At 70.0% G+C, this 57,671-nt stretch carries 44 protein-coding genes (1 of these 44 running past the window's edge); 11 read left to right on the top strand and 33 right to left on the bottom strand.

Features of this window, described 5'->3' with window-relative positions; all coding sequences use genetic code 11:
- Positions 1 to 95 precede the first annotated feature (95 nt).
- On the bottom strand, positions 96 to 680 hold the full coding sequence (locus OQ02_RS09870) for a LysE/ArgO family amino acid transporter (RefSeq protein ID WP_033438047.1): 585 nt from the start codon (positions 678 to 680) through the stop codon (positions 96 to 98).
- Positions 681 to 749: 69 nt separating this feature from the next.
- Here OQ02_RS09870 and OQ02_RS09875 point away from each other — a divergent pair, with 69 nt between their 5' ends.
- From OQ02_RS09875 to OQ02_RS09885, 3 genes are all read left to right on the top strand, one after another.
- Complete coding sequence (locus tag OQ02_RS09875; RefSeq protein ID WP_033438048.1) at positions 750 to 1,613, top strand: LysR family transcriptional regulator ArgP; 864 nt, start codon at positions 750 to 752, stop codon at positions 1,611 to 1,613.
- Between the two features lie 363 nt (positions 1,614 to 1,976).
- Positions 1,977 to 2,975, top strand: coding sequence for a sigma-70 family RNA polymerase sigma factor (locus OQ02_RS09880; protein ID WP_033438235.1), 999 nt, complete (start codon positions 1,977 to 1,979; stop codon positions 2,973 to 2,975).
- A gap of 25 nt (positions 2,976 to 3,000) precedes the next feature.
- A complete protein-coding gene (locus OQ02_RS09885; protein ID WP_231499944.1) occupies positions 3,001 to 4,413 on the top strand; it encodes an MFS transporter in 1,413 nt (470 codons plus the stop codon).
- 67 nt (positions 4,414 to 4,480) lie between these two features.
- Here the strand turns inward: OQ02_RS09885 and OQ02_RS09890 are convergent, their stop codons facing one another.
- From OQ02_RS09890 to OQ02_RS09970, 16 genes are all read right to left on the bottom strand, one after another.
- On the bottom strand, positions 4,481 to 5,296 hold the full coding sequence (locus OQ02_RS09890) for a carbohydrate ABC transporter permease (protein ID WP_033438049.1): 816 nt from the start codon (positions 5,294 to 5,296) through the stop codon (positions 4,481 to 4,483).
- Positions 5,293 to 6,225, bottom strand: a complete 933-nt coding sequence (locus tag OQ02_RS09895) for a carbohydrate ABC transporter permease (protein WP_033438050.1) — start codon at positions 6,223 to 6,225, stop codon at positions 5,293 to 5,295. Before OQ02_RS09895 ends, OQ02_RS09890 begins: the two co-directional genes overlap by 4 nt.
- Positions 6,222 to 7,508 (bottom strand): ABC transporter substrate-binding protein, encoded by a 1,287-nt coding sequence (locus OQ02_RS09900; RefSeq protein WP_033438051.1) that lies wholly within the window; start codon positions 7,506 to 7,508, stop codon positions 6,222 to 6,224. The genes OQ02_RS09895 and OQ02_RS09900 overlap by 4 nt, the downstream gene beginning before the upstream one ends.
- 742 nt (positions 7,509 to 8,250) lie before the next feature.
- Positions 8,251 to 9,036: a DeoR/GlpR family DNA-binding transcription regulator gene (locus OQ02_RS09910; RefSeq protein ID WP_033438053.1), complete on the bottom strand. Its 786-nt coding sequence runs from the start codon at positions 9,034 to 9,036 to the stop codon at positions 8,251 to 8,253.
- A 60-nt stretch (positions 9,037 to 9,096) separates the two neighbouring features.
- Positions 9,097 to 10,227: an ROK family transcriptional regulator gene (locus OQ02_RS09915; protein ID WP_231499945.1), complete on the bottom strand. Its 1,131-nt coding sequence runs from the start codon at positions 10,225 to 10,227 to the stop codon at positions 9,097 to 9,099.
- Between the two features lie 50 nt (positions 10,228 to 10,277).
- A complete protein-coding gene (locus OQ02_RS09920; protein ID WP_033438054.1) occupies positions 10,278 to 11,399 on the bottom strand; it encodes a hypothetical protein in 1,122 nt (373 codons plus the stop codon).
- Positions 11,400 to 11,637: 238 nt separating this feature from the next.
- The gene (locus OQ02_RS09925) at positions 11,638 to 13,044 is read right to left on the bottom strand and encodes a glycosyl hydrolase (RefSeq protein ID WP_231499946.1); all 1,407 of its coding nucleotides are present in this window, start codon (positions 13,042 to 13,044) and stop codon (positions 11,638 to 11,640) included.
- Between the two features lie 100 nt (positions 13,045 to 13,144).
- The gene (locus OQ02_RS09930; RefSeq protein ID WP_081915503.1) at positions 13,145 to 14,350 is read right to left on the bottom strand and encodes a C39 family peptidase; all 1,206 of its coding nucleotides are present in this window, start codon (positions 14,348 to 14,350) and stop codon (positions 13,145 to 13,147) included.
- Positions 14,351 to 14,419: 69 nt separating this feature from the next.
- The gene (gene mmsB, locus OQ02_RS09935) at positions 14,420 to 15,640 is read right to left on the bottom strand and encodes a multiple monosaccharide ABC transporter permease (protein ID WP_033438057.1); all 1,221 of its coding nucleotides are present in this window, start codon (positions 15,638 to 15,640) and stop codon (positions 14,420 to 14,422) included.
- Positions 15,637 to 17,163, bottom strand: a complete 1,527-nt coding sequence (gene mmsA, locus OQ02_RS09940; RefSeq protein ID WP_033438058.1) for a multiple monosaccharide ABC transporter ATP-binding protein — start codon at positions 17,161 to 17,163, stop codon at positions 15,637 to 15,639. Before mmsA ends, mmsB begins: the two co-directional genes overlap by 4 nt.
- A 7-nt stretch (positions 17,164 to 17,170) precedes the next feature.
- Complete coding sequence (gene chvE, locus OQ02_RS09945) at positions 17,171 to 18,283, bottom strand: multiple monosaccharide ABC transporter substrate-binding protein (protein WP_033438059.1); 1,113 nt, start codon at positions 18,281 to 18,283, stop codon at positions 17,171 to 17,173.
- 40 nt (positions 18,284 to 18,323) lie between these two features.
- Positions 18,324 to 19,832 carry an L-arabinose isomerase gene (gene araA / locus OQ02_RS09950; RefSeq protein WP_033438060.1) on the bottom strand — a complete coding sequence of 503 codons (1,509 nt, stop codon included), beginning with the start codon at positions 19,830 to 19,832 and terminating at the stop codon, positions 18,324 to 18,326.
- 20 nt (positions 19,833 to 19,852) lie between these two features.
- Positions 19,853 to 20,506: an L-ribulose-5-phosphate 4-epimerase gene (locus OQ02_RS09955; protein WP_033438061.1), complete on the bottom strand. Its 654-nt coding sequence runs from the start codon at positions 20,504 to 20,506 to the stop codon at positions 19,853 to 19,855.
- A 3-nt stretch (positions 20,507 to 20,509) separates the two neighbouring features.
- Positions 20,510 to 22,165, bottom strand: a complete 1,656-nt coding sequence (araB, locus tag OQ02_RS09960) for a ribulokinase (RefSeq protein WP_033438062.1) — start codon at positions 22,163 to 22,165, stop codon at positions 20,510 to 20,512.
- Positions 22,166 to 22,400: 235 nt separating this feature from the next.
- Entirely contained in the window at positions 22,401 to 23,387 is a 987-nt protein-coding gene (locus tag OQ02_RS09965) for a LacI family DNA-binding transcriptional regulator (protein ID WP_033438238.1), read from the bottom strand.
- Between the two features lie 245 nt (positions 23,388 to 23,632).
- The gene (locus OQ02_RS09970; RefSeq protein WP_033438063.1) at positions 23,633 to 25,849 is read right to left on the bottom strand and encodes an immunoglobulin-like domain-containing protein; all 2,217 of its coding nucleotides are present in this window, start codon (positions 25,847 to 25,849) and stop codon (positions 23,633 to 23,635) included.
- Positions 25,850 to 26,102: 253 nt separating this feature from the next.
- On the opposite strand from OQ02_RS09970, the gene OQ02_RS09975 reads away from it, so the two are divergent.
- The 4 genes from OQ02_RS09975 to yjfF all read left to right on the top strand — a co-directional run bounded on the left by OQ02_RS09975 (position 26,103) and on the right by yjfF (position 30,676).
- The gene (locus OQ02_RS09975; RefSeq protein WP_033438064.1) at positions 26,103 to 27,077 is read left to right on the top strand and encodes an ABC transporter substrate-binding protein; all 975 of its coding nucleotides are present in this window, start codon (positions 26,103 to 26,105) and stop codon (positions 27,075 to 27,077) included.
- 100 nt (positions 27,078 to 27,177) lie between these two features.
- Complete coding sequence (locus OQ02_RS09980) at positions 27,178 to 28,692, top strand: sugar ABC transporter ATP-binding protein (protein ID WP_051772155.1); 1,515 nt, start codon at positions 27,178 to 27,180, stop codon at positions 28,690 to 28,692.
- Positions 28,689 to 29,669: an ABC transporter permease gene (locus tag OQ02_RS09985; protein WP_231499949.1), complete on the top strand. Its 981-nt coding sequence runs from the start codon at positions 28,689 to 28,691 to the stop codon at positions 29,667 to 29,669. Before OQ02_RS09980 ends, OQ02_RS09985 begins: the two co-directional genes overlap by 4 nt.
- A 56-nt stretch (positions 29,670 to 29,725) precedes the next feature.
- On the top strand, positions 29,726 to 30,676 hold the full coding sequence (gene yjfF, locus OQ02_RS09990) for a galactofuranose ABC transporter, permease protein YjfF (RefSeq protein ID WP_051772112.1): 951 nt from the start codon (positions 29,726 to 29,728) through the stop codon (positions 30,674 to 30,676).
- Between the two features lie 93 nt (positions 30,677 to 30,769).
- Here yjfF and OQ02_RS40035 read toward each other — a convergent pair whose 3' ends face one another.
- Positions 30,770 to 33,193: a tetratricopeptide repeat protein gene (locus tag OQ02_RS40035; RefSeq protein WP_156076957.1), complete on the bottom strand. Its 2,424-nt coding sequence runs from the start codon at positions 33,191 to 33,193 to the stop codon at positions 30,770 to 30,772.
- A 156-nt stretch (positions 33,194 to 33,349) separates the two neighbouring features.
- Here OQ02_RS40035 and OQ02_RS43635 point away from each other — a divergent pair, with 156 nt between their 5' ends.
- From OQ02_RS43635 to OQ02_RS10005, 3 genes are all read left to right on the top strand, one after another.
- Positions 33,350 to 33,526: a hypothetical protein gene (locus tag OQ02_RS43635; RefSeq protein WP_156076958.1), complete on the top strand. Its 177-nt coding sequence runs from the start codon at positions 33,350 to 33,352 to the stop codon at positions 33,524 to 33,526.
- Between the two features lie 217 nt (positions 33,527 to 33,743).
- Entirely contained in the window at positions 33,744 to 37,589 is a 3,846-nt protein-coding gene (locus OQ02_RS10000) for a discoidin domain-containing protein (protein WP_081915504.1), read from the top strand.
- A gap of 164 nt (positions 37,590 to 37,753) precedes the next feature.
- Complete coding sequence (locus tag OQ02_RS10005) at positions 37,754 to 39,235, top strand: ricin-type beta-trefoil lectin domain protein (protein WP_033438067.1); 1,482 nt, start codon at positions 37,754 to 37,756, stop codon at positions 39,233 to 39,235.
- Positions 39,236 to 39,307: 72 nt separating this feature from the next.
- Here OQ02_RS10005 and OQ02_RS10010 read toward each other — a convergent pair whose 3' ends face one another.
- From OQ02_RS10010 to OQ02_RS10070, 12 genes are all read right to left on the bottom strand, one after another.
- Positions 39,308 to 40,246 carry a pectate lyase family protein gene (locus OQ02_RS10010; RefSeq protein WP_033438068.1) on the bottom strand — a complete coding sequence of 313 codons (939 nt, stop codon included), beginning with the start codon at positions 40,244 to 40,246 and terminating at the stop codon, positions 39,308 to 39,310.
- A gap of 81 nt (positions 40,247 to 40,327) precedes the next feature.
- On the bottom strand, positions 40,328 to 41,479 hold the full coding sequence (locus OQ02_RS10015) for an enolase C-terminal domain-like protein (protein ID WP_033438069.1): 1,152 nt from the start codon (positions 41,477 to 41,479) through the stop codon (positions 40,328 to 40,330).
- Positions 41,476 to 42,759 carry an ABC transporter substrate-binding protein gene (locus OQ02_RS10020; protein WP_033438070.1) on the bottom strand — a complete coding sequence of 428 codons (1,284 nt, stop codon included), beginning with the start codon at positions 42,757 to 42,759 and terminating at the stop codon, positions 41,476 to 41,478. Before OQ02_RS10020 ends, OQ02_RS10015 begins: the two co-directional genes overlap by 4 nt.
- 8 nt (positions 42,760 to 42,767) lie before the next feature.
- Positions 42,768 to 43,661 (bottom strand): carbohydrate ABC transporter permease, encoded by an 894-nt coding sequence (locus OQ02_RS10025; RefSeq protein WP_033438071.1) that lies wholly within the window; start codon positions 43,659 to 43,661, stop codon positions 42,768 to 42,770.
- Positions 43,658 to 44,533 (bottom strand): carbohydrate ABC transporter permease, encoded by an 876-nt coding sequence (locus OQ02_RS10030; RefSeq protein ID WP_033438072.1) that lies wholly within the window; start codon positions 44,531 to 44,533, stop codon positions 43,658 to 43,660. Before OQ02_RS10030 ends, OQ02_RS10025 begins: the two co-directional genes overlap by 4 nt.
- The gene (locus tag OQ02_RS45635; protein ID WP_231499950.1) at positions 44,530 to 46,707 is read right to left on the bottom strand and encodes a pectinesterase family protein; all 2,178 of its coding nucleotides are present in this window, start codon (positions 46,705 to 46,707) and stop codon (positions 44,530 to 44,532) included. The genes OQ02_RS10030 and OQ02_RS45635 overlap by 4 nt, the downstream gene beginning before the upstream one ends.
- A gap of 551 nt (positions 46,708 to 47,258) precedes the next feature.
- A complete protein-coding gene (locus OQ02_RS10045) occupies positions 47,259 to 47,666 on the bottom strand; it encodes a J-domain-containing protein (protein WP_033438244.1) in 408 nt (135 codons plus the stop codon).
- Positions 47,667 to 47,694: 28 nt separating this feature from the next.
- The gene (locus tag OQ02_RS10050; protein ID WP_033438073.1) at positions 47,695 to 48,909 is read right to left on the bottom strand and encodes an RNA polymerase sigma factor; all 1,215 of its coding nucleotides are present in this window, start codon (positions 48,907 to 48,909) and stop codon (positions 47,695 to 47,697) included.
- A complete protein-coding gene (locus OQ02_RS10055) occupies positions 48,906 to 49,310 on the bottom strand; it encodes a YciI family protein (RefSeq protein ID WP_033438074.1) in 405 nt (134 codons plus the stop codon). Before OQ02_RS10055 ends, OQ02_RS10050 begins: the two co-directional genes overlap by 4 nt.
- A gap of 150 nt (positions 49,311 to 49,460) precedes the next feature.
- Complete coding sequence (locus tag OQ02_RS10060) at positions 49,461 to 50,570, bottom strand: cellulose binding domain-containing protein (protein WP_051772114.1); 1,110 nt, start codon at positions 50,568 to 50,570, stop codon at positions 49,461 to 49,463.
- Between the two features lie 9 nt (positions 50,571 to 50,579).
- Entirely contained in the window at positions 50,580 to 52,199 is a 1,620-nt protein-coding gene (locus tag OQ02_RS10065) for a cellulase family glycosylhydrolase (protein WP_033438075.1), read from the bottom strand.
- 313 nt (positions 52,200 to 52,512) lie between these two features.
- Positions 52,513 to 53,532: a LacI family DNA-binding transcriptional regulator gene (locus OQ02_RS10070; RefSeq protein WP_033438076.1), complete on the bottom strand. Its 1,020-nt coding sequence runs from the start codon at positions 53,530 to 53,532 to the stop codon at positions 52,513 to 52,515.
- A gap of 104 nt (positions 53,533 to 53,636) precedes the next feature.
- On the opposite strand from OQ02_RS10070, the gene OQ02_RS10075 reads away from it, so the two are divergent.
- Positions 53,637 to 54,605, top strand: a complete 969-nt coding sequence (locus OQ02_RS10075) for an acetylxylan esterase (RefSeq protein WP_033438077.1) — start codon at positions 53,637 to 53,639, stop codon at positions 54,603 to 54,605.
- Between the two features lie 57 nt (positions 54,606 to 54,662).
- Here the strand turns inward: OQ02_RS10075 and OQ02_RS43645 are convergent, their stop codons facing one another.
- The 3 genes in view from OQ02_RS43645 to OQ02_RS10085 are tightly spaced (each overlapping or abutting the next) and all read right to left on the bottom strand, a layout consistent with a single transcriptional unit that may run on beyond the window.
- A complete protein-coding gene (locus OQ02_RS43645) occupies positions 54,663 to 54,812 on the bottom strand; it encodes a hypothetical protein (protein WP_156076959.1) in 150 nt (49 codons plus the stop codon).
- Positions 54,809 to 57,130: a glycoside hydrolase family 3 N-terminal domain-containing protein gene (locus OQ02_RS10080; RefSeq protein ID WP_051772116.1), complete on the bottom strand. Its 2,322-nt coding sequence runs from the start codon at positions 57,128 to 57,130 to the stop codon at positions 54,809 to 54,811. Before OQ02_RS10080 ends, OQ02_RS43645 begins: the two co-directional genes overlap by 4 nt.
- Positions 57,124 to 57,671, bottom strand: the 3' portion of a protein-coding gene (locus tag OQ02_RS10085; RefSeq protein WP_033438078.1) for a LacI family DNA-binding transcriptional regulator. The gene runs 442 nt beyond the window's last position; 548 of the gene's 990 nt are visible here — the last part of the coding sequence; the start codon falls outside the window, past its right edge — the gene reads right to left on this strand; its stop codon occupies positions 57,124 to 57,126. Before OQ02_RS10085 ends, OQ02_RS10080 begins: the two co-directional genes overlap by 7 nt.

Consider the following 57,671-nt stretch of genomic DNA (forward strand, 5'->3'; position numbering starts at 1 on the left):
TGACCGCCGCCATCTGGCACAACGACCACACCGACCAGCCCGTCAAGCGATCACTGACCGCCTACGACCACTAACGAGCCCTTGGACTTACTCATCTAGAGGACGAGCGAGATGCCGGTTGCCGTGACGACCACGGCGACCGCCGCGTCCAGCACCCGCCACGCCGAGGGCTTGGTGAACGTGCCGGACAGCCACCGCGCGCCGAACCCGAGCGCGGTGAACCACAGCACGCTGCCCGACATCGCGCCGACCGCGAACCACCACCGGTCGCCGCCGAAACCGGTGGACGCGGTGCCGAGCAGCAGCACGGTGTCCAGGTACACGTGCGGGTTGAGCCAGGTCAGCGCCAGGCACGTGACGATCGCGGCGGACGCGGCGCCGCCGAGCTCCAACGCTGCCGGCCGGAGCACGCGCCGTGCGGCCAGCACCCCGTAGCCGACGAGGAACGCCGCGCCGACCCACCGGACCACCGTCAACGCGACCGGCCAGGAGGTGAGCGCGGCACCCACACCGCCGACGCCCAGGGCGATGAGCAGCGCGTCCGACCCGGCGCAGATCGCCACGACCGCCGGCACCTGCTGCCGCAACACCCCCTGGCGCAGCACCAAGGCGTTCTGGGCGCCGATCACGACGATGAGGGACAGTCCGGTGCCCAGCCCGGCGAGCAGTGCGTACGTCACGCCACCGACCGTACGAACGGTCCGGTGATAAGGCCAGCTACGGTTCCTGAAGTATCATTAGCAACCGTGATGCTCGATCCCGAGTGCGTGCGCACCCTGCTGGCCGTCGTGGACGAAGGCACGTTCGACGCCGCCGCCAAGGCGCTGCACGTCACCCCCTCGGCCGTGAGCCAGCGCATCAAGCTGCTGGAGCAGCGCACCGGCCGCGTCCTGCTGGTGCGCTCGAAGCCAGCGAAGCTGACCGACTCGGGCGCCGTGATCGCGCGGTACGGGCGGCAGCAGGCGCTGCTGGACCGGGACGCGCGGGAGGCGTTGGGCCTGATCGAGGACCCGACGCCGATCCCGATCGCGGTCAACGCCGACTCGTTGGCCACCTGGTTCCGCCGCGTGGTCAAGGAACTGGCCGCCGACGAAGGCCTGGTGCTGTCCGTGCGGCGGGACGACCAGGACCACACCGCCGAGCTGCTGCGCCAGGGCCTGGTGGTGGCTGCGGTGACGTCGTCGCCGCAGCCGGTGCAGGGCTGCGTCGTCCGTCCACTCGGGAGCATCCGCTACCACGCCGTGGCCTCCAAGCGGTTCGAGCGGCGCTGGATGTCCGGGGGCCGGCCGCTGCACGACGCGCCGGTGATCGTGTTCGACGAGAAGGACGACCTCCAGGACCGGTTCTGCCGCGAGGTGACCGGCCGCGACGCGTCGGCGCACCGCCGCCACCACCTGCCGGACGGGCACGTGTTCGAGGACGCCGTGGTCGCCGGCGCGGGCTGGGCGCTGCTCACCGAGCACCAGATCGCCGCGCACCCCAGGCTCGTCCACCTCGCACCGGAGCAGCCGGTGGACGTGCTGCTGCACTGGCAGCAGTGGAAGCTCGACTCGCCTCCGCTGGCCCGCGTCGCGGACGCCGTCTTCCGCGCGGCGGCGGCCGAGCTGCGCTGAGCGGTTCGCCGGTCGATCACCCGCCGGCCGCTCGACCATCACCACCGCGCGCAGCCACTGCTCCTGCGCCGAGCCCGCCGTCATGTCGATGTCGGAGTTCAGCGATACGACGTGCCAGTTGCCGAGGCCGTAGGAGTAGCAGCCCCGACCGTCCTCGTCCCGGGAGCGAACTCCCCGGCCCCGCTCGGGTGACCCACGCCACTCCTCGCAACTCGACGGCGGGAGGACGACCACTTTCCGGCTCCGGCGGTGTCCATCTTCTTGTGAGGACCACAAGGATGGGAAGGAGCCGCCGTGCGAGGCATCCCGCCGACACCGGGACCGGGCACACCAGGACCGGGCACACCGCGCACGTCGCCGGACCTGGTGGCGTCGGCACGGGCGGGCGACGGCGAGGCGTTCCGCGGGCTGGTCGAGCCGTACCGCCGTGAGCTCCAAGTGCACTGCTACCGCATCCTCGGCTCCGTCCAGGACGCCGAAGACCTGGTCCAGGAGACGCTGCTGGCCGCCTGGAGCGGTATCGGCGACTTCGAGGAGCGCTCGTCGGTGCGGACCTGGCTCTACCGGATCGCGACCAACCGCTGTCTGAACGCGCTGCGCGCCGGCTCGCGCCGACCGCACGAGCACGCGGCCTACCGGTCGGAGGTCCCGTTGCCCGAGCCGTCGCACCGCCAGGCCGGACCGAGCTGGCTGGAGCCGTACCCCGACGTGCTGCTCGACGGCATCGTCGACCACCTGCCCGGACCGGAGGCCCGCTACGAGGTCAGGGAGTCGGTCTCGCTGGCGTTCCTGGCCGCGCTGCAACAACTCCCGCCGCGGCAACGGGCCGTGCTGGTGCTGCGGGACGTGCTGGGGTTCCGGGCCGCCGAGGTCGCGGGCATCCTCGACACGACCGAGAACGCGGTGACGAGCGCGCTGAGCCGGGCCCGGAGCGCACTGGCCCACGAGCTGCCGGTCCGGGAGAGCGCTCCGCTGCCGAACTCGCCGCAGGAACGCCGGGTCGTGGACGACTTCGTCCGCGCGTTCGAAGCCGGTGACGTCGACGCGATCGTGTCGATGCTGACCGACGACGCCTGGCTGACCATGCCGCCCATGCCCCTGGTGTACCAAGGGCTGGACGACATCCGGCACTTCCTGGCCGAGGTCGCGCTGCGCGACAGCGGCCGGCACGTGCTGGTCCCGACCCGGGCCAACGGCCAACCGGCGTTCGGCTGCTACCTGCGCGACCCGCGGAACCCGATCCTGCACGCGCACGGCGTGTTGGTGCTGACCCTGACCGGCGACCGGATCACCGCGCTGACCCGCTTCGTGGACAACTCCCTGCTGACCGTGTTCGGGCTACCACGGTCGCTCCGCGTCTAGAAGACCAGAACCACAAGGAGGAACGGTGGACACCGACCGCAGGCGGATGACGTCCGAACAGGCATGGGTGTTGGGGCTCGCTTCCCTGGCGTCGTTCATGATGGCACTGGACAGCCTCGTCGTGTCGACGGCGTTGACCACGATCCGGCGGGATCTCACCGCGTCGCTCGAAGAACTCGAGTGGACCGTCAACGCCTACAACCTGACGTTCGCGGTGCTGCTGCTGACCGGAGCGGCACTGGGTGACCGGTTCGGCCGGCGACGGGTGTTCGTCGCCGGGCTGGCGGTGTTCACCGTCGCCTCGGTGGCCTGCGCGCTGTCCCCGGGCATCGGCGCCCTGATCGCGGCACGGGCCTTGCAGGGCGCCGGCGCCGCGATGGTGCTGCCGCTGTCGCTCACGCTGATCAGCGCGGCGTTCCCGCCGCAGCAGCGGGGCAAGGCGATGGGGCTCTACCTGGGCCTGACCGGGCTGGCCACGTTCAGCGGCCCGTTCATCGGCGGCGTCATCGCCGAAGGGCTGGCCTGGCAGTGGATCTTCTGGCTGAACCTGCCGGTCGGCCTGGCCACGATCGCGCTCACGGCCCGGCGGGTCGACGAGAGCGTCGGCCCGAACAACCGGCTCGACCTGGTCGGCGTGGTGCTGGTGACCTCGGGCGCGTTCGGCATCGTCTGGGGCCTGGTGCGCGGCAACGTGGCCCGCTGGATGAGCGCCGAAGTGGTCGGCGCGCTGGTCCTCGGTCTCGCGCTGGTCATCGCGTTCGTGCTCTGGGAACGACGCACGGAGGCGCCGATGCTGCCGATGCGGTTCTTCCGGAAACGGGCGTTCGCCACGGCCAACCCGGCGAACTTCCTCGTCTTCGCCTCGCTGTACGGCACGATGTTCTTCCTCGCGCAGTACTTCCAGACCGTGCTCGGCGAAGGGCCGCTCGTCGCCGGGCTGATGCTGATGCCGTGGACCGCGACGCTGATGGTGTGCGCGCCCATCGCCGGGCGGTTGGTCGACAAGTACGGCGAGCGCACGTTCGTGGTCGGCGGGCTGCTGCTCCAGGCCATCGGCATGGGCTGGATCGCCGTGATCGCCGACACCGACACGGGCTACCTCGAACTGCTGCCCGCGCTCGTCGTCGGCAGCGTCGGGCTGACCATGGCCATGCCGGCGGCGCAGAAGGCGGTGGTCGGCTCGGTGGAACCGCGGGAGATCGGCCAGGCGTCCGGCGCGTTCATGATGCTGCGGATCTTCGGCGGGGTGTTCGGGATCGCGGTCACGGTCGCGGTGTTCGCGGCTGCCGGCGGCTACTCGTCGGCCGAGGAGTTCAGCGACGGGTTCGCGGCCGGGATGGGCGTGGTCTCCGCGTTCGCGTTCACCGGCGTGCTCGTCGCGTTGGGCATGCCAGCCGGGCGACCGGCGCCGCGGGCGAGCGCGGTCGCCGCGGGTTGACGTTAAAATGGCCGGTCGTCACGGCTCTCCCATCACGTGACGACCGGCCGTTGACACCGCGAGGCGCCTACTTCACTCCGCCTGCGGTCAGGCCCGCGATAATCCGCCGCTGGAACACCAGCACCAGGATGACCAGCGGCACGGTCACGATCACGCCCGCGGCCATCTGCGTGCCGAACGGCTGGTCGAAACCGTACGCCCCGGTGAACCGGGAGATCGCCACGGTAGCGGTCTGCATCTTGCTGTCGTTGACCATCGACAGGGCGATGATGAACTCGTTCCACGCCGCGATGAACGTGATGATCGCGGTGGTGAAGACACCCGGCGCGGCCAGCGGCAGGATGACCTTGCGGAACGCCTGGCCGCGGGTGCAGCCGTCGACCATCGCCGCCTGCTCCAGCTCCGCCGGCATCTGCCGGAAGAACGCGGTCAGGTTCCACACCGCCAGCGGCAGCGCGAACGACAGGCTGGGCACGATCATCGACTGGTAGGTGTTGATCCACCCGATGTCGGTGAACAGCGCCAGCAGCGGCACCAGCAGCGAGATGCCGGGGAACATCGACGTCGCGATGATCAGCGCCGCGACCGCGTTCTTGAACCGGAAGTTCAGCCGTGCCAACGCGTACGCCGCCGACACGCCGATGATCAGCGTCAGCACCGTCGTGACACCCGCGACGACCAGGCTGTTGAGCAGCGACCGGCCGAACCCGACCTCGGGCGCGAACACCGCCGTCAGGTTGTCCAGCGAGAACGGCGACGGCAGCGGCGTGACCGCGAACTGGTCGGAGGGACGGCGGAACGCCGACACCGCCATCCAGTAGAACGGCGCCAGGCAGTAGACCAGGATCAACCCCAGCCCGGCGAACCTCAGCGCGCCCCTCATTTCCGCGACCTTTCCCGAGCCTCGCCGATCACGTCCGCGCCCAGCAGCCGCACGAACACGAACGCGACGACCACGACGTAGACGAACAGCACCGTCGCGTACGCCGCGGCCGGTCCGAACCGGAGGCTCGACGCCTCGTCGAAGGCGACCATGGACAGCGTCTCCACCGATTCCTTGCGGTTGCCGATGAGCACGAACGGCAGGTCGAACATCCGCAGCGCGTCGAGCACCCGGAACAGCACGGCGACCAGCAGCGCGGGCTTCACCAGCGGCAGCGTGATCCGCCAGAACTGCTTCCACGGCGACGCGCCGTCCACCCGGGCCGCCTCGTAGACGTCGGTCGGGATGATCTGGAGGCCGGCCAGCACCAGCAGGCCGACGAACGGCGCGGTCTTCCACACGTCCGCCAGGATCACCGCCAGCTTGGCGTGCCAGCCCTCGGTCGTCCACAGGATCTGCTGGCCGATGATCGAGTTGGCCACGCCGTCGGCCTGGAAGATCCAGCGCCACAGCAGCGCGGACACCGCCGTCGGCACCGCCCACGGCACCAGGATGCTGGCCCGGACCACGCCGCGCCAGCGGATCGCGTGGTGCATGACCAGGGCCATGCCGACGCCGATCAACACCTCCAGCGTGACCGTGATGACGGTGAACACCGTGGTGTTGCCGAAGGCGTTCCAGAACCGGCTCGCCGCCTCACCGGCGAAGATCGAGGCGTAGTTGTCGATGCCGACGAACTGCGAGCCCTCCACGACGAAACCGCTCTCGTCGAGGTCCGTGCCCTCGCGGAACACCGACTCGCGCAGCGCCGCCACCAACGGGTACCCGACCACGAGGCCGAGCACCACGAACGTCGGTGACAGCAGCGCCGCGGCGAGTCGCCCCGCGCCCGAGGTCGCACCCCGGGCGCGGCGGGCGACCGCCGTCACTTCAGAAGCTCTTCCAACTTGGCCTGCAGGTCCTTCAGCGCCACGTCGCTGGTCTTCTCACCGGTCAGCGCGGCGTAGGCGGCTTCCTGGATGGCCTGGGTGACGTCGCCGTAGCGGACGGCCTGCGGGCGCGGCTTGGCCGAGAGGATCGACTTCTTCAGCGTCGGCAGGTACGGGAACTGCTTGATCAGCTCGGCGTCGTCGTACAGGCTCGCCAGCGTCGGCGCCTGCGAGGTGGCCAGCAGGTTGGAGCGCTGCGCGGCCTCGCTGGTGTAGAACTTCATGAAGTCCAGCGCGGTGGCCTTGTTCTTGCCGAAAGCGGAGATGGCGAAGTTGTGGCCGCCGAGGGTGGAGCTGCCGGTGCCCTTGATGCCGGGCAGCGGCGCGACGTCGAACTTGCCCGCGACCTGCGACGAGCCGTCGGTCTTGCCGGCCAGGTTCCACTGGTAGGGCCACTGGCGGTGGAACAGCAGCTCGCCCGCCTGGAACGCGCGGCGGCCTTCCTCCTCCTTGTACGTGATGGCCTTCTCCGGGATCACGCCTTCCTTGAAGCCGGCGACCAGGGCGTCGAGCCCGGCCTTCGCCTCGGGCGTGTTCACCACGGGCTTGCCGGACGCGTCGACGACGTCACCGCCGGCGGAGTGCACGGCCTCGTCGAAGTTGACGGTCAGGCCCTCGTACTTCTCGAACTGACCGGCGTAGCAGCCGATCGCGGGCTGGGCCGCCTTCACGGTCTTGCAGGCGGCGACGAGGTCGGCCCACGTCTTGGGCGCCTGCACGCCCGCCGCGTCGAGCAGGTCCTTGCGGTAGTACAGCAGGCCGCCGTCGGAGAACACCGGCGCCGCGTAGAGCTTGTCCCGGTACTCCGCGGTCTTCACCGCGGGCTCCAGGAACTTGTCCAGTTCGAACTGGTCCTTGGGCAGCTCGACCACCCAGCGGTTGGCCGCGAACTCCGCGGTCCACACCACGTCGAGGTTGAGGATCGTGTACGCGTCCGACTTGACCTGCGCGTTCTGCACCATCTGCTGACGCTGGGCGTCGGCGGACTCGGGCAGTTCGATGATCCGGACCTGCTCGTCCGCGTGCTTGGAGTTCCACTCGTCGACGAGCTTCTGCATGTTGCCGGACGTGTCCTTGCCGGTGGCGAAGGTGACCTCGCCCCGGCCTTCGAGCGCACCGCTGGGCTGCTCGCCGCCGTCGTTCCCACCACTGCCACACGAGGCGAGGAGAACTGCCACCCCCAGCGCCGCAGTCGCCCGCAACGCCGTTGTCCGTACGCCCATCACCGAACTCCCATCAATTCACATCGTGCTCTGTCAAGCGGATCGGGGCGCTGCCACGGCTGATGACCTCAACCGGCAGGTCGACACCCCGATCGCCGTTCGCGCTGTCCAGCAGGTCCGCCGCGGTTCGGGCGCACCTCTCGACGGGGTGCCGCACCGAGGTGAGGCCACCGTCCACAACGGAAGCCGGCGGCGAGTCGTCGAACCCGTCACCGCGACGTCCGTCCGGGGCCGAAGCCCTTGGCGGCGCGCTTCACGGAGCACACCTACAGCAAGGGGGTACGTCTCCGCGATCACCACGTCGGGTGGGACTTCGGTGTTCTGAAGCACCCGCAGCGCCGCGGCGCCCGCTTCGACGGCGCCGGCGGTGGCGGGTGTCGAGCGGTCCGAGGGCAGGTCCAGGGCGGTGCGGGCGGTGTTCCGGCGCCGCGTCCGGTCGAGGTTCTGGCTCGTCACACCGACCCTTCCGACGCGCGCGATTCGACTGCGGCCCAGACCGTACCGGAGGGTAACCGAGCGGTGACAGGCACCGCCGCGCAGAGGTGGACGAGGGGGTCGGGACGTGCCATGGGCCTGTTCCCCCTGCCGGAGACTGGTGACGGAGCGCGCCCGGATGCTCACTCGACTGCCGTTCGACCGTTCGAAAGCGGCGGCCACTGTGTCGCGCGCCACACGACCGTGTCAAGGAGTGGGACGCGCTACGTGATCGGACCGCAACGGAGGTGTGTCCTGGCCGGTGCGGTCACACCCGGATGACGTCGACGCCGCGTTCGCGGAACCGGCGCACGTCCTCCTCGGCGACGTCGGTGTCGGTCACGAGGGTGTGCACGCGGGTGATCGGGCAGACCTCGGCGAACGCCCTGGTGCCGATCTTCGACGAGTCCGCGACCACCACGACGCGCTGGGCGCGTTCGGCGAGCATCCGGTCGACGTCCGCCGCGCCCTCGTGGTGCGCGTAGGCGCCCGTGTCGGGGTCGATGCCGTCCACGCCGAGGAACGTCACGTCGAGGCTCAGCCCGCTGAGGATCCTGCCGGCCAGCGGGCTCGTCAGCTCGTAGGACTGCGGCCGGGCCACGCCACCCGTCACGACGAGCTTCACCTGTGGCCGCACCGCGAGTTCGTTGGCGATGTTCAACGCGTTGGTGACGACGGTGATCAGCCCGTCACCGGTCGCGCCGCCGACGTCCGGGCTCGTCATCAACGCCCGCGCCACCTCGGTGGTGGTCGTGCCGCCGTTGATGCCGATCACCGCGCCCCGGTTCACCTGACCGGCCGCCGCACGGCCGATGCGCTGCTTCTCCCCCGCGCGCAGGACGGTCTTGTACCGCAGCGGGAGACCGTAGGCGACGGAGTGCGCCACCGCGCCACCCCGCGTCCGGGTGAGCAACTGCTGACGGGCCAGGTGGTCGAGGTCCCGGCGGACGGTCGCACCGGAGACGTCCAGCTCGACCGCGATGTCGTCCACCTCGACCCGGCCCCGATCGGCCAGCAGCTCCAACAGCAGGTTCAGCCGCTCGTACCGCTTCACCGCGCCACCTCCCCCGAAGTGAACGCACACTACAGATGCCCCGGTGCGAACGGAACCGCTTCAGATGACGCCCGTCAACGTGGTCCGGATGGCCAGCGCGGCGCCGGAGCGCGCCCACTCGCGGAAATCCCACTGCCGCACGTCGAGGTCGACCAGCGAGGTGTCCGCCTCGTAGCTGGCCCGGATGCCGTCCGCCACCCGTTCGGCCGACACCTCGTACAGCGGCAGGCCGTCGCCGGTGAGCAGCACCTTCTGCGGGTCGACGAGGTTCGCGACGGTGCCGATGAGCACGCCGAGCGCGTAGCCCGCGTCGTCGAACACCCGCTTGGCGTCGGGATCGCCGGCCAGTGCCCGGTCCACCGCCTCCTCGTAGGTCGGCTCGCCCAGCTCGCGCAGGATCACGTGCGTCATCAGGTAGCTCGACGCGCAGCCGCGGTGGCCGTAGCCGCACACCGGCCCGCTCGGGTCGACCAGGATGTGGGCGATCCGGGGCGGCAGCCCGTGCGCGCCCTCCACCAGCCTGCCGCCGACGACCAGCCCGCAGCCGACGCCCGCGCCGACCGTGATCAGCACCATCGACGTCAGGCCCGCGCCCGCGCCGAACCAGTGCTCGGCGGAGGTCAGCGCCTGCACGTCGTTGTCGACGGCGGTCGGCACGCCGGTCGCCGCGACCACCCGCTCGCGCAGCGGCACGTCGGTCCAGTGCAGGAACTCCGCCTCCACCACGACTCCGTCGCGCACGATGCCGCCGAGCGTCACGCCGATCGCGGTGACGTCCCGGAAAGCTGCCGCGACGTCGGCGATCTGGGCGACCACGTCGGCCGGATCGGTGGAGCGCAACGGCTCGTCGGTGGTCTCGACCACGGTCGCGGTGAGGTCGGTGACCGCGGCGAACAGCCGGTCCGCGGTCAGCTTCACGCCCAGGAAGCGGTGCGCCTCGCCGCGCACGTGCAGCATCTCCGACGGCCTGCCGGTGGACGACCGGAGTTCCGTGCCGCCCTCGACCAGCAGCCCGTGCTGCACCAAGGTGCGGGTCAGCCTGGTGAGGGTGGGGCGGGACAGGTGCAGCCGCGCGGCGATCTCGGCCCTCGGCATGGCGCCGTGGATCAGGACCTCCAGCAGCACGTCCCGCGCGACCTCGGGCAGGTCCGGCCAGGACGGGGTGGTGCGAGCGTCGGTTCCCGAGGGCACCGCCCGAAGATACCCCGCCCCGTCCCGGCCGGATCACCGAGAGCGGGCGGCTAGCAGATGGACTGCCTGCTGTTCACGAGCGTGTTGTTGCGGAACGTGGTGTTGGTGCCGCACGGGCTCTCGGTGATGGCCGAGTTCGTGACGGTCAGGTTCTGGACGAGGATGTCCCGGGTGACCGGGAACTCGGTCCGCGCCGCCAGCCGGATGTCACCCGGGCCGGTGACGCTGCCGCCCTGCGCGGCGATGTTCACGTTGTAGCAGTTCTCGATCAGGATCGAGTTGCTGCCGGTCTGCGCGATGTCGATCCGGTCGATCTGGAGGCCGCCGCTCTCCGAGACGCAGAAGATGCCGCGACCGCCGCCGCGCGCCTTGACCGTGCCGACCCGGACGTTGATCGGGTAGCTGCTGCCGATCCGGCCGTTGCGGTTGGCGGTGCGGAACGCGGCGTAGCCGGTGCCGGTGCCCGCGTTCTCGGCGTCGACGGTGCCGACGGTGGCGTTGATCGTCTGGTTGAGCAGCAGGCCGGACTCGCCGACGCCGCGGGCCACCACGGTGCCGATGGTGAGGCCGTCCACGCCGTAGGTCTCCACGGCGTGCGAGCTTGCGCCCTGCACGTACGCGTAGTCGAGGCGGATGTTGCGGCTCCACTGGCTGGTGTCGCCGCGGTTGTCGATGCGGACGCCCAAGCCCCTGGACAGGCGCATGTTCACGTTGCCGATCACCACGTTGGTGACGTTGCGCATGAAGATGCCGTACAGCGGGGTGCCGGTGAGGGTGAGGTTCTGGACCTCGATGTCGCGGACGCCGCGCGCGTAGACCGGGGCGTAGTCGCCCGAGCCGGTGCCGGTGACGTTGATGGTGCCGCACAGGTCGATCGTGGTGTAGCTGCGCATCGAGTACCGCTCGCCCGCGGGGATGGAGCCGGACGCCCGGACGACGATCCGCTCCTTGTAGGTGCGGTTGGCGGTGAGGCTGTCGTTGGCCGCCTGCATCGCGGCGCGCAGGCTGCTGCCGCCGTAGACCGTGCTGCCGCCGCGGCGGGCGGTGAAGCTGGTGCCGGACCCGGTCACCTCGGCCTGGTACGAGCCGTCGCCGCAGGCCGCCTGCGCCTCCGGCGCGGCCACCTGGAGGAGCGCCGCTGTCAACGCTGACACGGCGAGGAGTGCTTTCATGGGGTGTTCTCCCAAGTGTTGGTAAGCGCTTTCCTGCGGCGGCGTAGGCGATCCTAGGGTTCTCGACGGCAGAGGGGAAGAGCGGCGGCGGCCCACCGGGGGACGTGGTGGGCCGCCGTCCGAGTCGGTTCTGGGAGCGGTCCCAGAACGGGTTGTAGTGAAACCGACGCCGGAACGTCCCGTCAAGTGCCCGTCTCACCCGGGTGAGGAAGGCCCTTGACCGGTACAGATTCGCGGGCTACTTCAGGTTGGGCAGCTCGTCGCGCGTGACGACGTAGCTGTGGTTGTAGACCTTCTGGAGGTGGCCGACCGAGTTGCTGACGGTCAGGTGGTTGCCGTGCCAGGTGCCGAACAGCACCCAGCGCGTGGCGGTGGAGATCAACCGGTCCGGGTCCGGGATGGGGCCGTTCTCGTGCAGCGCGATCGGCACGGTGGTCCCGACGATGTTCCGCACGGCGTTGTACATCGCGTTCTGCGGGTCGTAGTTGCCGTCACCCGCGTAGGTGTCCGCGCCGCCGATGTCGACGTACTGCTTGCCCGGGTAGAACGACGCCTGCGGTTGGCCGTTGTAGCCGTGCAGCCACACGAGGTTGTCCAGGCCCTTGGTGGTGGTGAAGTAGCTGTACATGAAGCGCCACAGCCGGTTGTACTGCGACCCGCCTTCCTTGCTCCACCAGAACCACGTGCCGCCGGCCTCGTGGAACGGCCGCCAGATGACCGCCGCGCCCGCGTTCTCCAGCTGCTGCAACGAGGCCGCCGCGCCGTCGAGCCGCTGGATGAACGAGTTGTACTCGGCCGTGCCGGGGGTCAGCACCGCGTTGATGGACACCGCCATCTGCGTGCCCTCGTACGTGTCCGGCTTGGTCGGCGCGCCCATGTGGTAGCCGACCATCGGGATGCCGCCGGCGTTCCACCACGCGATGGCGCGCGAGGCGTAGTCCTTGGAGTCGCCGTAGTCCAGCGCCCGGATCGCCGGGTACTTGCCGGTGTTGTTCCGGATGTAGTCGATCTCGTAGTCCGGCCCGCCGATCCAGGTCGACTCCTGCTGGCCGGACAGGATGTGGTTGCCGTACTGCGAGTAGACGTAGCAGAGCAGCTTGCGGGCCTGGGCGGTGGCGTTCGGGTTGACCGGGTTCACCGAGCACGCCGGGCCGGGGCCGGGGTTCGTGCCCGCGCGCCACTGCTGGTTGGCCTGCCCGTTGCAGTTCCACAGGGTGACCGCGGTGCCGTTGGCGGTGGCCTGGTTGTGCACGTCCAGGCAGAGGCCCGACTGGGTCGCGGTGATGCTGCCGTTCGAGTTCAGCCGGAACTTCTGGTTCGCCCCGCCGTTGCAGTCCCAGATCGCCAACCGGACGCCGGGCGTGGTGGAGGCGTTCGGCACGTCGAGGCACCGGCCGCCGTTGAAAACCCGCAGCTCACCGGCGGCGGTGAACTCCCAGCCCTGGTTCGACTGGCCGTTGCAGTCCCAGATGTCCACCAGTGCGCCGTTGGCGTTGGTCCCGCCGGCCACGTCGAGGCAGCGGTTCGAGGCGACCCCGACGAGCGGGGCCGGTGCGGCGTGGGCGGGTGTGCCGACCAGGGCCGACGCGGGAACGGCCAACGCGAGGGCGAGCATGGCTCTGCCCACGCGACGAAGTGCGCGCATCCGATCTCCTTTGATCATCGCAGACGGTGGCGGAGAGGCTCGTGCCGAGCCGCACCACATTGTTAAGTCCACGATGAAACAAAGTCAATGGCGTACCCGCCTAGCGGGTGATGATGTACGCGATGCCGCCGGAGCCGCCCGCGACGGAGCCGTCCGCCCGGTACCGCTTCGTCCGCAGCCAGATGTTCTCGAACTGGGTCCGGTCGTAGACCCGCCGCACCGCCGCGTTGGAGGACGACGCCGGGTCGTTGGCGATCACGTCGCCGTCCTCGGTGAACCCGATGACGACCATGATGTGGCCGGCCGTGCCGTAGCCCGCGCCGTCCAGCTCGTCCGCCCGGAACGACTGGGAGGTGATCACCGGGACGCCGCGCGCGATGTAACCCTCCAGTTCGGACAGTGAGCGCAGGCGCGTGATGTGGCCGCGCAGACCGAAGCTCGCCGCGTACGCCGTGTTGAACGGCCAGTTGCCCGCGCCCCGGTAGTCGTAGTCGTACGTGTGCCGGGCGGCGTGGTCCACGGCGCGGTCCGCGTGGCCCGGGTCGACCCAGGCCAGGTCGTCGGCGGTCGGCCCGCGCCCGTAGTACTCGACGACCATCTCAGTCGACGTCGGGCTGCACCACGCCTCACCGCCGCCGTCGTACTCGGGGTAGTGGCCCTCGTGCACGTTCTGGGAGTAGCGCGGCACCGCCAGCTCGACGCCACTCGCGACGCCCGGCGTGCTCGGGGGAACCGTGAAGCGGTCCGGGACCGCGGAGGCCATCGCGCCCGCCATCCGGAGCAGCGGCGACGTCCGCGTGCCGGTCTGCCGGTAGAGCGTGACCCGGAGCTGGTACGCGCGCAGCGGCTGCTGCCCGGCGACGAACGTGTCGACGTCGACCGAACCGTGCTCGTCGCCCTGGCCGGAGACGGTGGTCCGCTTGACGTCCTGGTCGCCGAACGCCCAGCGGCCCATCACGTACCAGCGGGTGCCGTCGCCGCGCAGCTCGACCTGCAACCAGGTGCCGGCGGGGGTGTCGGCGTTCCACGAGGCGACGGCCTGGGTGGCGTCGAACCCGGTGACCCGGCGCGGCGACGTCCACCGCGCGTAGTCGTAGCTCTTGCCCTCGTGCTCCAGCACGCCGACCGGCCGGCGGACGACCAGCCCACCGGGCACCAGCGCGGTGCCCTCGTGCTCACCCTGGACGAGCTGCGCGGCCCGCCATTCCCGGTAGTCGACGCGCGCGCCCTCGGCCACCGCGGGCGGTGCCGCGGCGAGACCGAGGGCGAGCACTGCGGACACCACCGACACACCCCGAAGAGTCATGTCGGAAATTGTCGCGTTATCCGGTTCTCTTGTAAAAGTCCAACAGGGTGTAATCAGCCGACCGGGTGGTCACGCGCGGCCACGACGCTTGGTCCACACGTCGTAGGCGACCGCGGCCAGCAGGACCAGGCCCTTCACGAGCATCACCTGTTCGCTGGGCGCGCCGATCAGCGACATGCCGTTGTTGATCACGCCCATGATCAGGCCGCCGGTGATCGCGCCGACCACCTTGCCCACGCCGCCCTGCACCGCCGCGCCGCCGATGAACGCCGCCGCGATCGCGTCGAGCTCGAACGCGGTGCCCGCCGTCGGACCGGCCTGGTTGAGCCGGCCGGCGAAGATCACGCCCGCCAGCGCGGCCAGCACGCCCATGTTCACGAACACCCAGAACGTGACCTGCTTGACCTTCACGCCGGACAGCGTGGCCGCCTGGAGGTTGCCGCCGATGGCGTAGATGTGCCGGCCGAACACCGACTTGTTCGCCATCACCGAGTAGCCCAGCGCCAGCACCGCCAGCAGCACGAGCACCCACGGCAGGTTGCGGAACCGGGCCAGCTGCACGACCACGGCCAGCACCACGGCCGCCGCCAGCGCGATCTTCGCCACGAAGATCGGGAACGGGTCGACGACCTGCCGGTAGCTCAGCCGCGCCTTGCGCTTGCGCCACTGCGTGAACGCGAACCCGGCCACCACCGCGACACCGACCAGCAGGCTCAGCAGGTCCGCGCCGCCCAGCGGGCCGAGGCCGACGTTGCCGAGGTAGCCCTCGGTGAAGCCGTTGGCCAGCGTGCGGATCTGGTCCGGGAACGGCCCGATGCCCTGGTTGCCCAGCACGGTCAGGGTCAGCGCCCGGAACACCAGCATGCCCGCCAGCGTCACGATGAACGCCGGGATGCCGAAGAACGCCACCCAGTAGCCCTGCGCCGCGCCGATCACCGCGCCCGCGAGCAGCGTGATCACCACCGCCAGCGGCCACGGCAGGCCCATCTGCACGGTCAGCACCGCGCAGATCGCGCCGGTCAGCGCCACCACCGACCCGACGGACAGGTCGATGTGCCCGTTGATGATCACCAGGATCATGCCGATGGCCAGGATCAGCACGTACGAGTTCTGCACGATGATGTTGGAGATGTTCTGCGGTGTCAGCAGAGCACCGTCCGTCAGCACGGTGAAGAGCACCACGATCAGCGCGAACGCCATGTAGATGCCGGACTGTCGCAGGTTGATCGAGAACCGGCGCTGCGATGCGGCGGACTTCGCCACGGGCGCCGGTGCCAGTTCAGTGCTCATGAGGTCTGTCCCTGGGTCATGTGGTGCATCAGGCGTTCCTGGGTGGCGTCGGCGCGGTCCAGCTCACCGGTGATCCGGCCCTCGGACAGCGCGTACACCCGGTCGCACAGGCCGAGCAGCTCCGGCAGCTCCGAGGAGATGACCAGCACCGCGCGGCCCTGGTCGGCCAGCTCGTTGATGATCGAGTAGATCTCGTACTTCGCGCCGACGTCGATACCGCGCGTCGGCTCGTCGAGGATGAGCACGTCCGGGTCGGTGAACATCCACTTGGCCAGCACGACCTTCTGCTGGTTGCCGCCGGACAGCGACGAGGTGGGCGTGCCGACGTCGGGCGTCTTGATGTTCATCGAGCGCCGGAACCGCTCGGCGACCGAGAACTCCTCGTTCTCGTTCACCCAGCCGCGCCGGGAGAGCTTGACGAGCCCCGCCGCCGACACGTTCCGCTTCACGTCGTCGATGAGGTTCAGCCCGTACCGCTTGCGGTCCTCGCTCACGTACGCCAAGCCGTGCTCGATGGCCTTGCGGACGGTGCGGGTGTCGATCTCGCGGCCGTCCTTGACCACGCGGCCGGACACGCCGACGCCGTACGAGCGGCCGAACACGCTCATCGCGAGTTCCGTGCGGCCGGCGCCCATGAGGCCCGCGAGACCGACGATCTCACCGCGCCGCAGCGACAGCGTGGCGTTGTCGACCACCACCCGGTCCGGCTGGGACGGGCTGTGCACGGTCCAGTCCTCGATCCGCAGCACCTCCTCCCCCACCTTCGGCGTCCGAGGCGGGAAGCGGTGCTCCAGGTCGCGGCCGACCATGCCCGAGATGATCCGCTCCTCGGTGACGTCCGCCGCGGGCAGCGTCTCGATGGTGCGGCCGTCGCGCAGGATCGTGATGCTGTCCGCGATCCGGGTCACCTCGTTGAGCTTGTGCGAGATGATCACCGAGGTGATGCCCTCGTCGCGCAGGCCGTCCAGCAGGTCGAGCAGGTGCGCGGAGTCGTCGTCGTTCAACGCCGCGGTCGGCTCGTCCAGGATCAGCAGCTTGACCTCCTTGGCCAGGGCCTTGGCGATCTCCACCAGCTGCTGCTTGCCCACACCGAGGTCGTGCACGGGCTCCGTGGGGTTCTCCCGCAGGCCCACGCGGGCGAGCAGTGCCGCCGCCGCGTGGTTCGTGCGGTTCCAGTCGATGAACCCGCGCTTGGCCCGCTCGTTGCCGAGGTACAGGTTCTCGGCGATGGACAGCTGGCCGCACAGCGCCAGCTCCTGGTGGATGATCACGATGCCGCGCCGCTCGCTGTCGCGGACGCCGCCGAACGAGCAGGGCTCGCCCTCGAAGACGATCTCGCCCTCGTACGACCCGTCCGGGTGCACGCCGGAGAGCACCTTCATCAGCGTGGACTTGCCCGCGCCGTTCTCACCGCAGATCGCGTGGATCTCACCGCGCCGCACGGCGAGCGATACGTCGTGCAGCGCGGTGACCCCGGCGAACCGCTTGGTGATGCCGCGCATCACCAGGATGTCGTCGGACATGTTCCAACTACCTCAACTGGTCCGCGGTGTAGTAGCCGCTGTCCACGAGCACCTTCTGGTAGTTGGTCTTGTCCACGATGACCGGCTCCAGCAGGAAGGACGGCACGACCTTCTTGCCGTTGTCGTAGTCCTTCTCGTTGTTGACCTCGGGCTTGCCACCCTTGAGCACCGCGTCCGCCATCTTCACGGTGACCGCCGCCAGCTCGCGGGTGTCCTTGTGGATGGTCGAGTACTGCTCGTTGCCGATGATCGACTTGACCGAGGCGACCTCGGCGTCCTGACCGGTGACGGTCGGGTACGGGTTGCCCGCGGTGCCGTAGCCGCTGCTCTTGAGCGCGGACAGGATGCCGATGGACAGGCCGTCGTACGGCGACAGCACGCCGTTCACCTGGGCACCGCCGTAGGTGGAGGTGAGCAGGTCCTCCATCCGCTTCTGGGCCGTGGCCGGGTCCCAGCGCAGGATGGCGACCGTCTTGAAGTCGACCTGGCCGCTCTTGACCACCAGCGTGCCCTTGTCGATGTGGGGCTGGAGCACCGACATCGCGCCGTTGAAGAAGAACGTGGCGTTGTTGTCGTCCGGCGAGCCGGCGAACAGCTCGATGTTCAGCGGGCCCTTCGCGTCACCGGGGGTGCCGTCGGCCTTGAGCACGCCGAGGCCCGTCAGCAGCGACGTCGCCTGCTGCACGCCGACCTTGAAGTTGTCGAACGTGGCGTAGTAGTCGACGCTGTCCGTGTTGCGCAGGAGGCGGTCGTAGGCGATGACCGGGATCTTCGCGTCTTCCGCCTGCTGGAGCTGCGACGTGATCGCGGTGCCGTCGATCGAGGCCACGATCAGAAGCTTCGCGCCCTTGGTGATCTGGTTCTCGATCTGGTTGGCCTGCGTCGGGATGTCGTTCTCGGCGTACTGGAGGTCGACCTTGTAGCCCTTCTCCTCCAACGCCTTCTTGATGTTGTCGCCGTCGTGGATCCAGCGCTCGGACGACCGCGTCGGCATGGTCACGCCGACGAGCGCGCCCTCGGTCGACCCGGTCTGCTGGTCGACGGTCTTCTCCGCCGAGCCGCAGGCGGTCAACGTGAGCGCTGCCGCCACGGTGGCGGCGGCGAACCGTGGAAACTTCATTGTTTCTTTCTCCTCGGGTGTGGCGGTGACTGGCGCGGGACTAGCGGAGACCCTGCGCGAGCCGGAAGTACGCCTGGTTCCAGCGCAGGCGGTCGCTGAACGACGCGGTGGTCGTGTCCTGGTCGATGACCACCAGCTCGGTGTTCACCATGTTCGCGAAGTCGCGCAGCACCTCCGCGCCGACGGCCTGCGTCATCACGGTGTGGTGCGGGCCGCCCGCCGTCAGCCACGACTCGGCGGACGTGGACAGCGACGGCGCCGGCTTCCACACCGCGCGGGCCACCGGCAGGTTCGGCAGCGGCTCGTCCGGCGGCACGACCTCGACCTCGTTGGCCACCAACCGGAACCGCTCGCCCAGGTCGGCCAGGCCGACGACCACGGCCGGACCCGCCGCCGCGTCGAACACCAGCCGGACCGGGTCCTCCCGGCCGCCGATGCCCAGCGCGTGGATCTCGCACGACGGTCGGTCGGCCGCGATGGACGGGCAGACCTCCAGCATGTGCGCGCCCAGGATCTTCGGCTCGCCGGGGCCGAAGTGGTAGGTGTAGTCCTCCATGAACGAGGTGCCCCGGCCCGTGCCGGTGCCCATCGCCTTCACCGCGGCCAGCAGCGCGGAGGTCTTCCAGTCGCCCTCACCGCCGAACCCGTAGCCGTCGCCCATCAGGCGCTGCACGGCGAGGCCGGGCAGCTGGCGCAACCCGCCCAGGTCCTCGAAGTTCGTGGTGAACGCGCCGAAGCCGCCTTCGGTGAGGAACCGCCGCAGGCCGGCCTCGATGCGCGCCGCGTAGCGCAGCGACTCGTGCCGCTCCGCGCCGCGGTGCAGCTCGGGCGCGAGCCGGTAGGCGTCGGCGTAGTCGGCGACGAGCAGGTCGATCTCGTCGTCCGGCACCGCGTCCACGAGCTCGACCAGGTCGTTCACGCCGTAGGTGTTCACCGAGACGCCGAAGCGCAGCTCGGCCTCGACCTTGTCGCCCTCGGTCACGGCGACACCGCGCATGTTGTCACCGAACCGGGCCAGCTTCATCCCGTTCAGGTGGCTGTAGCCGGTGGCGGCCCGCACCCAGCCGTCGATCCGCTCGGCCAGCACCGGGTCGCTCGCGTGACCCGCCACCGTCTTGCGGTGCACGCCGATCCTGGTCTGGATGAACCCGAACTCGCGGTCGCCGTGCGCGGCCTGGTTCAGGTTCATGAAGTCCATGTCGATGGTCGACCACGGCAGCGCCTCGTTCAGCTGCGTGTGCAGGTGCAGCAGCGGCTTGCGCAGCGCGTCCAGCCCGGTGATCCACATCTTGGCGGGCGAGAACGTGTGCATCCACGCGATCACGCCGACGCACGACGGGTCGGCGTTCGCCGCCAGCATCACGGTGCGGATGGCCGCGGTGTCGGTCAGCACCGGCTGCCAGACGATTTCCGCGGTGATCCTCCCCGACTCGGTGAGCATCCGCTGGATCTGCTGCGATTGCCGGGCGACCTGCTCTAGCGTGTCCGGGCCGTAGAGGTGCTGGCTCCCGGTGAGGAACCAGACTTGCGGCTTCCCAGCAGAGGACATGCGGGGCTCCCCTCGTGGGCTCATTGCCCGTAGACGTTCTGGTAACGCGCGTAAAGGCTGTCGACGTGGTGCTGCTCGATCGGGTCCGGCTTCCCGAGCTGGTGTGCGAAGTGGACGGTGCGCGCCACGTCCTCCACCATCACCGCGGCCTTCACCGCCGCACGGGCGTCCTTGCCGACCGTGAACGGGCCGTGGTTGCGCATCAGCACGGCCGGTGAACGGCTGGAGCGCAGGGTCTCCACGATGCCGCGGCCGATCGAGTCGTCGCCGATGAGCGCGAACGGGCCCACCGGGATGTCACCGCCGAACTCGTCGGCGATCATGGTCAGCACGCACGGGATCGGCTCGCCGCGCGCGGCCCACGCCGTCGCGTAGGGCGAGTGCGTGTGCACCACGCCGTTCACCTCGGGCATGTGCCGGTACACGTAGGCGTGCGCGGCGGTGTCCGAGGACGGCGAGTAGTCGCCCTCCACCAGGTTGCCGTGCAGGTCGGTGACGACCATCGCCTCGGGGGTCAACTCGTCGTAGGACACCCCGGACGGCTTGATGACCATCAGGTCCTGGCCGGGCACGCGGGCCGAGACGTTGCCCGCGGTCCAGATCACCAGCTCGTAGCGGGTCAGCTCGCGGTGCAGGTCGGCGACCGTGCGACGCAGCTCCGAAACAGCGGACATGTGCTACTCCCCCTTCGCGGCTCGGCGGCGCGCCTTCAACCGGTGCATGACCTCGTTGGCGCCGCGGCCGAAGTAGTCGTGCAGCTCCTGGTACTCCACGAACATCCGCTCGTACGCCACGACGTTGTCCGGGATCGGCAGGTAGACGCCCCGCTTGACCGAGCCCATCGCCTTGGCGGCGGCGTGGATGTCCTCGTAGGCCTTCGCGGCGACGGCGGCGTGCATCGCGGAGCCGAGCGCGGGCCCCTGCTCGGAGCCGATCACCGACAGCGGCAGGTTCGTCACGTCGGCGTAGATCTGCATCAGCAGCGGGTTGCGCAGCAGGCCGCCCGCGATCACCAGCTCGGTCACCGGGATGCCCGCGTCGGTGTAGGAGTCCACGATCACGCGGGTGCCGTAGGCCGTGGCCTCCAGCAGAGCCCGGTAGGTGTCCTCGGCGCGGGTGGCCAGCGTCTGCCCCACCACCACGCCGGACAGCTCGTGGTCCACCAGCACCGAGCGGTTGCCGCTGTGCCAGTCCAGCGCGATCAGGCCGTGCTCGCCGATGCGCTGCTGCGCGGCCAGCTCGGTCAGCAGCTCGTGCACGGAGAGGCCGCGCGCCTTGGCCTGCTCGTGGTACTCGGCCGGCACGTTGTGCTCGACGAACCAGGCGAAGATGTCGCCGACGCCGCTCTGGCCGGACTCGTAGCCCCACAGGCCGGGGACGATGCCGCCGTCCACCACGCCGCACATGCCGGGCACGTCGGCCAGGACGTCGGCGTTCATCACGTGGCACGTCGAGGTGCCCATGATCGCGACCATCTGGCCGGGTTCCACGGCGCGCGCGGCGGGCGCGGTCACGTGCGCGTCGACGTTGCCCACGGCCACCGCGATGCCCGGCTTGAGGCCGGTCCACTCGGCGGCCTGCTCGGTGAGACCGCCGGCCCGGTCACCCAGCTGACCCAGCGGGTGGTCGAGCTTGTCGGCGACGAACCCGCCGAAGTCGGGGTTGAGCGCCTGGAGGAAGTCGGTGGACGGGTAGCCGTCCTGGTAGATGCCCTTGTAGCCGGCGGTGCAGGCGTTGCGCACGTAGGCGCCGGCGAGCTGCCAGACGATCCAGTCGGCGGCCTCGACCCAGTGGTCCATCGCCGCGTAGACCTCGGGTGCCTCCTCGAGCAGCTGGAGGCCCTTGGCGAACTCCCACTCCGAGGAGATCAGTCCGCCGTAGCGGGGCAGCCAGCTCTCGCCGCGCTGGGAGGCTAGGTGGTTGATCCGGTCCGCCTGCGGCTGGGCCGCGTGGTGCTTCCACAGCTTCACGTACGCGTGCGGGTTGTCCGCGAACTCCGGCAGCTCGTTGAGCGGCGTGCCGTCCGCCTTGACCGGGACCATCGTGCACGCGGTGAAGTCGGTGCCGATGCCGATCACGTCGGCCGGGTCGACCCCCGCGTCGGCGAGGGCGGCCGGCACCGCGTGGCGCAGCACGTCCACGTAGTCCTGGGGCACCTGCAACGCCCAGTCGGGCGGCAGCGGACGGCCGTCGGGCAGCGCCCGGTCCAGCACACCGTGCCGGTAGTCGTGCACCGCCGTGCCCAGTTCGAGGCCATCGCGCACCCGCACGACCACCGCACGACCGGACAGGGTGCCGTAGTCGACACCCACCACCAATGGATCGCTCGCCATGAGAAGGAGTGTTATCGCTAACATTCACCGCGTCAAGCCCTGCCCGCAACGTGCTGCAAAGAGCCTGGTGAGCGTGCACAAAACGCGATGTTCACCGGACGGCTGGGCGACGGCTGCGCCCCGGGTCCAGGGTAGGCGTGATCGCGCCGGTGCGGGGGGTTGCCGGGCGCCGACCCACAACGAAAATGTTGCGCCGCCCGACGACGGACGGCGCAACACTACGAACCCGGCGGACTCACTCCGTCGGCGGGGCCACGCTGTCCCGCTGCACCAGCGCGGGCGCGACGGTCCGCTGCGGCGCGCCGACGTCGCCGTCGCCGACCTGGGCCAGCAGCAGCTCCAGCGTTTCCTTGGCGACGGCGTGGAAATCCGGCCTGATGGTCGTCAGCGGCGGGATGAAGTACGCCGCCTCCGGCACGTCGTCGAACCCGACGATGCTCACGTCGTGCGGCACCCGGCGGCCACGCTCGCTCATCGCGCGCAGGATGCCGAGCGCCAGGTGGTCGTTCGCCGCGAAGATCGCGGTGACCTCCGGCATCCGGGCCAGCATCTGGCCCGCGCGGTAGCCGGAGGACGCGCTCCAGTCCGCGGGCACGACCGGCGGCACCTCCATGCCCGCGGTCTCCAGCGCCGACCGCCAACCCCTTATGCGACCGAGGCTGTCGAACCAGTCGGACGGACCCGACACGTGCCACACCGTGCGGTGGCCGGCGTCGAGCAAGTGCCGGGTCGCCGCGAAGGCGCCCGCCGCCTGGTCCACCGTGACCAGCGGGGTCGACCGCTCCGGGTCGCCGTCCACCGTGACCAGCGGGATGCCCGCGGACACGGCACCGACGGCGTCGTTGGCCGACGCGGTCGGCGCGATGACCACTATTCCGGCGACCCGCTGGTCGCGGTGCCGCTCGACGGCGTCGGAGATGGAGTTGCGGTCCAGCACGTTGACCCGGCCGACGCTCACCGCGAACCCGGCCTCGGCCGCCGCCGTCTCGAAGGCGGCGAGCAGCGACGCGGGACCGTAGAGCGTCGAGTTCTGCGCCACCACCCCGATCAGCTGGGACCGGCCGGTGACCAGCGCGCGGGCCGCCTTGTTGGGCCGGTAGCCCAATTCGGCGATCGCCGCCCGCACCCGCAGTCGGGTCTGCTCCCGGACGTTGGGGTGCCCGTTCAGCACCCGCGACACCGTCTGGTGCGAGACCCCCGCGAGCCGGGCGACATCCGTCATCGCGGGGTCGCGCGAGGTCTTGTGCTCCACTACCGCCCCATCTCCCTGGTCGAACACTGCCTTGGTCCATGCCGTCGTCTACAGATGTTAGCGATAACAGCGCCTGTTCACCGTGATCGCGCCGTTCTCACCATTGTCCACCAGGGACCGTCCCGAACCGGCCACGACTCGGCAAGAGAGCCGGAAAGTCGCACTGTTCCCGGTGCGCCGAGGGCCACGCCGGCCGGGTGTCCCCGTCCGGGCGATCAGGGGAAGGCCGCGCGGACGCGGTCGAGTTCGGCCTTGGTGACGGGCAGAACGGTCCCGTGCCGGGGTCGGCTGGGCAGGGAGTAGTCGGTGGCGAGGGTCCACTGGCCGGACGCCAGGTCCGTGGTCTCGAACGGGACGTAGCCGCGCCCGCCGAACTCGTCGATGAACAGGTACCAGCGGTCCTCGGTGTTGGACTTGAACACGGTCGGACCCTCGCCCTGGCGGATCGAGCCCTTGCCGATGCAGTCGACCACGAAGTCGTACGACGTGTCGCGCAGCTCGGTGGACTTCTCGGCGAGGATGAACTTGCTGCACGGCGTGGTGGACGTGTTGTTCCGCTCGTCCTTGGTGAACCGGTAGTACTCGTCACCGTGCTTGATCACGGTCGAGTCGATGACCGAGTAGCCGGGGTCGACCCAGACCTGCGGCTCGCTGAACGTCCGGAAGTCGCGCGTGGTCGCGTACAGCATCTTGTTGTAGGTGTTGCCGGCGTGCTCGGGGTCGTCCGCCGCGTAGAGCTTCGAGGCCCAGAAGACGACGTAGGCGCCGATCGACTCGTCGTAGTACGCCTCGGGCGCCCACGTGTTGCCGGCCGTCTCCGGTGACACCCGCACGTGGCGCTGCTGCCCCCAGTTGACCAGGTCGGTGGACTCCCACACCTCGACGTACCGGCTCCCCTTGCGCTGCACCAGGTCCCAGTTGCCGTTGCCGTTCATCTTCAGGTCGGTGGCGATGAGGTAGAACTTGTCGCCCTCCGGCGACCGGATGATGAACGGGTCGCGCACGCCCTTGTCGCCGAGCGTGGACGTGAGCACCGGGTTGCCCTTGTTCAGCTCGTCCCACTTGAGCGCGTCGTTGCCCTGGCTCGCGGCGAAGTACACCTGCTCGCCGGTGGCCGTGCCCTCACCCGTGAAGTAGCCGAACAGGTAGCCCTCGTAGGCCTGCTGCTCGGGCTTCGGCGCCACCGTGACGTGGAAGCGGCGCTTGGTCTGCTCCTCGCCGCTGCGGACGGTCGCGGTGAGGGTCAGCCGCTCGGGCTCGGCGCCGTGCTCGGGCCGGGTCACCTCGCCGGTCTCGGTGATGATCTTCTTCTTGGTCGACTTCCACGAGACGTCCGTGCCGTGCAGGCCCTCGGTGGGCAGGGTGAGGTTGCCGCGGATGTCGTCGGCGTCCCACACCGTCAGCGCGGCGGCGGCCTCGGTGACCTTCTCGACGTCGGTCAGCTCCGGTCGCACGGTCACCTCGAACGTCCTGGTCTGGTCGGCGGCGCCGGCGGTCAGCGTCACGGTCGCCGGCGCGGAGCCCGCGGCGGGACGGGTGACCACGCCCTGTGCGCTCACGTGCGCCTCGTCGTCCGACTGCCACGTGATCGTCGAGCCGTACGGCCCGGTGGCCGGCGGGGTCAGGTTCGCGGTGACCGCGGAGAGGTCGCCGAGGTCGATGGCGGCCAGGTCGCGGCGCGCCTTCTCCTCGACGGGCACGAAGCCGAGGTCGTGCGCCTCCGCGGCGGTGAGAGCCCGGTCGTAGAGCCGGAAGTCGCGGACCGCGCCCTTGAGGTGGCGGTCGCCGCTGTAGACCGAGCGGCCGATGTAGTTGGCGGTCGTGGTGCCGCCGCCGATCATCGCCGGGGTGGTGGTGACGCCGGTCTTGCGGGCGACTTCGACGCCGTCCTCGTACAACACGGCCGTACCGCCGCCGAGGGCGTAGGTAAGCGTTTTCCAGACTCCCCTGGCGAGATTCCGGCCGGCCGACACGGTCTGCTCCGTCGACCAGTTCCCGGTGGCGATCGAAGAGCGGTAGGCGTTGCCCGTGGTGAACAGGTAGCCGTTACCGGCGGTGCCCGAGGAATTACCGAGGCCGTAGATGAAGTAGGGCGTCGCCTGGTCCGGCGAAATGCGCACCTGGAGCGAGACGGTGACGTCGGCCAGATCGCGCAGCACGCTGTCCGGCAGCTTCACGTGGCCGTTGACGCCGCCGAGTTGAAGCCCTTCGGATCCACCGGGAGTGGCGTCACCGATAACGGTTGCGTTACGACCTCCGCCCGAGTGGTCCGCTGCGACGGCTCCCGAGGTTTCGGTTAGGGGGTAGTGCAGGACGAGTCCATCTGCGGCGGAAGCGGACGGCGCGCTCAGCGTCGCCACGACGAGCGACGCGGCCAGGGATGCGACGAGGGTCGCGACGAAGGTGCGTGGGCGATGACGAAGGGTGACCATGTCGGAGTCGCTCTCGTCTTGCGCGCGGCCCCGAGACCGCGGATGAACAGGGCGTGCGACCCCGCAGGTGCGGTGGGTCACAATAGTGAGCGCTAACATACGATCGGCTAACAAACGTGTCAAGGATGCGAAGTTGACGTTTCCAAGGGGTTGACGGGCCGATTGTGAGCGTTCACTCTGGTGGCCCAGGTGACCACCGTCACGCGGTTCGCCGTTCCCGTCGATTGTCTCGGGTTCCCACGGAGGAAGACCAGTGTTGAAGAAGATCACGACCGCCGCTGTCGCGGTCATGTTGGCCGCGTTGACCGCGTGCGGGTCCGGTGGCTCCGGGGACGCGGGGTCGTCCGGCGCCAAGGACGACGGCAAGATCACGATGGGCTTCGCCCAGGTGGGCGCCGAGAGCGGCTGGCGCACCGCCAACACCAAGTCGATCCAGGAAGAGGCCGCCGCGGCGGGCATCGACCTGAAGTTCTCCGACGCTCAGCAGAAGCAGGAGAACCAGATCAAGGCGATCCGGTCCTACATCCAGCAGAAGGTGGACATCATCGCCTTCAGCCCGGTGGTCGAGACCGGGTGGGACACCGTCCTGCTCGAGGCCAAGCGCGCGAACATCCCGGTCATCCTCACCGACCGCGCGATCGACTCGGACGACACCACCCTCTACAAGACGTTCCTCGGCTCCGACTTCGTGCTGGAAGGCAAGAAGGCCGGCGAATGGCTGAAGGAGAACGCGGGCACGGCCAAGAACGTGGTCGAGCTCCAGGGCACCACGGGCGCCGCGCCGGCGATCGACCGCAAGAAGGGCTTCGAAGAGGCCATCGCGGGCACCGACCTGAAGATCGTGGCCACCCAGACCGGTGACTTCACGCGGTCCGGCGGCAAGCAGGTCATGGAGGCGTTCCTGAAGTCGGTGCCGCAGATCGACGTGGTCTACGCGCACAACGACGACATGGGCCTCGGCGCCATCGAGGCCATCAAGGCCGCGGGCAAGGTGCCCGGCAAGGACATCAAGATCATCACCGTGGACGCGGTGAAGGACGGCATGACCGCACTGGCCGCCGGTGAGATCAACTACATCGTCGAGTGCAACCCGCTGCTGGGCAAGCAGCTGATGGACCTGTCCAAGAAGGTCCTGGCGGGCGAGGAAGTCCCGCCGCGCGTCGTCACCGAGGAGAGCGCCTTCACCTCGGAGCAGGCGAAGACCGAACTCCCCAACCGCAAGTACTGATCACCACAAGCAGCGGCCTCCGCCACCCTCCGGGTGTGGTGGCGGGGGCCGCACCCACTCGTGTGAGGGGAGTTGTCCGGTGACCGAGCCGGTCGTCGACATGCGGGGCATCTCGGTGGAGTTCCCCGGAGTGAAAGCCCTGCAAGAGGTGGATTTCCGGCTGTTCCCCGGTGAGGTCCACGCGTTGATGGGCGAGAACGGGGCTGGGAAGTCCACGCTCATCAAGGCGCTGACGGGGGTGCACCCGCTGGCGGCGGGCGGCATCCACTACGCGGGCGGGTCCGTGTCGTTCGGTGGGCCGGCGCAGGCGCAGGCCGCCGGGATCAGCACGGTGTACCAAGAGGTCAACCTGTGCGTGAACCTGACCGTGGCGGAGAACATCCTGCTCGGGCGCGAGCCGCGCAAGTTCGGCCGCATCGACGGCAAGGCGATGCGCGCGCGTGCCGCCGAGCTGCTGGAGCGCATCGGGCTGCACATCGATCCGGGTTCGGTCCTGGAGAGCCACCCGATCGCCGTGCAGCAGCTCGTCGCCATCGCGCGCGCGGTCGCGGTGGACGCTCGGGTGCTGGTCCTGGACGAGCCGACGTCGAGCCTGGACGCGGACGAGGTCGCGGAGCTGTTCCGGATCATCCGGGTGCTGCGCGACGAGGGCGTCGCGGTGCTGTTCGTCTCGCACTTCCTGGAGCAGGTGTACGAGATCTCCGACCGGATGACGGTGCTGCGCAACGGCCGGCTGGTCGGCGAGTACACCACCTCGGAGTTCAGCCGGATCGAGCTCGTGTCCGCGATGCTGGGCCGTGAGATGGGCGTGCTGGAGGAGATCGAGCGCCGTTCGGGCACGCCGGGCGAGCCGTGGCTGAAGGCCGAGGGGCTCGGCCGCAAGGGCTCGGTGGCCCCGTTCGACCTGGAGATCCGGGCGGGCGAGGTGGTCGGGCTGGCCGGGCTGCTGGGTTCCGGCCGCACCGAGGTGGCGCGGCTGCTGTTCGGCGCGGACAAGGCCGATTCGGGCCGGGTGCTGGTCGGCGGCAAGGTCGTGCACCTGCGCGGGCCGCGTTCGGCGATCGAGGCGGGCATCGCGTTCTCCTCGGAGGACCGCAAGGCCGAGGGCGTGGTCGCGGACCTGAGCGTGCGGGACAACCTGATCCTGGCGTTGCAGGCGGCGCGCGGCTGGATGCGGCCGGTGCCGCGCAAGCTCGCCGACGAGCTGGTCGCGAAGTACATGGAGATGCTGGACATCCGTCCCGCGAACCCCGAAGCGGTCGTGGGCACGCTGTCCGGCGGCAACCAGCAGAAGGTGCTGTTGGCGCGGTGGCTGGTCACCGAGCCGAAGCTGTTGATCCTGGACGAGCCGACGCGCGGTATCGACGTCGGCGCGAAGGCGCAGATCCAGAAACTGGTGGCGGACTTGGCCGCGGAGGGCATGGCGGTGTTGTTCATCTCCGCCGAACTGGAGGAGGTCGTGCGGATCGCCGACCGGGTCGTGGTGATGCGCGACCGGCAGAAGGTCGCGGAGTTGGACGGCGGCGCGGTGGGCGTGGACGACGTGATGGCCCTCATCGCGGGTGGCGGCGACCACGGCCTGGACAAGGGTGCGCAGAAGGCGGTGGTGTCGTGAGCAGCCCTGCTGTGTTGAGGAACCGGTTGCTGTGGCCGGTGTTGGCGCTGGTCGCGCTGCTCGTGCTGAACGTGGTGGTCACGCCGTCGTTCTTCTCGTTGCGGTTGCAGGACGGCCACCTGTTCGGCAGTTTGATCGACATCCTGCGCAACGGCGCTCCCACGCTGTTGATCGCGCTGGGCATGACGTTGGTGATCGCCACCCGCGGGATCGACCTGTCGGTGGGCGCGGTGGCGGCCATCGCGGGCGCCGTGACGTGCACGTACATCGCTTCCGGCGGTGACGCGTGGGTCGGCATGGGTCTGGCGCTGGCGCTGTGCGCGGTGCTGGGGCTGTGGAACGGGTTCCTGGTGTCGGTGCTGGGCATCCAGCCCATCATCGCGACGCTGGTGCTGATGACGGCCGGTCGCGGCATCGCGATGCTGATCACCGAGGGGCAGATCGTCACCGTCGACTCGCCGACCTACCGCGAGGTGGGTGCGGGGTTCCTGGTGCTGCCCATCGCGATCCTGATCAGCCTGGCGGTGCTGGGGCTGGTGGCGCTGGTGACGCGGAAGACGGCGCTGGGGATGCTGATCGAGTCGGTCGGGGTGAACCCGTCGGCGTCGCGGCTGGCCGGCGTCAAGGCGCGCACGATCATCTGGACGGTGTACGTGTTCGCGGCGCTGTGCGCGGCGGTCGCCGGGTTGATGATCAGTTCCAACGTGAGCGCGGCGGACGCCAACAACGCCGGTCTGTGGATCGAGATGGACGCGATCCTGGCCGTCGTCATCGGTGGCACGTCGTTGGCCGGCGGCCGGTACTCGCTGACCGGCACGCTGCTCGGTGCGCTGATCATCCAGACGTTGACCACGACGGTGTACACGATCGGCATCGCGCCCGAGATCACGCTGGTGTTCAAGGCGGTCGTGGTGATCGCGGTGTGCCTGATGCAGGCGCCGATTCGGATTCGGGTGAGGCAAGGGGTGCCCGCGTGAAGACTGTGACTGTTGCGCCCGAGGCGCCGTCGTCCCGGAAGTCGTCCGGGGCGAGGATGAAGGTGCCCACGCGGTTCCTGCCGGTGATCGCGACCTTCGTGGTGTTCGTGGCGACGTTCGGCGTCGGCTCGGTGCGGTACGAGGGGTTCGCGTCCGGGCAGGTGATGGCGAACCTGTTCATCGACAACGCGTTCCTGATCGTGCTCGCGGTCGGGATGACGTTCGTGATCCTGACCGGCGGCATCGACCTGTCGGTCGGGTCGGTGGTGGCGCTGTCCACCATGATCGCGGCGGCGATGCTGCGGGCCGGGTGGCCCGCCTGGCTGACGGTGGTCGTGGTGCTCGCGGTCGGGTCCGGGCTCGGGCTGGCGATGGGGTGGATCATCCACCGGTTCGGCGTGCAGCCGTTCATCGTGACGCTGGCGGGCATGTTCCTGGCCCGCGGGCTGTGCTTCGTGATCAGCGTGGAATCGGTGTCCATCAAGGACCCGACGTTCCGCGACCTGGCCACGGGGTCGATCGAGCTGCCCGGTGGCGTCACCATCACGTACGGCGTGGTGATCGCGCTGCTGGCGGTGGTCGCGGCGGTCTACGTGCTGCACCTGACCCGGTTCGGGCGCACGGTGTACGCCGTGGGCGGCAGCGAGTCGTCGGCCCGGCTGATGGGCCTGTCGACCACCCGGGTGAAGATCGGCGTGTACGTGATCAGCGGGTTCTGCTCGGCGTTGGGCGGGCTGCTGTTCAGCCTGTACATGCTGTCCGGGTACAGCCTGCACGCGGTGGGCATGGAGCTGGACGCGATCGCCGCCGTGGTGGTGGGCGGGAGCCTGCTGTCCGGTGGGGTCGGGTTCGTGATCGGGTCCGTGGTGGGCGTGCTGGTGCTCGGCACCATCCAGACGCTGATCTCGTTCGAGGGCACGTTGTCGTCCTGGTGGACGAAGATCGTGATCGGCGGGTTGTTGTTGGCGTTCATCGCGTTGCAGCGGGTGATCGTGCGGCGGAGCTAGGCGCCGCCGGGTTCGTCCGGTCCGGCCCGGTTCGGTTCGACGCGGGGGAACCCCGTCGGATCGGGCCGGGCCGGTCGCGTGTGGTGGGGGCGGTCAGGAGGCTTGCCAGCCGGCCAGCAGTTCCGCGGCTTCCCTCGTGCGCGGGTGGTTCTCGCCCTGCACCCGGGACATCTCGGCCAGCACGACGCGCAGCTCTTCGACCGCTTCGGCGCCCTGGCCCGCCCGGTGCAGCAGTTCGGCGCGTTGCTGCCTGATCCGCAGCACGCGCGGGTGGTCGTCGCCGAACACCTCCTGCACCGCGTGGCGCAGGGCGGCCAGGCGGTCCACCGCACCGCGGTCCCCTGCCACGCCTTGCCAGAACGCCAGGTTCGACCGGTAGGTCAGGGTGGTCGGGTGGTCGTCGCCCAACGTCCGCTGCGCGTCCGCCGCGGCGGTGTCGAACTCGGCGATCGCCTCGGTCAGGTCGCCCGCCACGGCACGCCAGTACGCCAGGTTGTGCCGGGCGATCAACGTGTCGTGGTGCCCGTTCGCCACTTCCTCCAGGCCGGCCACCGCCTCCTGGAAGGTGGCCACCGCGGACCGCGCGTCACCGGTCTCGCCGGTCCAGCGGCCGAGGCCCAGCATCGCGCGCAACGTCTGGTGGTGCTTCGGGCCCAGTTCCCGGCGCAGGACGGTGAACTGGGCCGATGCCGCGTCACGTGCGCCGGTGAAGTCGCCGGACAGGCCCATGCACAGCACGCGGTCGTCCTCGGCCGCGACCAGCAGCGGGTGGGCGGCCGGCAGGTCGCAGTCGGCGACCAGGGACGTCAGCTCGCCGAGCGCGGTCTCGATGAGGCCGGTCTCCAGGCGGTACGACGCCTGGTAGAGGCGGACCCACAGGGTGTCCGGGTCGGTGGGGCCGAGGGTCTGCTCGGCGGCGGCGCGGATCTCGCCGAAGTGGGCCAGCGCGGTCGCCGCGTCGCCCAGGTCGCCGATCGCCCTGGCGACCTGGGTGCGCAGGGCGACCACGTCACGGGGGTCGGTGGCGAGGGCCAGGAGTTCCGACGCCACGTCCCGGGCCGCGGCGAGTCGGCCGATGTCCGCGAGGTGCTGCCCCAGGCGGCGCAGGACGGGGTGCATCCCGTCCTGCCACAGGTGCTCGCCCGCGACCGACCTCAGCACCTCGGCGTTGCGGTGGAGCGCCGCCGCCGTGTCGCGATCGGCCGAGGACCACTCGCGCTCGATCGCGTCGGCTGCGGCCACGGCGTACGGGGCCAGGTCGGGCAGCAGGTCGCGGGCGGCGCGCTGGACCAGTGCGTGCGCCTCGACCCGGCGGTGGTGGGTGACCAGGTTGAGCCGGTGCAACGCGCGCAGCGCCAGCAGGTTGCGCCCGCCGGCGAGCAGCACGGCTTCCGGGATGCCGTCCGGTGCGAGCACGGAGACCAGGCCGAGCACGTCCAGCGCGTTGGGCGCCAACGTCCGCGCGCGTTCGACCGAGAGCCGCACCGCGCCCGCGACCGTGTCGCGGTGCTCGTCGGCCGGCGACGTCGGCGGGAACAGGTCGGCCACGCGTTGCCGCCGGTCGGCGAGCAGTCCCAGGTAGGCCGGCACGTCGGTGCCGGTGTCGATGAGGAACGCGGCGGCCTGCGACAGCGCCAGCGGGAAGCAGCCGAGCGCGTCGGCCAGTGCCGCCAGCCGGTCCGGGTCGTGCCGGGGGTCCACGGCCAGCCGGGCGGACAGGTAGGCGGTCGCCTCGTCCGGGGCGAACATGCCGACACCGATCACCCGTGCGTCCGGGCGGAGCAGCGACGCGTCGCGCCGCCGGGTGGTGACGAGGCTGCGGCCCGCGTCGCCGGCGGGCCAGAGACCGGCCAGTTCCGCCGGGTCGTCCACGTCGTCCAGCACGACCAGCCACGACGTGGCGGTGGACCGGAGCCAGGCGAGGAACAGGTCCGCCTGCGCCTCGTCGTCGGCGACCGCGGCGGATTTCAGCACCCGCCACGCGCGGGCGTAGCCGGCCAGCACCGACTGCCTGGTCCGCGCGGACACCCAGACCAGCACACCCGCGTTCGCCCGGTGGAACGCGGCGGTCGCCGCCTGCGACTTGCCCACCCCGCCGGGGCCGGTGAGCACGACTTGGCGGACCTCGTCGGCCCGCAGCGCGGCATCGACCGCGTCGGCCAGCTCGGCGCGCTCGCGCAGCGCGGCGGCGTCGCTGGGCGGCCGGCCGACGACCACGCGGCCGGGCTTCGGCGTGGCGCGGCGGTCCTGGTGCGCGGCACGCCACAGCTCGCGCAGCTCGGTCAACTTGGGTACGCCACCGGTCGCCAGCGAGACCGCCAGCACCGCGTCGAAGTCGCGCGGGACGGAGTGGCCGGTCAGCCACTCCCCCAGCCGCCGCGCGTTCACCGCCACCCGGCGGCCGGACGGCAGGACGATCGCGCTCGCGCGTCGGGCCACCGCCTCGTCGGACGCGTCCGGCAGTCGTCCCCGTAATCGCGCCAGTGCCTGCGCGAACGCCGCTTTCGGGTCGCTCACCGCCACCTCCCCAGGATGATCACGAGTGTAGATCCCCGGAACGGGCCGGAGCGGGGGTTCCGCCACCACGGTTTCACCTGGTGAAACAGGGTCGGCCGGTACCGGGAGCCGGTGCGGCGGCGCTAACTTCGCGCCACACCGGCGGAAGGGGTCGACGTGGCACGGCAGGGCGGGAACGACGCGATCGGGTGGAAGGTGCTGCTGCTCGTGGGGATGCTGCTGAACGGCGTCGGGCTCGTGGCCGGGATGCCGCTGCTCCCGCTGGTCGGCGTTCCCCTGGCGGTCGTGGGCCTGATCGGCCTGCAGGCCGCCAAGCGGAAGGCGTCGTCCTAGATCACCCAGGCGTCAAGTCTTCGAAGGCCGCCCCCGCGCCGGGGCGGCCTTCGTCGTGCGTTGGACCGGATGGCGCAAGGGCGTGGGTCGGGCGGTTCTGCCCGTTGACTTTCCGGATGGGGCTCTGCAACCCTTCGAACCGGTTACGCAAGAAATCGACAACTACGCGGAACTTCTTAACAAGAACCGGGAACGCCCTAACGAGAAGGGCCAGCCGATGTCAACGACGACACGTGCTCGTTCACGCCTAGCCGCATCCCTGCTCGCGCTGTCACTCACCGCGCAGGCCCTGGTCTCCCCTACCGCCCAGGGCGCGCCCTCACCCTCGACCGCCGGGCTCGACCTCGGCGCGCCGACCCGCATCGACCAGGTCCGCCTGTCGATGCCCGACGACCACGCCCGGCAGGAACGGACGTTCGCCGTCCAGACCAGCCTCGACGGCAAGGGGTTCGCCACCCTCGTGCCGTCGGCCGAGCGGACCTTCGACCCTGCCAGGGGCAACGAGCTGACGTTCGACTTCGACCCCGCGCTCGTGCGCTACCTGCGGGTCGAGGGCACGGAAGTCGCCGACATCGACGTCCGGGAGGCCGTGGGCGCCGCGGTCGCCGCCACCTACACCGCGAGCAGCCACAACGACGTCTACCAGGCTTCCAACGTCGGTGACGGCAACCAGGCCACGTACTGGGAGAGCTCGAACAACGCGTTCCCGCAGTGGCTGCGGGCGGACCTCGGCGCGTCCGTGAAGGCGGACCGGGTCGTGCTCAAGCTGCCGACGGCCGGCTGGGGCGCGCGCACGCAGACGTTGGCGCTGCAGCACAGCACCGACGGCCAGAACTTCGCGGACCTCGTCCCGTCGACGCAGTACGCGTTCAACCCGACGGCGAACAACACGGTGACGATCCAGTTCACCGCCACCACCACCCGGTACCTGAGGCTGCTGATCACCGGCAACTCCGGGTGGCCCGCGGGGCAGATCTCGGAGTTCGAGGTGCACGGGCCGTCCGGCGGCGACACGCAGCCGCCCAGCGCGCCGGGCAACCTCGCCTACACCTCGCCGCAGTCGGGGCAGATCCGGCTCACCTGGTCGGCGTCCAGCGACAACACGGGTGTCGTCGGGTACGACGTCTACGCCAACGGCGTGCTGCGGACCAGCGTGACGGGGACGACGTACACCGACTCGCAGCCGGACGGGGTCGCGGTCACCTATTACGTGATCGCCAAGGACGCCGCGGGCAACCAGTCGCCTTCCAGCAACCCGGTCACGCGGGCCGGGTCTTCGGGCACGAACCTGGCCAAGGGACGGCCGATCACGTCCTCTTCGCACGCGTTCACGTTCGTCGCCGCCAACGCCAACGACGACGACGTGGCCACGTACTGGGAGGGGGCCGGCTACCCGAACACGCTGACCACCCAGCTCGGCGCCAACGCGGACATCAGCTCGGTCGTGCTCAAGCTCAACCCGGCGTCGGCGTGGGGCACGCGCACGCAGAACGTCCAGGTGCTGGGCCGCGAGCAGGGCGCTTCGGGCTTCACGAACGTGGTGTCAGCCCGGGACTACGTGTTCAACCCGGCGTCCGGCAACACCGTGACCATCCCGCTTTCCGCCCGCGTGGCGGACATGCAGCTGCGGATCACGTCCAACACGGGTGCGCCCGGCGGGCAGGTCGCCGAGTTCCAGGTGTTCGGCGTGGCCGCGCCGAACCCGGACCTGACCGTCACCGCGACCTCGTTCACCCCGACCAACCCGGTGGAGACGAACCCGGTGACGCTGTCCGCGACCGTGCGGAACGCGGGCACGGCGGCGTCCGGCGCGACCGACGTGACGTTCTTCCTCGGTGACGACGCGGTCGGCACGGCGGCGGTCGGCGCGTTGGCGGCCGGTGCGTCGGCGACCGTCACGGCGAACGTGGGGCCGCGCGGGTCCGGGTCGTACCAGTACACGGCGAAGGTCGACGAGACGAAGAAGGTCGTCGAGCAGAACGAGGCCAACAACGCCCGCCTGCACCCGACCGCCCTGGTCGTCACGCCGGTGCCCAGCTCCGACCTGGTCGGCGGGCTGTCGTGGACGCCGAACAACCCGGCCAACGGGCAGAACGCCACGTTCTCCGTCATCCTCCGCAACGAGGGTTCGATCGCGTCGGCCAGTGGTGCGCACGGCGTCACGTTGACGCTCGTCAACGCCACGACGGGTGCGACCACCCGGACGTTCAGCGGCAGCTACACCGGCGCCATCCAGCCCGGCCAGTCCGCGCCGCCGATCACGTTGGGCACGTGGCCCGCGGCCAACGGCAAGTACACGCTCAGGACCGAGGTCGCCGTCGACGCCAACGAGATCGCGGCACGGCAGGCGAACAACGTGACCACGCAGTCCCTGTTCGTCGGACGTGGCGCCAACGTGCCGTGGGAGCACATCGAGGCCGAGGACGCCGTGACCGCGGGCGGAGCGGTGAAGATCGGGCCCAACCGCACCATCGGCGACCTCGCCGGTGAGGCGTCCGGGCGGCGCGCGGTGACGTTGAACAGCACCGGCGCGTCGGTCGAGTTCACCACGAGCGGTCCGACCAACACGCTCGTCACCCGCTTCTCCATCCCCGACTCCGCGGGCGGCGGCGGGATCGGCTCGACGCTGAACGTCTACGTCAACGGGTCGTTCCACAAGGCGATCGACCTGAACTCGCGGCACATCTGGCTCTACGGCAACGAGGCCAACCCGGGCAACTCGCCGAGCGCCGGCGGGCCGCGGCACATCTACGACGAGGCGAACGTGGTGCTCAACGGCACGTTCCCGGCGGGCACGAAGATCAAGCTGCAGAAGGACTCGGCGAACACGACGACCTACGCCGTCGACTTCGTGAACTTCGAGAACGCCGTGGCCGCACCGAATCCCGACCCGGCCCGGTACATCACCCCGAGCGGGTTCGGCCACCAGGACGTGCAGAACGCGCTGGACCGGTTCCGCATGGACACCAGCGGCACCCTGCTCGGCGTGTACCTGCCCGCGGGCACGTACACCACGGCGCAGAAGTTCCAGGTGTACGGCAAGCCGGTGCGGGTGATCGGCGCCGGTCCGTGGTTCACGAAGTTCGTCGTGCCCACCACGCAGGAGAACACCGACGCGGGCTTCCGGGCCGAGCAGTCGGTGAACGGGTCGACGTTCAGCGGGTTCGCGTTCTTCGGCAACTACGTGTCCCGGATCGACGGTCCGGGCAAGGTGTTCGACTTCGCCAACGTCTCGAACATCACCATCGAGAACATCTGGGCCGAGCACATGGTGTGCCTGTACTGGGGCGCGAACACCGACTTCATGACGATCAAGGACTCGCGGATCCGGAACATGTTCGCCGACGGCGTCAACATGACCAACGGCAGCACGGACAACCGGGTGGCGAACATCGAGGCGCGGTCGACCGGTGACGACAGCTTCGCGCTGTTCTCCGCGATCGACGCCGGCGGCGCGGACGAGAAGAACAACGTCTACGAGAACCTGACGTCGTTGACGACCTGGCGCGCGGCCGGTCTGGCCGTGTACGGCGGTTTCCTCAACACGTTCCGGAACATCTACATCGCGGACACGTTGACGTACGCGGGCGTGACGATCAGCTCGCTGGACTTCGGGTACCCGATGAACGGTTTCGGGCCGGAGCCGACGACGTTCACCGGGATCACCCTGGTGCGGACCGGCGGGCACTTCTGGAACGGTCAGACGTTCCCTGGCATCTGGATGTTCTCCGCGTCCAAGCCGTTCCGCGGCATCCGGGTGTCGGACGTGGACATCATCGATCCCACGTACGCCGGGATCATGTTCCAGACCAAGTACACCGGTTCGGCGCCGGAGAACCCGATCCAGGACACCGTGCTGACGAACGTCTCGATCTCCGGGGCGCGGTTGAGCGGTGACCAGTTCGAGCGGAAGTCCGGGATCGGGCTGTGGGCGAACGAGCTGCCGGAGGTCGGGCAGGGGCCGGCCGTCGGCTCGGTGACGTTCAACAACCTGCGGTTCAGCAACAACGTCGAGAACATCCGCAACCTGACCTCGACGTTCACCATCACCGTCAACCCCTGATCCCGCCACCGACGCGAGGCGTCGCCCCGTACCCCGGGGCGACGCCTTCGCACGTCCCGCCTCGGAGAGCGCTCCCCCGCGTGTGTTGACGCGGTCTGGACCACATGCGAAGCTTCCCCGCGAGAGCGCTCTCACACCTCTCCTACCCTGCACAAGGAGCTGTCGTGAGACTTATCGCGCAAGGTTGCGCGGCGGTAGTCGCCGCCGCGCTCGTCGTCCTGCCCTCGACCGCGCAGGCCGCACCCGCCGCACCGTCCTCGGACGACGCCCTGCACGTCGCCCTGGCCCGTGACCTGGGTTGGAACCCGGCCCAGGCCGCCGTCCGCCAGGCCGAGGAGGCCGCGTCCGTCCCGGTCGAGACCGCGCTGCGGACCCGGCTCGGCGACCGGTTCGGCGGCGCCTGGTACGACGGTGGCCTGAAGGTCGGCGTGGTCGACCCGGCCGACGCCGCCGCCGTCCGGGCCGCCGGGGCGTCCCCCGTGCGGGTGTCCCGGACCGAGAAGTCGTTGGCGGACGCCAAGGCCACCCTCGACCGCACCCCGGCCGCGACGGACGTCCACTCCTGGCACGTGGACCCGGCGTCCAACGCCGTGGTCGTCTCCGCCCGCTCGGAGTCGGCGGCACGGGCGTTCGCGGCACGGGCCGGTGTGGACGTGAAGACCGTGGTGTCGGCGGACGCCCCTCGTCCCCTGTACGACATCCGGGGCGGTGACCAGTACGTCATCAACGGCAACACGCTGTGCTCGGTCGGCTTCTCGGTGAACAACGGCGGTTTCGTCACCGCCGGGCACTGCGGCGGCACGGGCAGCCCGACGTTGGGCTTCAACAACGTCAGCCAGGGCACGTTCGCCGGCTCGTCGTTCCCGGAGAACGACTACGCGTGGGTCCGCACCAACTCCAACTGGACGCCGACCCCGTACGTGAACAACTACTCGGGTGGCAGCGTCGCGGTCGCCGGGTCGCAGGAGGCGGGCGTCGGCGCGTCGGTGTGCCGCTCCGGCCGGACCACGGGCTGGCGCTGCGGCACCGTCCAGGCGAAGAACGTGACGGTGAACTACTCCGGTCGGCTCGTGCACGGCCTCACGTCCACCACCGCGTGCGCCGAGGGCGGCGACTCGGGTGGCGCGTGGCTCGCGGGCAACCAGGCGCAGGGCGTCACGTCGGGCGGTTCGGGCAACTGCTCGTCCGGCGGCACGACGCTGTTCCAGCCGCTGAACGAGATCCTGGGCGTGTACGGCCTCCAGCTCACCACGACCGGTGGCGGCGGCAGCACGAGCCGGATCATCGGCTGGCAGGACAAGTGCATCGACGTGCCGAACTCGAACGGCGTCGAGGGGCAGCGCCTCCAGTTGTGGGACTGCAACAACACGGCCGCGCAGAACTGGACGTTCCCCGGTGACGGCACGATCCGCGCGTTCGGCCTGTGCATGGACGTCGCCTGGGGCTCGCGCGACAACGGCGCGGCCATCCAGCTCGCCCGCTGCTCCGGCAACCCGGCCCAGCAGTTCGTGCTGAGCGGCGCGGGCGACCTGGTCAACCCGCAGGCGAACAAGTGCGTCGACGTGACGTCCTGGGGCGGCACCGGCACGCCGCTGCAGCAGTGGGAGTGCCTCGGCGGCGCGAACCAGAAGTGGCGCCGCGGCTAGGACTCCTCGACCACCGGAGGCGGCCCTTGGCGGGAGACGTGCCAAGGGCCGCCGATTCCGGCAGGACGCCGACTAGCCGACCTTGCCCGTGCCCGCACCACCCGTGACGATGGACTTGACGCCGCTCGCGCTGTCCAACGCGTAGGAGTACGGGATCGACTTCACGCTGCCACCCTGGTCACCCGAACCCGAGTTGACGAAGTGGTTGTTGCGCGCCACCAGGTTGGCGGGGTCCGAGTCGCCCTCGCCGCGGTGGAACGGGTCGCGGGTGTTCTCGAAGTAGTTGCCTTCGACGAGCACGCCCGCTTCCTGGGTGGAAGCGACACCGTACGACGTCACGCCGCCGTAGTAGTTGTTGTAGACGTGCACGGGGTTGCCGAAGCGGACCCGCGGGTGGCGCTGGTTGGTGCCGTCGAACCAGTTGTGGTGGTAGCTGACCCGCAGCTTGCCGCGGTCCTCGCCGCCGTTGTCGTCGCTGTGGCCGAGCAGCATGGACTTGTCGTGCGAGCTGATCTTGTTCCACGACACGGTCACGCAGTCGGACGCGCGCTTGATGTCGATCGCGCCGTCGTAGCCGCTGCGCAGGCTGTTGTGGTCGATCCAGACCCTGGTCGAGTACTGGACGTTGATCGCGTCGTCCTTCCAGCCGGAGAAGTTCAGGTTCCGGATGATGACGTTGGACGCGCTGGAGACGTTCAGGCCGTGCCCGGTGATGGTGGCGCCCGAGCCGACACCGATGATCGTCTTGTTCGACGCGACCTTGGTCATGCTGGACAGGGAGATCGTGCCGGAGACCCGGATCACCGACGCGCTCGACGACCCGACGGCCGAGATGAACGCCGACGCGGTGGTGACGGTGACCGGCGAGGCGCTGCCGCCACCGGACGTGCCGCCGCACTGCGTGCCCCAACCTTCGAGGTTGAACGACGCGGCGTTGGCCGACGGGACCATGATGGCCGTCGCAGCCAGGGCCGTGGCCGCGAGCAGCGCACGGGAGATCTTGCGTGACATGCGGTTTCCTCCATACGACTGTGGATGAAAAGGGAACCGGCGGCGGTAGGACGTGACGGCGGCCTGAGGACTACACCGGACTCACCACCTCTCCGCGGTGTGCTTGCGGATGTGCTCGACGTCGAACTCGTCACCCAGACCGGGAGAGTCGGTCATGGCGACGTGCCCGTCCGCGTCGAGCGGGTCGGCGATCGCGAGCCGGTGCGGCGGCACGCGGTCGAAGTCGTGCAGCGGGTGCAGCAGGCCGCGCTCGTACCAGCGGCCGTTGTCGGTGCCGCCGAGGACGGCCAGGCTGGCGGAGCCGTCACCGTGGATCTCGCAGTCCATGTTGAACGACTCGGCCAGGTGCAGGGCCTTCACCGTCGGCGAGATGCCGCCGACGTCCGTCGGGCCGGCCCGCAGGATGTCGCACGCCCCGGACGTGATCCACTCGGCGCGGCTCAGGTGCTTGCCCCACGCCACTTCCGGGCCGATCACCGGGATGGACAGCTGGTCGGCCAGCCACCGGTAGGAGCTGATCGACGCCTCCTCCATCGGCTCCTCGAACCAGTAGAAGCCCAGGCCCTCCAGCGCGCGGCCCAGTTCGAGGGCCTCGGTGCGGGAGTACCAGTGGTTGGCGTCGAGCATCAGCTCCACGCCGGGGCCGACGGCGTCGCGCACCGCCTCGCAGGCCGCGATGTCCGCCCGCACGCTGGGCGCGCCGGGCACCGGCGGCATCCACGTGTGCAGCTTGATCGCCAGGTAGCCCTGCTCCACCAGCTGCTTCGCGAACTCCGCGTAGTCACCCGGCGTGCTCAACCCGCCGGGCGTCTCGTCACCGCACATGGTGCTGGCGTAGGCCGGGATGCGGGACCGCGCCCCGCCGAGCAGCTTCCACACCGGCTGCCCGACCTTCTTGCCCACCAGGTCCCACAACGCCGTGTCGACGTAGCCCAGCGCGCGGTCGGTGAAGCGGCCGTGGGAGCCGCGCTGCTTGCGCGCCATCTTGCGCCACAGCCCTTCCCGGTCCCACGGGTCGGCGCCGATCAGCACGGGCTTCACGATCGAGTCGAGCACGGCGGGGCGGAGCTGGTCGGGGTGCACCTGCACGCGTCCGACGACACCGTCGGAGTCGGTGATCTCCAGCAGCGCCTCGCGGACCTCGTGCTCGGCGCTCGGGTGTCGGTGCCCGTGCGGGTCCACCGCGGTCCACGCGGTGGTCGTGAACACCGACACCTCGACGCGCTCGATCATTTGCGCTCCTCCCACTCCTTCTGCGCCTCGGTCAGCTTCTTCGCCATCTCGTCGAGGAACTGCTGGCCGGACAACTCGCCGAGGAGCACCTTCTGGTACTGGGGCTCGCTGTCGGTCTTGGTGATGGAGGAGTACTGCGGCAGGTAGACCGGCGCGGGCACGAGGACGGTGGCCGGGTCCTCCAGCACGTCGAGCGCCATCTTCACGTGCGCGGCCTTGTCGATCCACGCCGCGCTGCGCACGTCCGTGTTGGCCGGGATCTGGCCGACCTTCTCGTTCCAGTAGCTGTTGGACTCGGCCGAGGTCAGGAACTCGGCGAACTTCCACGCGGCGTCCGGGTGCTCGCTGTTCTTGAACACCGCGAAGCCGTCGGTCGGGTTCGGCACGATGGTCCGCTTGCCGCTGGGGCCGACCGGCAGCGGGATCGCGGCGACCTTGTCGCCAAGCGCCTTGGTCACGTCGCTGTAGGAGCCGAGGTTGTGGTGCATCATCGCGACCGAGCCGCCGGTGAACTGGGCGATCATCTGGGTGAAGCTGTTGTTGACGTCGGCCTCGGGGGTGGCCTTCTTGTACAGGTCGGCGACCTTGTCGACGAGTTCGGCGTTGGCCTTGTCGTTGAGGGTGCTCTGGCCGCCCTTGTAGAAGTTGTCCACACCGGAGTACGCGTACGCCTCCGTGATCAGCTGGAACACCGAGCCCGCGCCACCGCGGATGGTGTAGCCGTACTTGTTCGCGGCCGTGTCCGTCAGCTTGGTGGCGGCGGTGACGAACTCGTCCCACGTCTTCGGCGGCTCGATGCCCGCGTCCTTGAACCAGTCGGTGCGGTACCAGATGATGTCCATGTTCGCGGAGGACGGGACGATGTAGAGCTTGCCGTCCGGCGCGGTCTGGCGGACCGTCTCCACCAGCGAGGGCAGCAGCCGGTCCTTCAGCGGACCGCCGTTGATGCGGTCGTCGACCGGCGCCAGGGCCTCCTGGCCGACCAGGTGCGCGAGGTACGAGGTGGTGACACCGCCGACGTCCGGCGTCTCGCCGCCGGCGATGGCGGTGTCGTACTTCTGCTGCACCGACGCGCTGGGGATGCCGACGTACTCGACGTGGATGTCCGGGTTCGCGGTCTCGAACCGCTTGATCAGCTCCTCGTAGATCGGCGTGCGGGCGGGACCGCCGTTGTTGTCCCAGAACGTGATGGTGACCTTCCCGTCACCACCCGTCTCCCCGGATCCGCAGGCGGTCAGCGCCAGTGCGGCGGCGGCCACGGCGACCAGCAGTCTTCTCATGATGCTCCCTATCCCTTCACAGCCCCGGCGCTGAGCCCCTGCACCAGGAACCGCTGCACGACGGCGAAAACGAGGACCACCGGCACGGCCGCGACGACGCCACCGGCGGCGAGCGCACCGAAGTCGGTGTTGAACTCACCCAGCGCGTAGCTCAGGCCGACCGGCAGCGTGAACTTGTCCTGCCGCGACGCGAACATCAGCGCGAACAGGAACTGGTTCCAGGCGCCGATGAACGCGAACGACCCGACCGCCACGAGCGCGGGCTTGAGCTGCGGCAGGGTGACCGCGAAGAACGCCCGCATCCGCGAGCAGCCGTCCACCATGGCGGCTTCTTCCAGCTCGTACGAGATGTTGCGGACGAACCCGCTCATCAGGATCAGCGCGAGCGGCAGCTGGAACGCCACTTCCGCGATGACCAGGCCGGTGAGGCTGTTCAGCAGCCCCGCGCCCTTGAAGATGACGAACAGCGGGATCAGCATCATCGCGCCGGGGATGAACTGGGTGCAGAGCAGTGCCAGCAGGAACACCCGCTGGCCGCGGAACTTGAACCGGGCCAGCGCGTAGCCGCCCATGGTCGACAGGATCGTCACGAACACCAGCACGCCGAGGCCGATGATCACGCTGTTGTAGAAGAAGATCCCGAAGCCGATGTCGTTCCACACCGTGTCGAAGTGCTCCAGCGTCATCGGCCACGGCACGAGCTGCGTGGAGCCCGTCGGCCGCACCGCGAACACGAGCATCCAGTAGAACGGGATGAGCGTGAACAGCAGGTACACGACCAGCGGCACGTGGATGAGCCACCGCTTGCCCGGTTCCTCGGCCACGGCCCGGCGGCGCCGCTTCGTCGGACGCCGCGGCGGTGGCGGGGTGTTCACGGGGGGTCGAGTCAACGTTTCGGTCATGCCCGGCTCCCGAACTTCGACAACCGCAGGTACAGGATCGAGAAGAACAGCAGGATGAGGAACCCGGCGACGGTCAGCGCCGAGCCGTACCCGAAGTTGTGCGAGTCGACGGCCTGCCTGGCGACGTACAGCGGCAGCGTGGTGGTCTGGTTCGCCGGACCGCCGCCGGTGAGCGTGTAGATCAGGTCGACGTTGTTGAACTCCCACACCGCGCGGAGCAACGTGGACAGGATGATCGCGTCCTTGAGGTGCGGCAGGGTGACGCTGGTGAAGCGCCGCCACCGGCTCGCGCCGTCGACGGACGCCGCCTCGTAGAGGTCCTTGGGGATGCTCTGGAGGTCGGCGAGCAGCAGGATCGCGAAGAACGGGACACCGCGCCACAGCTCGGTGACCACGAGGGCGTCGAACACCGTCTCGGGGTTGCCGAGCACCGAGGTGCCCGGCGAGCCGATGCCCAGCTCCGAGAGCTCCTGGAAGATGCCGGTGGACGGGTTGAGCAGCAGGATCCAGATGCCGGTGGTGAGCACGCCGGACACCGCCCACGGCGAGAACACCAGCGCGCGGGCGACGCCGCGGCCGATGAACGTCTCGTTCACCACCAGCGCCAGGATCAGGCCGAGCAGCAGTTGCAGCCCGACTTCGACGAACACCCACTTGGCGCTGAACGCGAGGCTCTGCCAGAACAGCGGGTCGTCGAACAGCATCTGCTTGAAGTTGTCCAGCCCCGCGAAGCCGTTCTTCCACGGCTGCGTGACGTTGTACCGCTGGAGGCTGTAGTAGACGACGCTCCCGATCGGGTAGATCAGGAAGACCCCCATCAGCACCAGCGTCGGTGCGATCAGCGCGTAAGGCGCCCACGTGCGAGTCCTCATGCGGGGTTCCAGTCGCCGAGGTACGCGCGGAGGGTGTGCTGCGAGGCCTGCTCGGGGGTGAGCTGCGGCCGGTCGGCTCCGGTCGTCGCGCCCGCGCCGGAGTTGCGGTACTCGGCGAACCTGGCGTCGCGCCAGGAGAAGCCGGACATGTCGGTCCACGGCGCGGCCTTCACGGCGGCGGGCAGCTTCGTGTCGCGGATGACGACCGACGCGATGGCGTCCGGGTCACCGCCGGGGTGCCACGGCCGGCCGAGGTAGTACGTGCCCGCGGGCGCGTCGCTCACGATGGTGGAGTTCATGATCAGGAAGCCGTGCGGGTTGTCGCGCCGCGTGCTGGCGGCCGTCACGTAGCCCGCCGGAATTCCATCGGGGTGGTCGCCGCCCCGGTCGAGCGCCCGGATCGTCACCTGGTCGAACACCGCCGTGGCGCGGCCGAAGATGAAGTCGACGTCGCCTACGATCTCGCCACCCCGGTAGTACTGGCGGGCCCGCGTCCCGGCGGCCCGCGTGTCGGCGTAGAGGGTGTCCTGGTGGCCGATGAACCGAACGCGGTCGTAGTACTGGCGGTCGCCGGTCGCCTTCACCGCGACGGCCTGCGTGGACGTGATCTCGGGGTGCGCGGCCCGGTCGAACGAGTTGCTGAACGTCAGGTCGCGCGCGGTGAACCCGTCCGCCTCGATCGTCGCGGTGGCCGAGCCGGTGGTGCCGTAGGTCGTCCCGTCGGGCTTCTTGGTGCCGTTGGCGTTGTCGTAGTCGATGACGACGTCGCGCGCGGTGCCGGTGGAGCCCTTCAGCAGCAGGTCGGGCTTGGTCCGGGGCACCCGGATGACCTCGCGGTACACGCCCTTGCCGATGGTGATGGTGGTGCCGGGCGGCGCGGCGTCGATCGCGGCCTGCACGGTGTCGAAGTCGGTGCCCTTGGCCACGTGGTAGCGCTCGCGCTGCAACGCGCCGGCCTGGAGGTCCTTGACCCGCACGGCCTGCTCCAGGCCCTTGTTCAGGGTGGGCGTCCAACCGGCGTCACCGGAGAGCTGCGCGGTCGGGTTGGCCGCGTTGAAGGCCGCGAGCACGTCGGTCGGCCGACCGTCCACGACCGTGCCCACCTCGGTGATCGCGGTGCCGCCCCAGTTGTGGACCAGGTCTTCGACCGCGCCGCCGCCGGACAGCTTCACGTAGTTGTTCTCCACGTACAGCGCGGACTGCACGCCGACGCCCCAGGCGTAGACGAACGACGGTCCCGGCTCGTAGAGGTTGTTGTAGACGTGCACCTTGCCGAACCGCACCCGCGGCAGCCGCTCCTCGACGTTGCGGAACACGTTGTGGTGGATGGAGACGCGCAGCTTGCCGGGATCGGTGGTCGAGGTGTTGGACGAGCCGATCAGCATCGTCTTGCCGTGGTCCTCGAACAGGTTGTACGACGCCGTGACGAGGTCCGTGCCGCTGGTCATGTCGAGCGAGCCGTCGTGCTGCTGGAACGGCCGGCCGAAGTAGGTCGGCGACGCGCTGTCCGGGTGCGGCTGGTCGGTGAACGTGTTGTGGTCGACCCACACGTTCGTCGCCCGCTGCAAGGACACCGCGTCGTAGTCGGAGTTCCAGTTGCCTTCGGCGCCGTCGGTCGGGTCCCACTGCGGGAAGCAGTCGCGGGTGTCGCGGAAGGTGAGGTTGCGGATGATCACGTTCTGCACGCCGTGCACGCGCACGTTCGCGCCGGTGATGCCCGCGCCGCGGCCGTCGCCGACGATCGTGGTGTCGGAGCCGACGTTCAGCGCGATGGCCGCCGCCTGTCGACGCGCGGATGCCGCACGGGCGTCCTCCAACGGGCCGCTCGGTTCGGTGTCGCGCCCCCAGACCGCGGGGTCGTAGGCCGCCAAGTAGCCCGCGAGCGTGTACCCGTCCGTCGCGTAGGTGGAGCAATCGGCGCGCAGGTCGATGACGCCGCGCACTTTGATGACGCGCGGGGCGGGTGCGGCCAGGGCGGCCCGCAGTTGCTCCGCGTCGCGCACCACGTGCGTTGTGGTCGCGGCCGACCCGCCGGTCGTGCCGGTACCGCTCGAAGCCCAGCCGTCACCGGCCTGGAGCACCTGTTTGCCCAGGTCAAGACCTGCGTGCACGGGCGCCGCCGCGATCACGCCGACGGCGCAGGAAAGCACGAGCGCAGAACTCAGTATCCGCATGACGAGGGGCCTTCCGCGGCGAGATCGTTCATATGTGTGAACGCTATCCAGAAGTGCGAACAGAGTATTGCGAAAGTATCCGCCGTACGTCAACGACGTAACTTCGTTCGACGCGCGTTCGACGACGCTGTTCGACGTGTGGTCGAATTCGAATCGAATTCGACTGCGGGGCGGGTCGCGGGCTGCCTACGGCCTGGAGGTGCGGCTCACCCGGCCGCCGGCCGACCGCCCGGAACCAGGAATGGGTTGTTCAGCCGGGCGGATCGACCCGGACGAAATCGCGCGGAATACCAGTCGACGCCATTTGTTCTGAACGCCTCGAAATTACGCTCAGGACAACCGGCGGAATGCGCGCCGAAGACCGGGACGGACACGGGCCGACCCGGAAGGACCTGGCAGCGGAGCCACGAGCGGCGTCCGGCGCGAGCTTGGAAAGCGCATTCCTAACGCTGTGCAGACGGCACCTGGACGGGCGGGCCAATCGCCAGGCGCACCCTCGGGGTCCGGTGGACTTCCCTTCGCACAATTGCCGGGAGGACCGCCGCCGTTGATCAACTACCGGCGGCCGACCGTCCCCGCCACTCGGCCACCACGTGCTCCACGTCGAACGGCATCAGGTTCAGCGGCGGGCCCGACATCGGCTTGCGGATCGCCTCTTCGATCCTGGCGTTGACCTCGGCCAGGATCGACCGCACCTCGGCCTCGCTCGACGCCCGTCCGGCGGCCTCACGTGCGGCTGCGGCCTCCTTGCGCAGCAACAAGGTGGGCGGGAGGGCGGTGCCCTCTTCGCGGCGGAGCTTCTCCTTCACCCACCACAGCTCGTCGTGCGGTGCGTGCAGGCCGCTCAACGGCTTGCCCGCGCCGGGCAGGTTCTCGAACTCGCCGCGGTCCTGCGCCTCGCGGATCTGCCGCTCGATCCAGGTCTCGAACCCGACGCCGGCCGGTTTGCGCTCGGTCACCGCCACCACCCCCTGCCACCGAGGCTACCTACCGGGCGAGCCTGGCCGCCTTGTCCATCAGGTACCGCTGCTCCGGCGTGCTCGTCGTGCGCGCCGCCGCGGCCCGGTAGTGCGCCACGGCGCGGGGCACGTCACCCGACATCTCGTGCAGGTGGGCGCGGACGGCGTCCAACCGGTAGTGGCCCGGCAGTCGCTCGTCCAGCGCGTCGATCAGCTTCAGGCCCTCTGCGGGACCGTGCACCATCGCCACCGCGATCGCCCGGTTCAGCGACACCACGGGGTTGCCGGTCATCCGCTCCAGCAGCCCGTACATGCCCAGGATCTGCGGCCAGTCGGTGTCCTCGGCGCGCAGCGCGTCGTCGTGGATGGCCGCGATCGAGGCCTGCAACTGGTACTCGCCGATCGCGCCGCGCTCCACCGCCGCCATGATCAGCTCGACGCCCTCGACGATCAGCGCCTTGTCCCACGACGACCGGTCCTGCTCGGCCAACGGGATCAGCGAGCCGTTCGGGCCGGTGCGCGCGGGCCTCCTCGCGTCGGTGAGGAGCATCAGCGCCAGCAGGCCCGCGACCTCCGGGTCGGACGGCAGCCGGGCGTGCACGGCCCTGGTCAGCCGGATCGCCTCACCCGACAGCTCCGTGCGGTGCAGCGAGCCGCCGACGCTGCTGGTGTAGCCCTCGTTGAAGATCAGGTACAGCACGTGCAGCACGGACCGCAGCCGCGCGGCGAACTCGTCCGGTCCGGGCATGGCGAAACCCGCTCCGCGCAGCTTCTGCTTGGCCCGGGTGATCCGCTGCGTCATGGTGGCCTCGGGCACCAGGAACGCGTTGGCGATCTCCGCCGTGGTCAGGCCGCCCACCGCGCGCAACGTCAGCGCGATCGCCGACGCGGGCGTCAACTCCGGGTGGCAGCACAGGAACAGCACCACCAGCGTGTCGTCCCGGTCCACCGCGTCACCGGGCGGCGGTGCGTGGGACACCTCGTCCTCGCGCCGACGCCGTGCCGCCTCGCTGCGGATCAGGTCGGTCATCTTCCGCACCGCCGTCTGCACGAGCCAGCCGCGCGGGTTGTCCGGCAGGCCGTCCACCGGCCAGTGCCGGGCCGCCGCCAGCAACGCCTCCTGCACGGCGTCCTCGGCCGACGCGAAGTCGCCGAACCGGCGTGCGATCACGCCGAGGACCTGCGGCGCGCACTCGCGCAGCAGGTCCTCGACGGTCTTGCCCACCGGCTCGGGACGGCTCACAGGTCCGACGACGCGGGTGCCGACATCAGCTCACGCACCTCGATCGGAACCCCCATCGGGACGCCGTTCGGACCGGGGGCGGCCGACGCCTTCGCCGCGATCTCCAGCGCGCGCTCCAGCGTGGTGTCGACCATCCAGTAGCCGGCCAGCAGCTCCTTGGACTCCGGGAACGGGCCGTCGGTGACGACCGGCGCGCCGGTGCCGGTGAACGTCACCGTCTTGGCCAGCTCGGGGCCCGCCAGGCCCTGCGCGTCGACCAGCTCGCCGTTCCCGGTCAGCTCGCTGCCCAGGTCGTGCTGGAACTGGATGTGCGCCGCGATGTCTTCGTGCGACCACTGGTCCATCGGAACGTCGCAGTTGGCGGCCGGGCCGTAGTTCATCAAGAGCAGGAACTTCGCCATCACGGACTCCTAGGTCTTCGTTCGCGCCCATCTTGGCGCTTTCACCCTGTGGACGGAGCCGTTCAGGACTTCCCTACACCCGCAAAGGTGACCTGAGTCACACCGACGCTCGCGGTTGTGCCCGGTAGTGGGCACAACCGCGAGCACCCGTCACGTCAGCGAGCAGAGGGGCCTCGGCGGAACCCAGCCGCTGGCGTCACCCGAGCCGTTGAACCCGACCTTGATCGAGGTCAGCGGCTGGATGGCGCCGTTCCAGGACACGTTGGCCACCGTCACGGTGGAACCGCTCTGACTGAACGTGCCGTTCCACCCCTGCGTCACGGCCATGCCGGCCCGCAGGTCGAACTGCACCCGCCAGCCCCTGGTCGCGGTCGCGTTGCCGTTGCGGATCTCGATCTCACCCGAGAACCCGCCCGGCCACTGGTTGACGATCCTGAGCGAGACGCCGCACTCGACCGGCCCGGTGCTGGTCGTGGTCGTCGTCGTAGTAGTAGTGGACGTAGTCGTGGTGGTCGTCGAGGTCGAGGTCGTGGTCGAGGTGGGCGTAGTGCCGCCGAGCGCGGACACCACGGCCGGGAACCACTTGTCCGCGATCTTGCGATCACCGGACGCGTTCGGGTGCACACCGTCGTAGGTGTCGGTCCCGGTGGCGAACCCGGCCCACTGGTCGACCACGGTGACCGGCGACTGCGCGGTGGACTTGCCCGCCGCCCAACCCGGGATCGCCGCGTTCAGGTCGACCACCCGCTGGGGGCACTCGGCGCAGGCGCTCGCCTCCATCGGGATGATCTTGGCGACGACCACCTTCATGCTCGCGTTGTTCGCGCGCATCTGGTCGACCAACTTGCCGTACGCGGCCAGGATGGTCGCGGTCGACCGGTTGCTCCACACGTCGTTGGTCCCGAAGTGCATGAGCACCACGTTCGGGTTGGTGGCGCCCAGCCACCCCACGAGCTGGTTCTGGTCGGCCACCGTCGTGACCAACGCGCCGCCGTGGCCCTCGTTCTCGCCGTCGTAGGCGAACCCGCAACCGTCACCGGCCCGGGTGCCGACGAAGTCGATGGCGGTGTGCCCGGCGTTGCGCAGGTCGCGGTCCAGCAGCGCCCGCCAGCAGCCCGGCGAACCGGTGATCGAGTCGCCGAGCGCCATGATCCGGGTCGGCGCGGCGGCCTCGACCGCCTGGCCCGGTGCGGCGACCAGGAGGCCGACGAGCGTGGCCAGTGCGGCTAAGAGTGCCGTGACAGCAGCTTTTCTCGACATCTCCGGCTCCTAGGCGGTGGCGCAGCTTGCGCCGTTGAGGGTGAACGAGGTCGGCACCGGGTTCGTGCCGTTCCACGAGCCGATGAAGCCGAAGCTGACCGAGCCGTTCACCGGGATGTTGCCGGTGTAGGACACGTTGGTCGCGCTCAGCGTGGCGGCGGACTGGCTCGTGCTGGCGCCCCAGGACTGGCTGACGGTCTGGCCGCCGGCCCACGTCCAGCGCAGCGTCCAGCCGTTCACCGCGGTGGTGCCGGTGTTCGCGATCTTGACGTCGCCCTGGAAGCCAGCCTGCCACTGGCCGGTGACCTTGTAGGTGACCGCGCAGCCACCCGTGCCGCCACCGCCGGACTGGGTCGTCACGTTGACCGTGCCGGAACGGGTGGAGCGGTTGCCCGCCGCGTCACGCGCGTAGACCGCGAACGTGTACGTCGTGCTCGCCGACAGGCCGGTGATGGTTGCGGTGGTCGTGGCGGAACTGGCCGCCGCGGTCTCCGTGGTGCCGTTCACGCGCACCACGTCGTAGCCGCTCACGCCGACGTTGTCGGTGGACGCGGCCCAGGACAGGGTGACGCCGGTGGACGTGACGCCGGACGCGGTCGGGGTGCCGGGCGTGGACGGCGCGGTGGTGTCGCCGGGGTCGCCGCCGCCGTAGACGCTGGCCTCGCGCGAGGTGGCTTTGATGCCGTTCGCGCCGTTGACCGCGCGCTGGCCCCAGGTCGTCAGCTGCGCGGCGTTGAAGCCGGTGACCATGTCCAGGTACTCGACGCCGCCGCCGTTGCCCGACCACGACCACGCCAGGTAGCCCAGCTTCAGCGACTGGGTGGTGGCGAAGATCGTGTCCTCGTCCGGGTCTCCGTCGGAGTGGTTGTGGCCGAACTCGCCGACCACGATCGGCAGCTTCGCCGTGACGAACGAGTTCAGGTACTCGTTGACCTTGGCGGCGGTGTTGTAGACGCCGTACATGTGGATGGAGAACACGGTGTTCTTCTGCGGGTCGGCGGCGAACACCGAGGCGGCGTTGTCACGCATGGCGTAACCCCAGTCCTGGCCCCAGTTCGGCGCGTCGACCATGATCGTGTGCTGGAAGCCCGCCGAACGCAGCGACGTGATGGCGTCCTTGGTCGCCTGGGTCCACCCGGTGTAGCCGGTGTTGCCCCACGGCTCGTTGCCGATGTTCAGGATGACGTACTTCTCCTGACCGGCCATGGCGCTCTGGATGCTCTTCCAGTACTCGACGGCGCGAGCCAGGCTGACGGCGCCGCTCTGCTCCTGGTAGCCGGTGGTGTCGTGCACCTCCATCACGCAGATCAGCTTGTTGGCCTTGCACTGCGTGATGACGTTGGTGACGTCGGCGGCGGTGTTGAGGGTCCACCGGTCGCCCGAGCTGAGCACGACGCGGACCGTGTTCGCACCCGTGGCCTTGATGTCCTTGAGGGCTTGGGTGGTGCGGTCGGCGTACCAGGTGTGCGCGTGGTTGACGCCACGCATGACGAAGTCGTTGCCGTTGGCGTCCAGGAGACGCCCGTTGCCGACCGTGAAACCGGCCGCGGCTTGCGCCGGCACCACGGTCAGCAGTGACAGGACCAAGGCGGCGATGGCGGCGCCGGCCAAGGCGAATCGCTTGCGCATGGATGTACCTCGCGTTGTTGTCGACGTTGACATAACGAGCGCAGGGCAGCGCGCCTACCTGCGGCAGGCATCCCACACCAAAGCACTTAACCGCTTAAGTGTCAACGCCGTCACCCACTGTCAACCACCCCCACCCACCACCCCCGCGTGAGTCCTACGTTCGCGTCGCGTGTGTCGTCCCTTCAGAACGCGTGAGTCCTACGTTCGGAACCCCCGAATTCAACGCTCAGAACAGGGTCGGCCGGCTCGGGCCGTTCTGAGCGTTGAACTCGGGGTACGGGAACGTAGGACTCACGGGTTCTGAACGTAGGACTCACGCTGGGGGGTGGGCGGTGCTGGAGCGGGGTACGAGTTCCGGGTCCGAGGTCTTGACCTGTTCGGCGGGTGCGCCGCCGATGACGTCCAGGAGCAGGCGGACGGCGGCGGCACCTCGTTCGGCGATGGGGCGGCGGACCGCCGAGAGGGCCGGGCGGACGAGGCGGCAGAGGGCGGAGTCGTCCCACGCCACCAAGGAGAGCTGATCGGGAACGGTCAGGCCCAGTTCGTGCGCCACGCCCAAAGCCGACACGGCCATCACGTCGTTGTCGAACACCAGCGCCGTCGGGGGCGTGCCGCCGGTCAGCACCCGCCGGGTGACGCGGGCGGCGGCCTCGTCGGAGTAGTCGGCGTGCACCACGCGGGCCTCGGTCAGGCCGAGCCGGGCGGCGGCCTCCGTGAACGCGCGCGAACGGGTCTGGGTGTGCACGAACTTCGTCGGCCCGGCCACCCTGACGACCCGGCGGTGCCCCAGGGCGACCAGGTACTCCAACACCTCCGCCACGGCCATCTCGTCGTCGGTCCACACGCACGGCAGGTCCGGCACGACGGGTTCGCCCAGCACCACGGCAGGCAGGCGGAGTTCGCGCACGAGCTCCACCCGCGGATCGTTCTGGACCAGGTCGACCAGCAGCACGCCGTCCACCCGGCGCTCGCCCCACCACCGCCGGTACGCCGCCAGCTCGGCCTCCGCGTTGTCCGTCACCTGCAGCAGCAACGACGTCGGCCCACCTGCCAACGCGCCCTGGATGCCCGAGATGAGCTGCATGAAGTACGGCTCGACGCCGATCACCCGCGCCGGCCGGTCCACCACCAGCCCGATCGCGTTCGCACGACCGTCGCTCAGCGAACGGGCGGCGCTGCTGGGCACCCACCCGAGCCGGTCCGCGATCTCCATGATCCGACGGCGGGTCGGTTCCGAGACGCCCGGCCGGTTGTTCAGCGCGTAGGACACCGCGCCGGTGGACACGCCCGCGGCCTTGGCGATGTCCGAGATGGTCGGACGCTTGGCTACCACCCGCGCCTCCTCGGTCGGTGATCAACGAGTTTAGACCGCTGTTCCGACCATCACGCCCGGTAGGGTGGTTAAGCGCTTAATGGATCACGTGAAAGGGGACCGCCGTGCCCTGGTTCGACCTCTCCGAGCGGGAGCTCGCGCTGTACCGGACCGAGACCACCGAGCCGGAGAACCTCGACCTCTGGTGGAAGTCACGGCTGGAGGAGGCCCGCGCCGGCGCGCTGCCGCCGGTGTTGACGCCGTACGCGGCGGACGCCTACGGGCCGCTCTCGGTGTGGGACGTCGAGTTCTCCGGCTACGGCGGCGACCGGGTTCGCGGGTGGTACGTCCGCCCGGCCGGTTCCGGCGTGCAGTCGCTGCCGACCGTCGTCTGCTTCATCGGCTACGGCGGCGGGCGTGGGCTGCCGTCCGAGCACACGTTGCTCCCCGCCGCCGGGTACGCGGTGTTCGTGATGGACACCCGCGGCCAGGGCGGGCGCTGGACGCTCGGCGCCACCCCGGACTCCGGGTTCGCCGGCCCCGAGCACCCCGGCGTGATGACGCGCGGAATCGCGACGCCCGAGACCTACTACGTCACGCGCCTCATGGTGGACGCGGCACGCGCCGTGGAGGTGGCCGCCTCGCTGGACGGCGTGGACGAGACCAGGATCGCGGTGTCCGGCGGCAGTCAGGGCGGCGGGTTGGCGCTGGCCGCCGCCGCGCTCACCGGCGAGGCCGTGAAGGTGTGCCACGCCGACGTCCCGTTCCTGTGCGACTTCCAGCGGGCGATCACGATCACCGACGCGGAGCCGTACTCGGAGATCTCCAAGTTCCTGGCGCAGCACGTCGACCTGATCCCGGCCGCGCTGGACACCCTGCGGTACGTGGACGGCGCACTGCTGTCGCGCAGGATCACCGCGACCTCGCTGCTGAGCGTGGGCCTGATGGATGAAGTGTGCCCACCGTCCACTGTGTACGCGGCCTACAACGAGATCACCGCGCCGAAGGAGATGGCGGTGTTCCCGTTCAGCGGCCACACCACGCCGCGGGTGCACGACGAGCGCAAGCTCCGCCACCTGCACGCGAACCTCTAGCGGGAAAGGCGGGTCGTGAGGGGACCACCGCCATAGCCCCCTCACGACCCTGCCCGGTCAGTGGACTCGGCGGCTCATCCGGGGCCTCGGGTAGCTCGACCCGAGGACTCCTGCGTCCACGACCAGCTTGTGGACCGCCGCGGGGCGGTCGATGAAGTGCTCGTTGGACTGGTCGAGCTCGGCGAGCTCGACCAGTCCGTCGATCAACGGGCCTCGGCCCGAGGCGTCACGCTCACGGGGGTGACCAGCACGCGGTCGTAGCCGACGACCCTGGTCTCGCCGGTGAGCCGGACGGACTGCTTCCAGCGGATGTCCGTGCTGGAGCAGCCGACCTGGAACACGATCTCGCCGGTCTCGACCACGCGGCGGCCGTCGCGGCCGGTGAACGAGGTGCGGTCGGCGTGCACCCGGAACGACACCTCGGCGGCCTCGCCCGGCTCCAGGTCGACCCGCGCGAAACCGACGAGCTGGCGCACCGGCCGGGTGACGCCGGCGACCGGGTCGTTCAGGTAGAGCTGGACGACCTCGGCGCCGGCCCGGTCACCGGTGTTGCGCACCAGGCACGACACCTCGACCTCGCCGTCGGACGGGAACTCCTCGCCCGCGGTGAAGTCGGACAGCTCGAACGAGGTGTAGGACAGGCCGTGCCCGAACGGGAACGCGGGCGACGGGTCGACCGAGCTGACCCCGCCCGGACCGCCGAGCGGCGGGTGCAGGTAGGTGGTCGGCTGGCCGCCGGAACCGCGCGGGACCTGCACGGGCAGCTTGCCGGACGGGTTGACGCGACCGCTGAGCACGCCCGCGACCGCGCCCGCGCCTTCCTCACCGGGGAAGAACGCCTGCACCACGGCGGCGGGCGAGTAGGAGCCGAGCGCGTACGGGCGGCCGGCCAGCAGCACGAGCACGACCGGCACGTCCAGCGCCAGCAACTCCTCCAGCAGCGCGCCCTGCACGCCCGGCAGGGTGAGGTCCTCGGCGTCGCAGCCCTCGCCGGACGTGCCGCGGCCGAACAGCCCGGCCCGGTCGCCGAGCACGGCAAGCACCACGTCGGCGTCACGGGCCACCGCGACGGCGTCCTCGATGCCCGACCGGTCGTCGCCGTCGACCTCGCAGCCCTTGGCGGTGGTGACCGCCGCGGCCGGGAACTCCTTGCGGACGGCCTGGAGCATGGTGTCCATGTCGACGCCGAGCGGCACGTCCGGGTGCTGCACGCCCACGTGGTTCGGGAACGCGTAGCAACCCATCAGCGCCAGCAGGTCGTCCGCGCACGGTCCGACCACGGCGAGCTTGCCGGTGTCTCGCAGCGGGAGCAGGTCGGCGGCGTTGTCCAGCAGCACCACCGAGCGCTCGGCCATGGTGCGGGCCAGGTCGCGCAGCGCCGGCGGGTCGAGGTCGACCGGCTCGTCGCGCAGCACGGCGGGCGACTCGGGCGACCAGCCCTCGTCGAGCAGGCCGAGCTCGCACTTCTGCGTCAACACGCGGACCACCGCGCGGTCCACCAGCGCCTCGTCCACTTGACCGGACCGCACCAGCTCCGCGAGCGGTTCGCCGTAGCAGCGCACGCTGGGCAGTTCCACGTCGATGCCGGCGGCCAGCGCCAGCGCGGCGGCCTCTCCCGGCGAGCCGGCGATGGCGTGCGCCGTCTCCAGGAACGACACCGCGAAGTAGTCGGCGACCACCACGCCGTCGAAGCCCCACTCGTCCCGCAACAGGTCGGTGAGCAGCGCCGAGTCGGACGCCGGCGGCACGCCGTCGATCTCGGCGTAGGAGTTCATGACGGACCGGGCGCCGCCCAGCCGCAGCGCCATCTCGAACGGCGGCAGCACCACGTCGGCGAACTCGCGCGGCCCCATGTGCACCGGCGCGTGGTTGCGCCCGCCGCGCGAGGCCGAGTAGCCCGCGAAGTGCTTCAGGGTCGCGACGATCCCGCTGGACTCCAGGCCCTTGGTGTACGCCGCACCGACGAGGCCCACGAGGTACGGGTCCTCGCCGATGGTCTCCTCGGTGCGACCCCACCGCGGGTCGCGCGACACGTCCAGCACCGGCGCCAACCCCTGGTGGACGCCGACGTCGCGCATCACGAGACCGACCTCGCGTGCCATCCGCTCGACCGTCACCGGGTCGAACGAGGCGCCCCACGCGAGGGGGATGGGGAAGACGGTGGCCTGCCAGGCGGTGAAGCCGGCCAGGCATTCCTCGTGCGCCATGGCGGGGATGCCGAAGCGGGTGTTCGCGACCAGCTTGCGCTGCGTCTCGGCCAGCACCTTCGCGCCGACCAGCGGGTCGACCGGACCCGTGCCGAACACGCGGGTCAGCTGACCCAGACCCGGCTTGGTCAGCTCGTCCCACGGCGGCAGCGGCTCGGCGAACTCGTGCTGGGCGGGAGCGACCTCCTGGTCGGTCTCCGACACGCCCACCCACACCCCGACCAGCTGGGCCAGCTTCTCCTCCAGGGTCAGCTCGGCCAGCAAGGCGGCGACCCGCTCACCGGTCGGCTTTCCGGGATCGGCCCAGATGTTCAGCACGGCGGCTCCTTCGTTGACGATCGGACGACGAGTTCGGTGGCCAGTTCCACCCGTTCCGTCTCCACGGGACGGCCCGCGATGAGGTCCGCGAGCATCCGGCCCGCGTGGCGGCCCATCTCGGTGAGTGGCTGGCGCACGGTGGTGAGGGCGGGGGACGACCAGACCGCGACCGGCAGGTCGTCGAACCCGACCACGCTCAGGTCGTGCGGCACGGAGAGCCCGATGATCCGGGCCGCCTCGATCACGCCCAACGCCTGCTCGTCGTTGCCCGCGAAGATCGCCGTCGGCCGGTCCGGCAGCGCCAGCAGCTCGGCCGCGCGGCGGAACCCGCCCTCGTGCTTGAAGTCCCCGTGCTTGACCAGCTCGGGGTTGAACGCGATGCCCGCGCGGTCCAGCGCGGCGCGGTAGCCGTCGACCCGCGCCCGGCTGCACAGCATCCCGGCCGGTCCGCCGATGACGCCGACCCGGCGGTGGCCCAGTCTGATGAGGTGTTCGGTGGCGGCGAGGCCGCCGGCCCAGTTGGTCGCGCCGACGCTCGGCA

This window comes from Saccharothrix sp. NRRL B-16314, from assembly GCF_000716595.1.
GTDB lineage: Bacteria > Actinomycetota > Actinomycetes > Mycobacteriales > Pseudonocardiaceae > Actinosynnema.

What these genes read in the sequence shown, in the direction of transcription:
- OQ02_RS09875 (WP_033438048.1), top strand. Translation starts at nt 750, where the DNA reads ATGCTCGATCCCGAGTGCGTGCGCACCCTGCTGGCCGTCGTGGACGAA.
- OQ02_RS09890 (WP_033438049.1), bottom strand. Translation starts at nt 5,296, where the DNA reads ATGAGGGGCGCGCTGAGGTTCGCCGGGCTGGGGTTGATCCTGGTCTAC.
- OQ02_RS09900 (WP_033438051.1), bottom strand. Translation starts at nt 7,508, where the DNA reads ATGGGCGTACGGACAACGGCGTTGCGGGCGACTGCGGCGCTGGGGGTG.
- OQ02_RS09920 (WP_033438054.1), bottom strand. Translation starts at nt 11,399, where the DNA reads ATGAAAGCACTCCTCGCCGTGTCAGCGTTGACAGCGGCGCTCCTCCAG.
- OQ02_RS09925 (WP_231499946.1), bottom strand. Translation starts at nt 13,044, where the DNA reads ATGCGCGCACTTCGTCGCGTGGGCAGAGCCATGCTCGCCCTCGCGTTG.
- OQ02_RS09930 (WP_081915503.1), bottom strand. Translation starts at nt 14,350, where the DNA reads ATGACTCTTCGGGGTGTGTCGGTGGTGTCCGCAGTGCTCGCCCTCGGT.
- mmsB (WP_033438057.1), bottom strand. Translation starts at nt 15,640, where the DNA reads ATGAGCACTGAACTGGCACCGGCGCCCGTGGCGAAGTCCGCCGCATCG.
- mmsA (WP_033438058.1), bottom strand. Translation starts at nt 17,163, where the DNA reads ATGTCCGACGACATCCTGGTGATGCGCGGCATCACCAAGCGGTTCGCC.
- chvE (WP_033438059.1), bottom strand. Translation starts at nt 18,283, where the DNA reads ATGAAGTTTCCACGGTTCGCCGCCGCCACCGTGGCGGCAGCGCTCACG.
- araA (WP_033438060.1), bottom strand. Translation starts at nt 19,832, where the DNA reads ATGTCCTCTGCTGGGAAGCCGCAAGTCTGGTTCCTCACCGGGAGCCAG.
- OQ02_RS09955 (WP_033438061.1), bottom strand. Translation starts at nt 20,506, where the DNA reads ATGTCCGCTGTTTCGGAGCTGCGTCGCACGGTCGCCGACCTGCACCGC.
- araB (WP_033438062.1), bottom strand. Translation starts at nt 22,165, where the DNA reads ATGGCGAGCGATCCATTGGTGGTGGGTGTCGACTACGGCACCCTGTCC.
- OQ02_RS09965 (WP_033438238.1), bottom strand. Translation starts at nt 23,387, where the DNA reads ATGACGGATGTCGCCCGGCTCGCGGGGGTCTCGCACCAGACGGTGTCG.
- OQ02_RS09970 (WP_033438063.1), bottom strand. Translation starts at nt 25,849, where the DNA reads ATGGTCACCCTTCGTCATCGCCCACGCACCTTCGTCGCGACCCTCGTC.
- OQ02_RS09980 (WP_051772155.1), top strand. Translation starts at nt 27,178, where the DNA reads ATGCGGGGCATCTCGGTGGAGTTCCCCGGAGTGAAAGCCCTGCAAGAG.
- yjfF (WP_051772112.1), top strand. Translation starts at nt 29,726, where the DNA reads ATGAAGGTGCCCACGCGGTTCCTGCCGGTGATCGCGACCTTCGTGGTG.
- OQ02_RS10000 (WP_081915504.1), top strand. Translation starts at nt 33,744, where the DNA reads ATGTCAACGACGACACGTGCTCGTTCACGCCTAGCCGCATCCCTGCTC.
- OQ02_RS10010 (WP_033438068.1), bottom strand. Translation starts at nt 40,246, where the DNA reads ATGTCACGCAAGATCTCCCGTGCGCTGCTCGCGGCCACGGCCCTGGCT.
- OQ02_RS10015 (WP_033438069.1), bottom strand. Translation starts at nt 41,479, where the DNA reads ATGATCGAGCGCGTCGAGGTGTCGGTGTTCACGACCACCGCGTGGACC.
- OQ02_RS10020 (WP_033438070.1), bottom strand. Translation starts at nt 42,759, where the DNA reads ATGAGAAGACTGCTGGTCGCCGTGGCCGCCGCCGCACTGGCGCTGACC.
- OQ02_RS10025 (WP_033438071.1), bottom strand. Translation starts at nt 43,661, where the DNA reads ATGACCGAAACGTTGACTCGACCCCCCGTGAACACCCCGCCACCGCCG.
- OQ02_RS10030 (WP_033438072.1), bottom strand. Translation starts at nt 44,533, where the DNA reads ATGAGGACTCGCACGTGGGCGCCTTACGCGCTGATCGCACCGACGCTG.
- OQ02_RS45635 (WP_231499950.1), bottom strand. Translation starts at nt 46,707, where the DNA reads ATGCGGATACTGAGTTCTGCGCTCGTGCTTTCCTGCGCCGTCGGCGTG.
- OQ02_RS10055 (WP_033438074.1), bottom strand. Translation starts at nt 49,310, where the DNA reads ATGGCGAAGTTCCTGCTCTTGATGAACTACGGCCCGGCCGCCAACTGC.
- OQ02_RS10060 (WP_051772114.1), bottom strand. Translation starts at nt 50,570, where the DNA reads ATGTCGAGAAAAGCTGCTGTCACGGCACTCTTAGCCGCACTGGCCACG.
- OQ02_RS10065 (WP_033438075.1), bottom strand. Translation starts at nt 52,199, where the DNA reads ATGCGCAAGCGATTCGCCTTGGCCGGCGCCGCCATCGCCGCCTTGGTC.